This window comes from Catenulispora sp. GAS73 (assembly GCF_041262085.1).
In the GTDB taxonomy this organism is placed as follows: domain Bacteria; phylum Actinomycetota; class Actinomycetes; order Streptomycetales; family Catenulisporaceae; genus Catenulispora.
On record NZ_JBGCCM010000034.1, the window covers coordinates 57,672 to 114,142 of the forward strand.

Annotated in this window: 51 protein-coding genes and 1 pseudogene (1 of these 52 only partly in view); 24 read left to right on the forward strand and 28 right to left on the reverse strand. The window is 70.9% G+C overall.

Going from position 1 to position 56,471, the window contains the following annotated elements; all coding sequences use genetic code 11:
* Together ABH935_RS38695 and ABH935_RS38700 are read right to left on the reverse strand one after the other, a co-directional pair.
* Nucleotides 1–1,690: the 5' portion of a protein kinase gene (locus tag ABH935_RS38695; RefSeq protein ID WP_370382948.1), read on the reverse strand. 461 nt of this gene lie to the left of the window's left edge; the window shows 1,690 of its 2,151 coding nt (coding positions 1–1,690); it begins with the start codon at nt 1,688–1,690; the stop codon falls past the left edge of the window.
* A 153-nt stretch (nt 1,691–1,843) separates the two neighbouring features.
* Nucleotides 1,844–3,781, reverse strand: a complete 1,938-nt coding sequence (locus ABH935_RS38700) for a protein kinase (protein ID WP_370382949.1) — start codon at nt 3,779–3,781, stop codon at nt 1,844–1,846.
* A gap of 283 nt (nt 3,782–4,064) precedes the next feature.
* Here ABH935_RS38700 and ABH935_RS38705 point away from each other — a divergent pair, with 283 nt between their 5' ends.
* The 3 genes from ABH935_RS38705 (at nt 4,065) to ABH935_RS38715 (ending at nt 8,801) form a co-directional block, all read left to right on the forward strand.
* Complete coding sequence (locus ABH935_RS38705) at nt 4,065–6,845, forward strand: FHA domain-containing protein (protein WP_370382950.1); 2,781 nt, start codon at nt 4,065–4,067, stop codon at nt 6,843–6,845.
* A gap of 57 nt (nt 6,846–6,902) precedes the next feature.
* A complete protein-coding gene (locus ABH935_RS38710) occupies nt 6,903–8,261 on the forward strand; it encodes a DUF4241 domain-containing protein (protein ID WP_370382951.1) in 1,359 nt (452 codons plus the stop codon).
* A gap of 78 nt (nt 8,262–8,339) precedes the next feature.
* Nucleotides 8,340–8,801 carry a DUF2231 domain-containing protein gene (locus ABH935_RS38715; protein ID WP_370356129.1) on the forward strand — a complete coding sequence of 154 codons (462 nt, stop codon included), beginning with the start codon at nt 8,340–8,342 and terminating at the stop codon, nt 8,799–8,801.
* Nucleotides 8,802–8,920: 119 nt separating this feature from the next.
* Here the strand turns inward: ABH935_RS38715 and ABH935_RS38720 are convergent, their stop codons facing one another.
* The 3 genes from ABH935_RS38720 to ABH935_RS38730 are packed head-to-tail and all read right to left on the reverse strand — an operon-like array spanning nt 8,921 to nt 11,002.
* The gene (locus ABH935_RS38720; RefSeq protein WP_370382952.1) at nt 8,921–10,036 is read right to left on the reverse strand and encodes a ferritin-like domain-containing protein; all 1,116 of its coding nucleotides are present in this window, start codon (nt 10,034–10,036) and stop codon (nt 8,921–8,923) included.
* A gap of 24 nt (nt 10,037–10,060) precedes the next feature.
* Nucleotides 10,061–10,642 (reverse strand): TetR family transcriptional regulator, encoded by a 582-nt coding sequence (locus ABH935_RS38725; protein WP_370382953.1) that lies wholly within the window; start codon nt 10,640–10,642, stop codon nt 10,061–10,063.
* A gap of 30 nt (nt 10,643–10,672) precedes the next feature.
* On the reverse strand, nt 10,673–11,002 hold the full coding sequence (locus ABH935_RS38730) for a hypothetical protein (RefSeq protein WP_370382954.1): 330 nt from the start codon (nt 11,000–11,002) through the stop codon (nt 10,673–10,675).
* A 309-nt stretch (nt 11,003–11,311) separates the two neighbouring features.
* Here ABH935_RS38730 and hisN point away from each other — a divergent pair, with 309 nt between their 5' ends.
* The 3 genes from hisN to ABH935_RS38745 all read left to right on the forward strand — a co-directional run bounded on the left by hisN (nt 11,312) and on the right by ABH935_RS38745 (nt 13,524).
* Nucleotides 11,312–12,115, forward strand: a complete 804-nt coding sequence (gene hisN, locus ABH935_RS38735; protein ID WP_370382955.1) for a histidinol-phosphatase — start codon at nt 11,312–11,314, stop codon at nt 12,113–12,115.
* A 135-nt stretch (nt 12,116–12,250) separates the two neighbouring features.
* Nucleotides 12,251–12,661, forward strand: coding sequence for a cyclic nucleotide-binding/CBS domain-containing protein (locus ABH935_RS38740; protein ID WP_370382956.1), 411 nt, complete (start codon nt 12,251–12,253; stop codon nt 12,659–12,661).
* Nucleotides 12,662–12,741: 80 nt separating this feature from the next.
* Entirely contained in the window at nt 12,742–13,524 is a 783-nt protein-coding gene (locus ABH935_RS38745) for a DedA family protein (protein WP_370382957.1), read from the forward strand.
* Here the strand turns inward: ABH935_RS38745 and ABH935_RS38750 are convergent.
* A complete protein-coding gene (locus tag ABH935_RS38750) occupies nt 13,482–14,378 on the reverse strand; it encodes a hypothetical protein (protein ID WP_370382958.1) in 897 nt (298 codons plus the stop codon). The genes ABH935_RS38745 and ABH935_RS38750 overlap by 43 nt on opposite strands.
* Nucleotides 14,379–14,753: 375 nt before the next feature.
* Here ABH935_RS38750 and ABH935_RS38755 point away from each other — a divergent pair, with 375 nt between their 5' ends.
* Both ABH935_RS38755 and ABH935_RS38760 read left to right on the forward strand, forming a co-directional pair.
* Complete coding sequence (locus ABH935_RS38755) at nt 14,754–15,557, forward strand: maleylpyruvate isomerase family mycothiol-dependent enzyme (RefSeq protein ID WP_370382959.1); 804 nt, start codon at nt 14,754–14,756, stop codon at nt 15,555–15,557.
* Nucleotides 15,558–15,691: 134 nt separating this feature from the next.
* A complete protein-coding gene (locus ABH935_RS38760) occupies nt 15,692–17,374 on the forward strand; it encodes a DUF885 domain-containing protein (RefSeq protein WP_370382960.1) in 1,683 nt (560 codons plus the stop codon).
* A gap of 108 nt (nt 17,375–17,482) precedes the next feature.
* Here ABH935_RS38760 and ABH935_RS38765 read toward each other — a convergent pair whose 3' ends face one another.
* From ABH935_RS38765 to ABH935_RS38785, 5 genes are all read right to left on the reverse strand, one after another.
* Nucleotides 17,483–18,847: a hypothetical protein gene (locus tag ABH935_RS38765; protein ID WP_370382961.1), complete on the reverse strand. Its 1,365-nt coding sequence runs from the start codon at nt 18,845–18,847 to the stop codon at nt 17,483–17,485.
* Entirely contained in the window at nt 18,844–19,434 is a 591-nt protein-coding gene (locus ABH935_RS38770; RefSeq protein ID WP_370382962.1) for a SigE family RNA polymerase sigma factor, read from the reverse strand. Before ABH935_RS38770 ends, ABH935_RS38765 begins: the two co-directional genes overlap by 4 nt.
* A 93-nt stretch (nt 19,435–19,527) precedes the next feature.
* Nucleotides 19,528–20,205 (reverse strand): peptidylprolyl isomerase, encoded by a 678-nt coding sequence (locus ABH935_RS38775; RefSeq protein WP_370382963.1) that lies wholly within the window; start codon nt 20,203–20,205, stop codon nt 19,528–19,530.
* A 101-nt stretch (nt 20,206–20,306) separates the two neighbouring features.
* Complete coding sequence (locus tag ABH935_RS38780) at nt 20,307–21,212, reverse strand: SDR family oxidoreductase (RefSeq protein WP_370382964.1); 906 nt, start codon at nt 21,210–21,212, stop codon at nt 20,307–20,309.
* 9 nt (nt 21,213–21,221) lie between these two features.
* Entirely contained in the window at nt 21,222–21,992 is a 771-nt protein-coding gene (locus tag ABH935_RS38785) for an SDR family oxidoreductase (RefSeq protein WP_370382965.1), read from the reverse strand.
* Nucleotides 21,993–22,495: 503 nt separating this feature from the next.
* Here ABH935_RS38785 and ABH935_RS38790 point away from each other — a divergent pair.
* Nucleotides 22,496–25,897, forward strand: coding sequence for a BTAD domain-containing putative transcriptional regulator (locus tag ABH935_RS38790; RefSeq protein ID WP_370382966.1), 3,402 nt, complete (start codon nt 22,496–22,498; stop codon nt 25,895–25,897).
* Here ABH935_RS38790 and ABH935_RS38795 read toward each other — a convergent pair.
* From ABH935_RS38795 to ABH935_RS38805, 3 genes are all read right to left on the reverse strand, one after another.
* Nucleotides 25,879–26,688 carry an ABC transporter permease gene (locus ABH935_RS38795; RefSeq protein WP_370382967.1) on the reverse strand — a complete coding sequence of 270 codons (810 nt, stop codon included), beginning with the start codon at nt 26,686–26,688 and terminating at the stop codon, nt 25,879–25,881. The genes ABH935_RS38790 and ABH935_RS38795 overlap by 19 nt on opposite strands.
* A gap of 115 nt (nt 26,689–26,803) precedes the next feature.
* Nucleotides 26,804–27,811: an ATP-binding cassette domain-containing protein gene (locus ABH935_RS38800; RefSeq protein ID WP_370382968.1), complete on the reverse strand. Its 1,008-nt coding sequence runs from the start codon at nt 27,809–27,811 to the stop codon at nt 26,804–26,806.
* A gap of 159 nt (nt 27,812–27,970) precedes the next feature.
* A complete protein-coding gene (locus ABH935_RS38805; RefSeq protein ID WP_370382969.1) occupies nt 27,971–29,065 on the reverse strand; it encodes a hypothetical protein in 1,095 nt (364 codons plus the stop codon).
* A gap of 157 nt (nt 29,066–29,222) precedes the next feature.
* Between ABH935_RS38805 and ABH935_RS38810 the strand changes: the two genes are divergently transcribed.
* Genes ABH935_RS38810 through ABH935_RS38835 form a run of 6 tightly spaced genes read left to right on the forward strand, consistent with a single transcriptional unit; the run spans nt 29,223 to nt 34,249 of the window.
* On the forward strand, nt 29,223–29,990 hold the full coding sequence (locus ABH935_RS38810; RefSeq protein ID WP_370382970.1) for an enoyl-CoA hydratase family protein: 768 nt from the start codon (nt 29,223–29,225) through the stop codon (nt 29,988–29,990).
* Nucleotides 29,991–29,992: 2 nt separating this feature from the next.
* Nucleotides 29,993–30,778, forward strand: a complete 786-nt coding sequence (locus tag ABH935_RS38815) for a CoA transferase subunit A (protein ID WP_370383006.1) — start codon at nt 29,993–29,995, stop codon at nt 30,776–30,778.
* Nucleotides 30,775–31,545, forward strand: coding sequence for a CoA-transferase subunit beta (locus ABH935_RS38820; RefSeq protein ID WP_370382971.1), 771 nt, complete (start codon nt 30,775–30,777; stop codon nt 31,543–31,545). Before ABH935_RS38815 ends, ABH935_RS38820 begins: the two co-directional genes overlap by 4 nt.
* A gap of 6 nt (nt 31,546–31,551) precedes the next feature.
* The gene (locus ABH935_RS38825) at nt 31,552–32,622 is read left to right on the forward strand and encodes an NAD(P)H-dependent flavin oxidoreductase (RefSeq protein WP_370382972.1); all 1,071 of its coding nucleotides are present in this window, start codon (nt 31,552–31,554) and stop codon (nt 32,620–32,622) included.
* Between the two features lie 10 nt (nt 32,623–32,632).
* Nucleotides 32,633–33,220: a GNAT family N-acetyltransferase gene (locus tag ABH935_RS38830; RefSeq protein ID WP_370382973.1), complete on the forward strand. Its 588-nt coding sequence runs from the start codon at nt 32,633–32,635 to the stop codon at nt 33,218–33,220.
* Nucleotides 33,221–33,256: 36 nt separating this feature from the next.
* Complete coding sequence (locus ABH935_RS38835; protein ID WP_370382974.1) at nt 33,257–34,249, forward strand: helix-turn-helix transcriptional regulator; 993 nt, start codon at nt 33,257–33,259, stop codon at nt 34,247–34,249.
* A 29-nt stretch (nt 34,250–34,278) separates the two neighbouring features.
* Here the strand turns inward: ABH935_RS38835 and ABH935_RS38840 are convergent, their stop codons facing one another.
* The 3 genes from ABH935_RS38840 to ABH935_RS38850 form a co-directional block, all read right to left on the reverse strand.
* The gene (locus tag ABH935_RS38840) at nt 34,279–34,557 is read right to left on the reverse strand and encodes a hypothetical protein (protein WP_370382975.1); all 279 of its coding nucleotides are present in this window, start codon (nt 34,555–34,557) and stop codon (nt 34,279–34,281) included.
* Between the two features lie 79 nt (nt 34,558–34,636).
* On the reverse strand, nt 34,637–35,758 hold the full coding sequence (locus tag ABH935_RS38845; protein WP_370382976.1) for an alpha/beta hydrolase family protein: 1,122 nt from the start codon (nt 35,756–35,758) through the stop codon (nt 34,637–34,639).
* 165 nt (nt 35,759–35,923) lie between these two features.
* Nucleotides 35,924–37,099, reverse strand: coding sequence for an alkane 1-monooxygenase (locus tag ABH935_RS38850; protein WP_370382977.1), 1,176 nt, complete (start codon nt 37,097–37,099; stop codon nt 35,924–35,926).
* A gap of 111 nt (nt 37,100–37,210) precedes the next feature.
* Here ABH935_RS38850 and ABH935_RS38855 point away from each other — a divergent pair.
* Nucleotides 37,211–37,480: pseudogene (locus ABH935_RS38855) on the forward strand (cell division protein CrgA); the annotation flags it as partial.
* An 89-nt stretch (nt 37,481–37,569) separates the two neighbouring features.
* Here ABH935_RS38855 and ABH935_RS38860 read toward each other — a convergent pair.
* The 6 genes from ABH935_RS38860 to ABH935_RS38885 form a co-directional block, all read right to left on the reverse strand.
* The gene (locus tag ABH935_RS38860) at nt 37,570–37,806 is read right to left on the reverse strand and encodes a hypothetical protein (protein WP_370382978.1); all 237 of its coding nucleotides are present in this window, start codon (nt 37,804–37,806) and stop codon (nt 37,570–37,572) included.
* 162 nt (nt 37,807–37,968) lie between these two features.
* Nucleotides 37,969–38,436: a hypothetical protein gene (locus tag ABH935_RS38865; protein ID WP_370382979.1), complete on the reverse strand. Its 468-nt coding sequence runs from the start codon at nt 38,434–38,436 to the stop codon at nt 37,969–37,971.
* A 113-nt stretch (nt 38,437–38,549) separates the two neighbouring features.
* The gene (locus ABH935_RS38870; RefSeq protein ID WP_370382980.1) at nt 38,550–39,701 is read right to left on the reverse strand and encodes an acetyl-CoA C-acetyltransferase; all 1,152 of its coding nucleotides are present in this window, start codon (nt 39,699–39,701) and stop codon (nt 38,550–38,552) included.
* A gap of 50 nt (nt 39,702–39,751) precedes the next feature.
* Nucleotides 39,752–40,351 (reverse strand): TetR/AcrR family transcriptional regulator, encoded by a 600-nt coding sequence (locus ABH935_RS38875; RefSeq protein WP_370356067.1) that lies wholly within the window; start codon nt 40,349–40,351, stop codon nt 39,752–39,754.
* Complete coding sequence (locus ABH935_RS38880) at nt 40,344–41,126, reverse strand: SDR family oxidoreductase (RefSeq protein ID WP_370382981.1); 783 nt, start codon at nt 41,124–41,126, stop codon at nt 40,344–40,346. The genes ABH935_RS38875 and ABH935_RS38880 overlap by 8 nt, the downstream gene beginning before the upstream one ends.
* Complete coding sequence (locus tag ABH935_RS38885; RefSeq protein ID WP_370382982.1) at nt 41,123–42,331, reverse strand: acyl-CoA dehydrogenase family protein; 1,209 nt, start codon at nt 42,329–42,331, stop codon at nt 41,123–41,125. Before ABH935_RS38885 ends, ABH935_RS38880 begins: the two co-directional genes overlap by 4 nt.
* Nucleotides 42,332–42,373: 42 nt before the next feature.
* On the opposite strand from ABH935_RS38885, the gene ABH935_RS38890 reads away from it, so the two are divergent.
* From ABH935_RS38890 to ABH935_RS38910, 5 genes are all read left to right on the forward strand, one after another.
* Entirely contained in the window at nt 42,374–43,516 is a 1,143-nt protein-coding gene (locus tag ABH935_RS38890) for an acyl-CoA dehydrogenase family protein (protein WP_370382983.1), read from the forward strand.
* Between the two features lie 127 nt (nt 43,517–43,643).
* A complete protein-coding gene (locus ABH935_RS38895; protein WP_370383007.1) occupies nt 43,644–44,516 on the forward strand; it encodes an acyl-CoA dehydrogenase family protein in 873 nt (290 codons plus the stop codon).
* Between the two features lie 29 nt (nt 44,517–44,545).
* Nucleotides 44,546–46,726 carry an alkaline phosphatase family protein gene (locus ABH935_RS38900; RefSeq protein ID WP_370382984.1) on the forward strand — a complete coding sequence of 727 codons (2,181 nt, stop codon included), beginning with the start codon at nt 44,546–44,548 and terminating at the stop codon, nt 46,724–46,726.
* A gap of 686 nt (nt 46,727–47,412) precedes the next feature.
* Nucleotides 47,413–48,159: a DUF4097 family beta strand repeat-containing protein gene (locus tag ABH935_RS38905; RefSeq protein WP_370382985.1), complete on the forward strand. Its 747-nt coding sequence runs from the start codon at nt 47,413–47,415 to the stop codon at nt 48,157–48,159.
* A 9-nt stretch (nt 48,160–48,168) separates the two neighbouring features.
* Nucleotides 48,169–48,915, forward strand: a complete 747-nt coding sequence (locus ABH935_RS38910; protein WP_370382986.1) for a hypothetical protein — start codon at nt 48,169–48,171, stop codon at nt 48,913–48,915.
* Here ABH935_RS38910 and ABH935_RS38915 read toward each other — a convergent pair.
* A complete protein-coding gene (locus ABH935_RS38915; RefSeq protein WP_370382987.1) occupies nt 48,908–49,885 on the reverse strand; it encodes an alpha/beta hydrolase in 978 nt (325 codons plus the stop codon). The genes ABH935_RS38910 and ABH935_RS38915 overlap by 8 nt on opposite strands.
* A gap of 79 nt (nt 49,886–49,964) precedes the next feature.
* On the opposite strand from ABH935_RS38915, the gene ABH935_RS38920 reads away from it, so the two are divergent.
* From ABH935_RS38920 to ABH935_RS38930, 3 genes are all read left to right on the forward strand, one after another.
* Nucleotides 49,965–50,660: a PadR family transcriptional regulator gene (locus ABH935_RS38920; RefSeq protein WP_370382988.1), complete on the forward strand. Its 696-nt coding sequence runs from the start codon at nt 49,965–49,967 to the stop codon at nt 50,658–50,660.
* A 61-nt stretch (nt 50,661–50,721) separates the two neighbouring features.
* Entirely contained in the window at nt 50,722–51,312 is a 591-nt protein-coding gene (locus ABH935_RS38925; protein WP_370382989.1) for a pyridoxamine 5'-phosphate oxidase family protein, read from the forward strand.
* Nucleotides 51,313–51,372: 60 nt separating this feature from the next.
* A complete protein-coding gene (locus tag ABH935_RS38930; protein WP_370382990.1) occupies nt 51,373–52,554 on the forward strand; it encodes an acyl-CoA dehydrogenase family protein in 1,182 nt (393 codons plus the stop codon).
* A 66-nt stretch (nt 52,555–52,620) separates the two neighbouring features.
* Here the strand turns inward: ABH935_RS38930 and mctP are convergent, their stop codons facing one another.
* The 4 genes from mctP to ABH935_RS38950 form a co-directional block, all read right to left on the reverse strand.
* A complete protein-coding gene (mctP, locus tag ABH935_RS38935; RefSeq protein ID WP_370382991.1) occupies nt 52,621–54,330 on the reverse strand; it encodes a monocarboxylate uptake permease MctP in 1,710 nt (569 codons plus the stop codon).
* Complete coding sequence (locus ABH935_RS38940; protein ID WP_370382992.1) at nt 54,327–54,668, reverse strand: DUF3311 domain-containing protein; 342 nt, start codon at nt 54,666–54,668, stop codon at nt 54,327–54,329. The genes mctP and ABH935_RS38940 overlap by 4 nt, the downstream gene beginning before the upstream one ends.
* 111 nt (nt 54,669–54,779) lie before the next feature.
* Complete coding sequence (locus ABH935_RS38945) at nt 54,780–55,544, reverse strand: hypothetical protein (protein ID WP_370382993.1); 765 nt, start codon at nt 55,542–55,544, stop codon at nt 54,780–54,782.
* Nucleotides 55,541–56,182: a hypothetical protein gene (locus tag ABH935_RS38950; protein ID WP_370382994.1), complete on the reverse strand. Its 642-nt coding sequence runs from the start codon at nt 56,180–56,182 to the stop codon at nt 55,541–55,543. Before ABH935_RS38950 ends, ABH935_RS38945 begins: the two co-directional genes overlap by 4 nt.
* Nucleotides 56,183–56,471 lie beyond the last annotated feature (289 nt).

The window sequence follows — 56,471 nt, forward strand, 5'->3', positions numbered from 1 at the left end:
CCGCGATGACGACAGAGCCATCGGAGCCGGCAAGCGCCCCCGGAGCACCGTGCAGCTTCGCCGTACCGACCGGAACCCACTTCGCCGACCAGCCGCCGGCCGCATAGCTGCGCTGGTGCACGACTCCGTCGCCGTCGCGTACAGCGAACAGCTCCAGGTGCCCTGCGCTTGTCGCTACTACAGCGGGCTCTGTATTGGTCTTCAGTCCGTGCAGAGGGAGCCAAGAGTGACTGTTCTCCCCCGGCAGGTACCAGACCGTGTCATCGGTACCGGTGACGAACACAAAGAGTGTTGTCGTCCCAGAGGCGTCCTTAAAGACTGCGGTACGCGGTGCGCCCTGAATGGAGACCGGTACCGGAGGAAGCTCATGAGCGGGCTGGAAACTCAGCCCTACTACGGCAGACCGCGTAGAAGTTCCCGGAGGTGAGGACACCGTAGAGGTCGTCGCTCCAGCCGGGCCCTGCGAGTGCGCCTTGTTGTCCTTGCCGGAGTCGTCGCCGCCGGACATCCCCATGGCGATCGCGGCGGCCGCTCCCCCGACCAACAGTGCGGCCGCGGTAGCGGCGATCCAGCGGGGACGCTTAGAGCCGGCGGCAGCGTTGGCCCGCTCGGCACGCAGCTCCGAGACGTCGTAACTGCCCGTGCCGGACCGCCGCCGCACCTCGCCCTGGTCCCGCTCGCGGATCGGGCGCATCAGGTTCAGGTGGGTGTCTTCGTCCTCGTCCTTGACCTCGGTGTTGTGCACCAGCGGGACGATGCCGCTGTGCCGCATCGGGATCGGGTCGATGGTCGGGTTGCGGCCGCCGTGCATGCTGGCGCGGGCCGAGGACCGCACGTCCCAGCCGCCCTCGCGCGGGTCGGGGATGGTCAGCGGCGGCATGTCCTCCAGCAGCGGCGCCAGATCGCGCAGCCGGGCCGCGAACTCCGCCGCGGTCAGACGCGCCGCCGGGCCCTTGGCCAGGCAGGAGGCGACCAGCGCGGCCAGCGGGCCGGGGACGCCGGGCAGCGGCGGGACCTTGTCGGTGACGTGCCGGCGCAGTACCGCGCCGGGGTGGCCGCCGCCGAACGGCGTCCAGCCGGCCAGCAGCTCGAACAGCACGGTGCCCAGGGCGTACATGTCGACCGCCGGGCCCGGCTGCAGGCCCTCGATGACCTCCGGGGCCAGGTAGTCCGGGGTGCCGATGATGCGGGTGGCGCGGGTCCGGCGCGGGCCGTCGACCAGGCGCGCGATGCCGAAGTCGGCCAGCCGCGGGACCAGGGCACCGCCGGAGTGGTCGAGCAGGATGTTCTCGGGCTTCACGTCGCGGTGGATGATGCCCTGCGAGTGCGCGGCGGCCAGGCCCTCGGCGACGGCGGCCACCACCAGCACGGCCAGCTGCGGGCGCAGCGCGTGCTCGGCGTCCAGCAGGTGGCGCAGGTCCGAGCCCCGGATCAGGTCCATCACCAGCGCCAGGTCGGTGCCGTCGACGACCAGGTCGCGGACCCCGACCACGTTCGGGTGCTGCAGCGAGGTCAGGACGGTGCGCTCCTGCACGAAGCGCGCGATCAGGGTCTGGTCCGCGGCGAGGTCCTCCCGGAGCAGCTTGACGGCGACCGGGCCGTCGGGGCCCTCGCCCTCCCACACGGTGCCGCACGTCCCGCGGCCCAGCACCGTGGTGATGGTGTACCTGCTGCCGATCTTCCGCGCCACGAGGTCTTCTCAATCCTGTCCGCTGGCCGTGTCACCCGTGTGGGAAGAACGGGAGACACGAAACTTTCCCGCGCTTGACGCCTTTCGGGCAAGCGGGCTCGCCGTAGCGCTTGTCAGGTGGTCGCCTCAGCGGTCAACGACTCACGGGGTGACTCATGGGTTGCTGTTGACTCCGGGCAGCGACGAGGGGAGGTTGGAGGGCCCCGGGACTTGCGGGACGACCTTCTTCTTCTCCAGGTCGATCTTCTGCGCGATCTGGTGCCACTCGTGCGCGACCCAGTTGTTCAGGTCCTTGTGGACGCCGTTGATCTTGGCCATGGCCCAGTTCACGCCGGTGTAGATGCCGAAGCCGATCAGCGCCAGGATCATCAGCTTGATGAGGCAGCCCATGGGCAGGCCGCGGCGGCGCTTGACGACCGTCTTCTGCACCGGCGGCCGGGGCTGCTCGCGCTCGCGTTCCCGCTCCCGTTCGCGTTCCCGCTCGCGCGGCGGAGCCTGGCGCTGCGGCGCCTGGGCGACCGGCCGGGGCGGGGCGGCGGCGCTGCCCTGGAACTGCGTCGGCTGGTAGCCGCCCTGGTTCGGGTTCGGCCCGTACGGCTGGCCCGGGGCCGGCTGGTGGTAGCCCTGGGGACCCGGCTGCTGGTACCCCTGCGGGGCGAACTGCGGCTGCGGCGGGTAGGAGGCCAGGCGCTGCTGCTGGGACTGCGGGGGCTCTTGCTGGTGCTCTTTGTGGAGCTGCTCCAGCTGGCGCTGCATGTGCGGCGGGAGTGGCTGCGGCGGGCCTCCGGCGCGCCGGGAGACGCCGGCGCCGATCGCGTCGGGGTCCGACGGCGCGTCCCAGCCCGGGACCTTGCCGGGTTCGGCGGGTCGGCGCGACACGCCGGCGCCGATGGCGTCCGGTTCCGAGGGCGCGTCCCAGCCGGCGATCTTGCCGTCGATGCGCGCCGGACGCTGCGGGAGCGGCGCTGAGGAGGCCGCTGCGGGCCGGACGACCGGGATGGTCGGCTCGATGGCCGAAGCGGCCGCGGAGGCCGCCTTGGCGGCGGCTGCGGCGGCGGCCGGGGAGACCGCGGGCATGGCGGTGGTCGGGGCGCTGGCGGACGCCGGGGCGGGCGAACCCGGCCCGGGCTTCGAGGCGTCGCCGGCCGCGGCGAGACCGGCAGCGCCGGCAGCACCGGCGGCGGCCGCGGCGACTCCGCCGACCATCGGAGGCAGGCGCAGCGTCCCGTACTGCTCCTCGACCGGCAGGTGGTGCGTGGGCTCGCCGTCGGCGCCCTCCACGGTGCGTCCGATCGCGGCGCGCAGCTGCGCGGCCAGCACGGTCGCCGAGGGCCGCGCCTCCGGCTCCTTCACCAGGGCGGCGGCGATGACCGGCCACAGCCGCTGCGGGATCTCCGCCGGACGCTCCGGGACGGTGTTCATGTGCTGACGGAAGACGCTGACCGCGTCCGGGCCGCGGAAGACCGGGTGACCGGTGATCAGCTCGTAGAGCATGACGCCGGCGGCGTACACGTCGGCGGCCGGCGTGGCCTTCTTCCCGGCCACCACCTCCGGCGCCAGGTAGTACGGGGTGCCGACGACCTGGTGGGTCCGGGTGACCGAGGGCGCGTCGGCGATCCGGGCGATGCCGAAGTCGGTGAGCAGCGGCCGCAGACCGCCGTCGGCCTGCTCCAACAGCACGTTGGCGGGCTTGATGTCGCGGTGCACGATGCCCGCCGAGTGCGCCACGGCCATGCCCTCGGCGACCTCGGCGACCAGCAGTCCGGCCTCGTCCGGCTGCAGGCGGCCCCGGCCGGCCAGGTACTTCTTCAGGTCCGGGCCCTCGACCAGCTGCATCACCAGGGCCAGGATGTCGCCCTCGACGACCAGGTCGCGCAGCCGCACCAGGGAGCGGTGGTTGAGGCCGACCAGGGCCGCGCGCTCGCGCAGGAACCGCGTCACCACGTCGGCGTCGGCGGCGAACTCCTCAAGGAGCACCTTGATGGCGACGGCCTCGCCGGTCGCGCGCACCCGGCCGCGCCAGACCGCGCCGAACGCACCGCGGCCGATCTCGTCGTCGAGCTCGTACCTGCTTCCGATCGCCCTGCCCACGCTGCTCCTCATCCCCCCAGTACCGACCACTGCACTGCCGAGTCGCGCTCTCCCGAGCACCCGCCGCGTCGTCGAACCACTCCTGTGACGCGCCGGGGCAGCTTGAGAAGAACCCTCCAGGGCAAAGACTAGGGCTTGAGAGGCCATCCGTGTCGCGTAGCTGTCACCTCATGCGAGGATGCACCCCATGCAGATCCGGCTCACCGTCACTCGAACCCAGGGATCCCGGCAGACTTCCGCTGACGTTCTAGTGACCGCTGAGCCGGGCGCCACTCTGTCTTCTGTGGCGCAACAGTTGCGCACCGCCGCCGGCGTGAGCGCCCCGGGACGGCTGTTCGCCGGGCTGGATCCGCTGGAAGACGAAGCCCCGCTGGGCAGACCTTTACTCGTGGACGGCGCGCGCCTGTGGTTGGACGTACCGGGGACGCCGGCGACCCTCATCGGGAATCTCGCGCTCTATGTGGTGTCCGGACCGGACGCCGGAGGCGTCCACCTTCTCACTCCTAAGGATGATGGATACGGAGGGGAACTACCGATCCGGATCGGACGGGGAGCGGATGCCGACATCCGCGTGGATGATCCCGATATCTCCCGTATTCACGCAGAGCTACTGGTACGCCACGAACATGAGTACACGCGCGTGTATGTCCGCGACCTCGGTTCCACGAACGGCATGACTTTGGACGGCGCGCAGGTAGGCGGCGCTCCAGTAGAGATGCGCCCGGGTTCTCTGTTGCGCATGGGCGAATCCTCTATAGCGCTGTCTGTAGAGGCCGGCGGTGTACCGGACCTGCCTGTGCACCCCGACGGCAACGGCCATGTATCCGTCGGCCGTGTCGGCTGGGGCCGCGGCCCGGCCGATCCGCCTCAGGTGCGCATCGACCTTCCGCCGCGTCCGTCGGACAAGGGACGGCCCGCGCAGCGCCGTATCGCCATGGACCAGTACGAGCGGGAGCGCGCCGAGGCGGACCGCCGCATCGCCGGAGCGCTCACCGCCGAGGCGCGGATCCGGCGTGAGGCGGCGCCGGACCCGGCGACGCTCCTGGTGTCCGCGGTGCGCCCCGACGCGCGGCTGTGGGAGCGCCGTCCCGGAGAGCCGGACTTCCTGCGGCTGCGGCTGGGCACCGGAGCACTGCCGTCCAGCGTCACGGTCGTCGGCGGCAAGGCGGTCCAGCCGCGGGTACCGACCGTGCCGGTGACGGTGGACCTGGCGCAGTGCGGGGTGGTCGGACTCGTGGGGCCGCGTCCTGAGCTGGCGCGCCTGGCGCGCTACGCGCTCGCGCAGGTGGCCGGCGCGCACAGCCCGAAGCACGTCGAGATCGTGATGGTGGTCCCGGAGTCCGGAGACCACGGCGGCAGCACCGGCGAGGAGCACTGGCGCTGGACGCGCTGGCTGCCGCACCTGGTGCCCGAGGACGACCAGGACTGCTCGCGGCTGCTGGGCCTGGGCCCGGAGCAGGCTCGGGCCCGGCTCGGGGAGCTGGTCGACCGGATCCGGCAGCGGACCGGCCGCACGCCCCCGCCGGCGCCCGGCGTGACCTCGACGCCCGACTCCGGCCGCGCGGTGGTGCTGGTCGTGGACCCGATCCGGACGCTGGCCGGGTCCGCGGAGCTCAACGAGGTGCTGGCCGAGGGGCCGACGGCCGGGGTGTTCACCATCTGCCTGGCCGAGCGGGCGGGCGACCTGCCGCCGCAGACCGGTGCGATGGTCACACTGGGCGGTGAGGTGAACTCCCGGCTGCGCGTCGACACCCCGCACGCGGCGCCGGTCGAGGGCGCGGTGGCGGACATGGTGTCGGTGGCGTGGGCGGACCGGTTCGCGCGGGCGCTGGCGCCGCTGCGGGACCGCACCGACACCCCGACGTCCCCGGACGAGCAGACCCGCATCGACCGGGTCTCCCCCGCCTCGCACCTCCCGGAGCAGGTGCGCCTGCTGGAACTGCTGGGTCTGGACCTGCTGACGCCGGCCAAGCTGTCCGCGCGCTGGGACGCGTACCCGGCCACGCCGCGCATCGCGCTGGGCCGGGTGGCCGACGGCCCGCTGGCCACCGAGCCCGCGCACCTGCTGATCGGCGGCGACTCGCGGTCGGGCGTGTCGGAGCTGGTGCGGACGGTGGTGGCCGGGCAGGCCGCGACGAACCACCCGGACACCCTGGACATCGCGCTGGTGTCGGCGGGCCCCGGCAAGCCGTTGGCGCCGTGCGAGGACCTGCCGCACGTGTTCGAGTACGTCGACGCCTCCGCGTCCGGCGACGAGGCGCTGGCACGGCTGGTACGGCGGCTGGAGTACGAGCTCGACCAGCGGGAGTGGCCGCCGGACGACGAGCCGGACCCGTACGCCGGCGGACCGGCCGGACTGTCAGGACCGGGCGGGCCGACCGGGCCAGGCGGTCCGACCGGGCCGACCGGGCCTGGTGGCCCCCCGATGCCGTCCTCGTTCGGCGGACAGCAGAGCGGCAGCGCTCTGGTGCCGGTCGGTCGAGGCGGAGGCGCACCGGGCCGCAAGGCCCCGCCGCGGATACTGCTGGCCGTCGACAACCTGACCGCGCTGGCCGCCGAGCACCCGGCGTTCGTGGAGACGCTGGCCGGGCTGGCCGAGCGCGGACGGCGGTTCGGGCTGCGGATCGTGCTCGGCGCGTCGGTCATCGACACCGCCGGATACGGCGCCCCGGGCAACGCCACCGGCGAGCGCGCGTTCCTCGCCGCACTCAGTGCGCCGGTGTGCCTGGCCGCCGACCTGCGGGTGGCGATGCAGACCTCGAACCCCGAGGCGCTGCGGCTGCTGCTGGGCGCCGGTGCCGTGACGGCCGCGCCGGGTGGGCCGTACCTGCCGGGGCGCGCGCAGGCGAAGCTGCCGTCGGGTGCTGTGGTGCCGTTCCAGGCCGCCGGGATCAGCGTGCCGATGGCGTCCTCGGCGTCGCCGTCGCACCGTCCCACCGTGCGGATCCAGGACTGGCACGAACTCGGGGAGCCGGTGCGGGTCGTGCGCGCGCGGCGGGACGCGGACAGCGGACCGACGGACTTGTCACTCTTGATCGGCGCGTTGAAAAAGGCAGTGGAGTAAAGGGCAGTGGAGTAAGGAGTAAGAGGAACGGACGGGAGCGAGGGAGGGCGCGGGCCCATGGAGCCGACACGCGTCGAGGTCGAGTACTGCGAGGGCTGGGATGCTGCGGCCCATACGGCGTTCCGGCCTCTTAAGGAACAGACCGCGCGCGAGCGGCATAGCGCGGGGCGCCCCTATGCGGCGCTGCTCAGTATCGACGCGGAGCCGCGGGCTCTGGTTCAGGTGGACACCGGCGCCGGGTACGTCGGGGTGTTCTCCTTCGACTTGGCGGGCCGGCGTTCTCTGAAGTTCTCCTATAGGGATCTGGGCGACCACCTGATGCTGCGCGAGCTCAAGGCGTGGCGGCATGTGGACGACGACGAACCGGAGTTCGGCGCGGACCTGCGGATCACCTTCCGCTTCTGGCCGGACGAGCCGGTGCGCGCGACGCTGGACGACACGCGGCGCGGGCAGTTCACGAGCTACGTGAAGCTGCCGGAACCGCTGCACAGGATCCCGGTGCCGGAGTTCGGGCAGTGGCCGGTGGACGCCTGGCTGTTGGGCGCGTTCGAGCCGCTGGAGTTCGTCACCGCGCCCGATCCCGAGACGGAGGCTGGCGGGCCGTTCTGGACACCCTGGAGCGCTCCTGAGGGGGCGCGGCCGACGGCGCTGGAGGCGTTGTTCGTCCCGGGCGTACGGATCCGGAACGGGCAGGGCGACGTGTTCGAGGTGCGAGAGCCGCGGGCGGTCGGGCGGCTGCGGCTGGAGACCGGGCGGATCGTCGCGGCGGACCCGGTGACGGTCGAGCTGCAGGGGGAACAGGCGGCGGCGCCCTATACGGTCACGCTCACGCCGGGCGAGTACGCCGTGGAGACCGCGCGGTTGCGGTCGACAGGCCGGGAGACGGATGTGATCGCGGCCGCGCGGGTGCGGGTCAGCGACGAGGCGGTGGCGACGTGGGAGTTGGCGCTGCGGCCGCGGCAGGACGAGCGGTTGTTGGGCGCTTCGGAGTTCTTCGGGTTCGTGGTGGACTCCGGGACGGCGGCCTTTATGGACGCGTCCGCTGTAAGTGCTCTGGCGGCTTATCAGGACGCGGAAGACGCAGAGGCTGCGGAGGCGACGATTCCGGGAGACGGAGTCGCGGAGCTCCTGACGTTCCCCAGCGGCAAGGGGGACGGGTCGTATCCGGTCTGGATCGGGCGGGACGCGGCCGGGCAGGTGGTGTGTCTGGTGGCCGATATGCGGCTGCTGGGGCGGGGCGTGGAAGTCGAGGGCCCGAGCGCTATAACGCCGGCGCGACAGGTGCCCGGCGTGGCGCAGTTGGAGGAGCGGGAAGTGGAGGGTGTCGAGGCGTTCACGTCACAGCGCATCCTTGAGTTCTTCAACGACACCGCCGACGCGCAGGCGGAGTTCTGGGCACGGCGAATGGGCCGCTAGAACGGGTCGCGCACGCATTGAACCCATAGACAGGTGCCGTACGTTAGCTCCAGCAAATGCCATCACACGGAGGCGTCGGTGACGTACAAGATCTTCGACCTGCCCAGCCACATCCTCGTGATCCACTTGGTGGTCGTGGGCATCCCGGTAGCGGCCCTGGCGACAGTCGGCATGGCCGTGCGCCCGCAATGGCGCACCGGGAAAATCGGGCTGGCGATCATCGTCGTCGACGCGCTGGCGGCCGTCGGAACCTACATCGCCCGCCTCACCGGTGAGGCCTTCTTCAACAACCAGCCCGGGCTGCGCACCCTGAAGCAGGTCATCGACCACAAGAACCTCGGCATGACGCTGATCTGGTACATCCTCGGTCTGCTGGTCGCCGCGATCCTGCTGGTCCTGGCCGAGAAGTACGAGCGCCCGCCGCTGACCACCGTGTTCGCCATCATCGCCGCCGCGGTCGCGGTCGCCGCCGTGGTGCAGACGGTCCGGGTCGGGGACGCCGGGGCTCGGGCGACTTGGTCGGGGTACATCACCAAGTAGCGGCTGGCGCCCGCGCCGCAGCCCCGGCACTCACCATGCCGCTCAATACCGGGCCATCCCAAGGCCAGGCCAGCTCAAGGTATTGAGCAAAACGGGCTGCGGCTAGCGTCCGAAGACCGCTATTGCCCTGCGTCCTCCCCCGCCGCGATCACCGCGTCCACGTCCGCGGCGCGCGCGGCCTGCTCGGCCGCGAAGCGCTTCTCGCGGTCCAGGCGCTCGGCGAGGTCCTCGTCGGCCTTCATCAGGTCCTCGACGTTGGTGCCGGCGTAGGTGAGGACGCCCATGTCCTCGTACGCCTTCTGGACGCGGGGGCCCCACAGGCCGATGTCCCTCACGGTCGGCACGATGCGGGTGAACAGGAGGTTCCGGAAGGCGGTGTAGTACTCGGAGTGCTCGTTGAGCTCCATGCAGCGCTCGACCGGCAGGCCCAGGTGCTCGTAGACGTCGCGGCCGTTGATGCGGTCGCGCATCAGGTAGCAGCCCTCGACGACGAACTCCTCGCGTTCGTCGCGCTCGGCCTGGGTCAGCTCCTTGTAGTAGTCGCGCAGGGCCAGGCGGCCGAAGGCGACGTGGCGGGCCTCGTCCTGCATCACGTAGGCGAGGATCTGCTTCGGCAGCGGCATGTCCGTCAGGTCGCGCATGACGCCGAAGGCGGCCAGGGCCAGGCCCTCGATGAGGACCTGCATGCCGAGGTAGGGCATGTCCCAGCGGGAGTCGGACAGGGTGTCGTCCAGGAGCGCCTTGAGCTGGTCGTTGATCGGGTAGAACAGACCGACCTTCTCCTTGAGGAAGCGGCTGTAGACCTCGGCGTGGCGGGCCTCGTCCATGGTCTGGGTGGCCGCGTAGAACTTGGCGTCCAGGTCCGGGACCGACTCCACGATGCGGGCCGAGCAGATCATCGCGCCCTGTTCACCGTGCAGGAAGTTCGAGAACTGCCAGGCGACCTGGTGGCGGCCCAGTTCGTCGTGCTCGGCCGGGGTCATCTTGTCCCAGATCTCGGAACCGAACAGCGGGCTGGTCTCGTGCGGGAAGCCCAGGACGTTGTCCGGGTCCACCTCGATACCCCAGTCGATCCGCGTGACCTGGTCCCACTGCTTGTCCTTGCCCTTCTGGTACAGACGCAGCAGCCGGTCGCGGCCGTCGTCGTACTCCCAGGTGAAGCGTGAGTAGCCGGTGTTGGCGACGTCCCAGGTCTCGTGGTCGACCGGGAGGGTGTAGAGGTCGTGTGTGGACACTGCGGACTCCTGCCGTAGCTCGGTTCACTCGTTCGTGGTGAGGTTCCTCATCAGGCGGCGGACCACTTCGGCGATGTGCGCGCCGGTGGTCTCGACGGGCTCGGTGGCGATGATCAGATGGCTGATCACCAGGCGGAAGGCGGTCTCGCAGATCCAGCCGACCTCGGCACGGACCTCGGGCCGGTCGGCCAGCTCCGGCCAGCGCTCGGTGAAGATGGCGATGGAGTCCTCGCGGAAGACGTCCATGATCGCCGCGGACCGGGTGGTCAGGTACGGCAGCAGGCCGGAGGTGTCGTCGGTCAGGGTGGCCTTGATCAGCGGGTTGTCCCGGGCCGCGGTCAGCGCGGCGGTCACCGACGCGGCGGTCGCGGCACCGACGTCGCCGGGGGCTTCGCGCGCCGCCCGGCCGGTCAGCTCGCGGAAGCGCTCGGCCTCGCGCAGCGCCAGGGCCGCGGCGAGCTGGTCGCGGTTGCCGAACTCGTTGTACAGGGTCTGGCGCGAGACGCCGGCGCGCGCCGCGAGGTCGGCCATGCGGGCGCTGGACCAGTCGCCGGCGACGATGGCTTCGTAGGCGGCGTCGAGCAGTGCTTCACGAGCGGAACCCATGGGGCTAGCTTGACACGGCGGGGCGCGCTGTCAAGCTCCAGTGTTCGACAGCACCGCGCGAGCCAGCCGCGCGCGCCACTTCGGCAGCGTCGGATCGGGGTCCGGCCCTTCGGTGAACCAGGTCTCCAGGACCGCGTACGCCTGGGCGTAGGCACGCTGCCTCTCCAGGAGCTGCACCGCGCGCCGGTAGTTCCAGGCGGTGGCGTGCCCGGTGCAGATCATGTGCACGGCCTGCGCCAGCTCGGCCTCGACCTGCGGAGGGAAGCACTCCTCCAGCTCCGTACCCTCATAGCTCCAGCCGTCGATGCTCAGGCGCGGCTCGACGACCGGCTCCAGCAGATCGGGCGGGAGGCGGTCCACGCGTTCCTTGGTCCGGCGCACGACGGAGGACGGCTTCGGAGTCGCCGGCCGAGGTGATTCCGGTGCCGCCGCGGCGGGGATCGAGGAGGTCAGCTCCCTGGGAGCCGCGCGGTCGGCGGAAGTCTCCGCGTCCGCTGCGAAACCGAGCCAAGACCGCAGGCGCCGCGGCGACGGGATCGGCGTCCGTCGCGGCGGCGTCAAGCTTGGGGGTGATGTTCGTCGGAAGATACGGCCAGCCTAGTGAGGAGGGCGATCACATCCTGGGAGGACAGGCGCGGCGGGTCGCGGATTCGCCCTATCGTGTGACCCATGACCGCCTTCGACGACGACCTTCGGCTGGCCCACGTCCTCGCGGACTCCGCCGACGCCATCACCATGGGCCGCTACAAGGCCCGAGATCTGGTGGTGGAGTCCAAGCCCGACATGACCCCGGTCTCCGACGCCGACAAGGCCGCCGAGGAGGCGATCCGCTCCGCGCTGTCCCGGGCCCGTCCGCGCGACGCCATGCTCGGCGAGGAGTTCGGCGAGACCGCGGTCGGCGCCACCGGCCGCAAGTGGATCATCGACCCGATCGACGGCACCAAGAACTACGTGCGCGGCGTCCCGGTCTGGGCCACGCTCATCGGCCTGATGGAGGGCGAGGAGGTGGTGGCCGGCGTGGTGTCGGCGCCGGCTCTGGGCCGGCGCTGGTGGGCGGCCAAGGGCGGCGGCGCGTTCACCGGCCGCTCGCTGTCCTCGGCGCAGCGCTGCCACGTCTCCAAGGTGGCGGCCATAGGCAACGCCTCCTTCGCGCACGCCTCGATCACCGCGTGGGAGGAGTACGGCAAGCTCGACTCCTTCCTGGACCTGTGCCGCGCCTGCTGGCGCACCCGGGCGTTCGGCGACTTCTGGTCGCACATGCTGGTCGCGGAGGGTGCGGTGGACCTGGCCGCCGAGCCGGAGCTGTCGCTGTGGGACATGGCCGCGCTGGCGGTGATCGTGACCGAGGCCGGGGGGAAGTTCACCTCGGTGGACGGCGTGCCCGGCGTCTTCGGCGGTTCGGCGGCGGTCTCCAACGGCCTACTGCACGAGGAATTGCTCTATTACGTGGGCAGCCAGCAGCTGGAAGGGTGACGCCCGAAAAGTTCTCCCCGCTTTCGCCTTGCCAACGTGTTCCGCGCATGTGAATTTGTGAAGAGGAGCCCGTCGGCCACCGTGTCGAACCCCCGGCACGGCCCCCACCCCGAGGCGAATCATCAGGGAGCGACCATGTCCGCCATTCCTGCCCGCCACGACCACGTCCGGCAAGCGATGTCCACCGAGATCCTCATGATCGGCCCCCGCCACACGCTGCGCCAGGCGGCGCAGCGGATGAGCCGGCGCGGCGTGGGCAGCGCCGTGGTCCACAACCCCGAGACCGCCGGGATCGGCATCATCACCGAACGGGACATCCTGCACGCGCTCGGCGGCGGCCTGAACGCCGACACCGAGGTGGTGGAGGGCCACCTGACCTCGGACGTCGTGTTCGCCACCCCGCGCTGGACGCTGGAGCAGGCCGCCGAGGCGATGACCCGCGGCGGGTTCCGGCACCTGATCGTGGTGGACGGGGACGAGGTGGTGGGGATGATCTCCGTGCGCGACATCGTCCGCGCGTGGACCCGAGTGCCGTCCCACGCCTGACCCGTCATCCTCAGGGATGACACCGATCGGCGACCTTCGCAGGTCCCCCAGGAATTTCGGACCGCCTAAGCTTGACCGCTATGGGAGCCCTACTGACCTGGATCGCGGACACGCTGCAGAAACTGCCCGGGCCGGCCGCGCTGGCGCTGGTCTTCCTGCTGCCCGCGCTGGAGGCCTCGGTCTTCCTGGGCTTTCTGGTCCCGGGCGAGATCGCCGTGGTGATCGGCGGCTTCCTGGCGTTCAGCGGCAAGGTCAACCTCGGCGTGGCGCTGGCCGCGGCGATCCTCGGCGCGGTGATCGGCGACAGCGTCGGGTACGAGGTCGGCAAGAAGTGGGGCGACAGCCTGCTCACCAAGCTGCCCGCGCGCTTCGTCAAGCCCGAGCACATCGAGCAGGGCAAGCAGCTGATCAACCGGCTCGGCGGCAAGGCGGTGTTCACCGGACGCTTCGCCGCGGCGCTGCGGGCGCTGGTGCCGGGGCTGTGCGGCGTGTCGCGCATTCCGTACCGGAAATTCCTGTTCTGGAACGCGCTCGGCGGTGTCGTGTGGGCCACCGCGTTCACTCTTCTGGGCTACGCCGCCGGCAACGCCTGGCACAAGGTCGAGCACTATGCCTCGCTGGTCAGCTGGGTGATGCTGGGCCTGGTCGTGGTGGGCGCCGTGGTGCTGTTCGTGGTCAAGAAGCGCAAGGGGTCGGCGAGCCCGGCTCTCGCGGAGTCAGCCGCCGCGGAGTCAGCGGAACTCGGCCACGAGGTCCACGGCGACCACAACCACGACAACAACCACGTGGCCCACGCCAGCCACGAAGAGCGCGTCGGCGTTCACTTGGTCGCCGACGACTCGGAGACCGCCTCCACGTCCTGACCGTTCCCGGAGCCTGACGGACCCGTCTGGGCCTCCCCGAACCGGGACAGCGCGACCGCCCCGCCGACCGCGCACAGGAACCCGACCACGGCCACCGGCGCGAACCCGTGCCGCGTGTGGTCGTGGAACAGCGTGAATCCGAGCAGCGCCGGCAGCGCGGTCTCCCCGACCACCAGCGTCGCCGTCGCCATCGTGACCGAGCCGCGCTGGAGCGCCGTGGTGAAGAACAGGAAGCCGGTGATCGAGGCGACGACGCCGGCGTAGGCCGCCGGGTCCGTCAGCAGCGCGGTGGGATGCAGGTCCGGCAGGATCCGCACGCAGATCGCGAACGCCCCGAACAGCGACCCGGCGAACGCCGCGAGCACCACCGGGTTCCCGCCGAGCTTCCAGATCGCCAGGAACGACCCGGCGATCAGGATCACCACCGCGACCAGCACGCCCCAGTGCACGTCCCGGCCGACGTGCACCGGCGACTCCGCACCGGCCGAGATCCCGACCAGGATCAGCCCGAGCACCACCGTGCCGACCGCTATCCAGTCGTTGCGCGTCAGCTTCGCCTTCAACAGCGGCACCGCGAGCAGCGCGGTGACCGCCAGCGAGCAGTTCATGATCGCCTGCACCGCGAACAGCGGCAGCTTCTCCAGCGCCACCAGGTCGGCCACCAGGCCCAGGGTGTCCAGGCCGACGCCGGCCAGGAACGGCAGCTGCGACAGAGCCCTGATCAGCACCCGCGGGTCGACCCCGGCGCCGGCGGTGTCCTTGGTGCGGCCGGCGCCGATCGCCTGGAACACCGTCGCCGAGCCGTAAGCCAGCGCGCAGACGATCGCCGCCAGCAAGCCCCATGCCAGTCCCACGCGTGCCTCCTGATTATCCGGATCCCACCAGGGGTCGGTGAGTCCCGGCTCCTTTGCCCGATTGTTACGCACCCGCGGTTCCCGGCGGTAACCGTACGCGCCGGTCAGCTTCGACCTGGGGCTCAGGTGTGGGGACCGGCCTGCCGGGGAAGGTGGTCGGGAACCACGCGGACGCAAGAGACGATGATCACACGTCCGGGGGTGGCGGCCCGCCGCGCGGTGGTCCAGTGTTCCTCCTGGGCGCACCGGCGTCCACGACCAATTCCATATCCGTTCACCACCGATGACTCGTCCCCTCACGCCGTCGTCCCCGCGCGCGCACCCCTCGCCCGCGCGGCCCGGCGGCGCCCGAGACCACCGATGGAAGGCAAGCCGATGATGAGCGAGACGGCCAACCCGCACCTCGTCCACACGGAACGACTCACCGCCGAGGCGGAGCGCGTGGCGACGCTGCTCGACGGCCTGGGCGCCGACGACTGGAACCGACCGATCCCCTCCTGCCCCGGCTGGAACGTGCGCAAGGCGGCACGGCACATCGGCACGGCCCACCGCTGGGCCGCGGCGATCGTGCGCTCGCCGGACAGCGAGGCCGTGAACCCGCGCAGCCTGGACCTGGGCTTCCCGGAGTCCTACGCGGGCTACGGCGACTGGGTCCGGGCCGGCACCGCGGAACTGGCGGCCGCGGTCCGCGACTCCGGCCCGGACAAGCCGGTGTGGTCGTGGGGACCGGACCAGCACGCGCGGTTCTGGGCGCGGCGCATGCTGCACGAGACCGCGGTGCACCGCGCAGACATGGAGCTGGCTCTGGGCCGGACGCCGGAGTTCGACCCGGCGGTGGCCGCCGACGGGATCGACGAGTTCCTGACCGTGCTGCCCTCGGCGGCCGCGTTCGCCCCGAAGATCAGGGCCCTGACCGGCGACGGCGAGACCCTGCACCTGCACGCCACCGACGGTGACCCGGCCGTCTCCGGCGACGAGCGCGCCGAGTGGCTGATCACCCTGGAGCCGCACGGTTTCCGCTGGCGCCGCTCGCACGCCAAGGGCGCCGCGGCGGTCCGCGGGCCGGTCGGCGAGCTGTACCTGTTCCTCTGGCGGCGGCGCGCGCCGGGTGCCCGGGAGATCGAGGTGCTCGGCGACCACACGCTGCTGGACCACTGGGTGACGAACGCTTCGTTCTGAGCCCGCTGAGCACGCCGCGCTGGACCGGTGCCGATCGCGGCACTGGTCCAGACCGGTGGCGAGGGTCGGTCACGAGGGTCGGTCAAGGGGGATCTTCACCGCCGTAGATGCTCTTGGAGCGCTACGGTCGCCCCATGACGACAGAAGACTCCCAGAATCCGGTGGCGTCAGCGGTCGCCGAGGCGGTGGCCTGGTACCTGGATGCGAATCCGGTCGCGGCCACGACCATGGGCTCCGACAATCCGGAGCACACCATGACCCTCGGCGATCTGTCGATCGAGGCGTACGAGCGCCGGGCCGCCGAGGCCGCCGCGCATCTGGCGAAGCTGGACGCGCTGGCCGACGGCGCCGGCGGCGACGGATCGGCGGGCTCCGGGTCGGACGGCCACGGCGGCAGCTTCGAGGACGGCGTCGACCGCGACCTGCTGCGGGCCCAGCTGCGCAAGCACGGGATCCTGTCGGGACGTCAGGTCTGGCGCCGCGACGCGGCGGACTACGTCAGCTCCGCGCTGTACGGGCTCTACATCCCCTTCCAGCAGAAGACCCGGCCGGAGGCGCGCCTGGTCGAGGAGTCGCTGGCCAAGCTCAAGCAGATCCCGGAACTGCTGGCCACCTGTCGCCAGAACCTGGACCCGGGCCTGGCGCCGAAGCTGCTGGTGGACCGGTCGCTGGGGCAGGCCCGCACCGGCCGCCGCTTCCTGACCGAGTCGCTGCCCGCGATGGTGGCGGACGACACCCTGCGCGCCGAACTGGCCGAGGCCGCCGAGCCCGCAGCGGCGGCGTTCGACGAGCTGGCGACGTTCCTCGCGGACTTCTCAGAGCGCTGCGAAGGCGACTGGCGGCTCGGTGAGGAGACGTACTCGCGGCTGCTGCAAGAGGTCGAGATGCTCGGCTACGACACCGCGGAGCTGCACCGCCGCGGCCAGGCCGCGTACGACCAGCTGAACGAGGAGATGCAGGACCTGGCCGAGCGGATCCCGGGCGGGTCCCGGGACTGGCGCGCCACGATGGAAGTGCTCTGCGAAGACTTCCCGCCGACCGAGGCCGCGATGCTCGCCGAGTACATCGCCGAGACCGAGAAGGCCCGGCAGTTCAGCAAGGACCACGACCTGGTGACCTTCGCCGAGGGCGAGGAGTGCCTGGTGCAGCCGGGCCCGGAGTTCCTGCGCGCGGTGCTGTCGGTGGCCTCCTACAACCGGCCGCCGGCGCTGACGCCGTCCCGGACCGGGGTGTTCAACGTGCCGTTCACGCCGACCGGCTCCTCGCCGGAGGCGGTGTTCGGCCGACTGAAGACCAACGCGCGCGTGTCGATGCCGACGATCGCCGCGCACGAGGCGTACCCCGGGCACCACTGGCACCTGTCGTGGGTGGCCGAGCAGGGTCGGCTGGTGCGCAGCACGTTCACCACCCCGTACTTCATCGAGGGCTGGGCGCTGTACATCGAGACCGTGATGCGCGAGCAGGGCTACTTCGCCGACCCGCGGCACGAACTGGGGCACCTGGACGCGCGCATCTTCCGCGCAGCGCGGATCGTGGTGGACACCGCGCTGCACACCGGGGAGATGAGCGTGGAGGAGGCCGAGAAGTTCATGGCCTCGAAGGCCTCGCTGACGCCGGAGACGGCCAAGGGCGAGGTGAACCGGTACTGCGCGTGGCCGACGCAGGCGCCGTCGTATCTGACCGGATGCCTGGAGATCGAGGCCATTCGGGCGGAGTATCTGAAGCAGGGCAAGGGGACGCTGAAGCAGTTCCACGACACGATCGCCGGGGCCGGCGGGCTGCCGCTGGGGCTGGCTCGGCGGGTGGCGCTGCGCTGAGGGAACTCTCGATGGCGCATAGCGCTTAGTGAATCGCTTAGTGAATCGCTTAGTGAATAAGGACCCGGATCCGCCGGGCGGTGCTCAGGCCGCCCGGCGGATCCGTCTTCACCCGTGGTTCCGCACGGCCTGCACGACGTACGCCCACATCGGCCCAGCGATCCTGCTGCCGACGTCGAGCCCGCCGTGCTGATCCTGGCCGAGCGGGAGGAGCCGGCCCTTCCCGTCCTCGCTGGAGATCCCCACCGAGACCACATAGTGCGAGTCGACGCCGGTGACCCACGCCGACGTCTCCGCCGCGGAGGCTGCGGCCATCGCGCCGGTGGAGGCGTCGCGCGTCTGTAGGGTCGCAAGGCCGTCCCCGGCGGGGCCGAGCATGGCCGCGTGCAGTACCTCGGCGACTTGTTGTGAGCTGCTCGCCGTCGTGACCCGGGTGGCCACGGCGGGCGCGGTCCACACCACCTTGCCGCCGGGTCCGAGCAGCTGCCCGACCATCAGGGGGTCCCGGTGGAGGCCGCCGCCGGTGAGCGTCGCGTAGACGCTCGCCATGGCCAGGGGCGTCTGCTGCGTGTTTCCCAGAACCAGCGAGGGCACCGACAAAAGATCCGGTTCCTTCGCGATCCCGGCACGCGTCGCGAAACCGTAGAACGGTGCGATGCCCATGTCGGAAGCCAGTTCCAGCTGCGCGAACGGCTCGTTGGCTCCCATTTGGGCGGCTCGGATCAGGGAGACGTCGACGTCTTGGATCTGTGTGGTGGGTGATTCCGGCGGCCAGTTCCTGGTCTGACCGCCGCCGCCCGTGTAGACCATGGGCTGAGGCGACCCCCCAGGGAAGGTGAGCGGGTGCGTCTGGGCGTCGAGCGGTTCCTTCGACTGGGGCGTGTAGTGGCCGCCTTCGAACGCCTGGGCCAGCAGGACGGGTTTCATCAGGTCGGCGATCGGCAGCGGCCGGTCCCAGGTTCCGCCCAGCGCCAGCACCGCGCCGTTCCGGTCGTCGACGACCGCGACGCCGGCGTCGTGGCCCGCGATCTTCGCGGTGGCGGCGGCCTGGACGGCCTGGTCGAACGTCGTGACCACGGTGAGCCCGGACAGGCTTCCCTGGTAGTCGGCACGGAGCCAGGTCAGTGCGGCGTCCTGCAACGGGCCGCCCGGGATCGGGGTGCGGCCGTCGGCGTAGAGGACGGCTGCGGGCTTGTTCGGGTCGGTCATGCCCGGCTGGACAGCACCCTGATGACGGCTCGGCACCGTCGTCCACACGCCGATCCCGACGACCGCCATCGCGAACGCCACGCCGACGCTGCCGATGCGCATCCGGCGCTTGCGGCGCGCTGCGGTGATGCGCTGGCGTACCGCGGCGTACGGTGCGGTCGTCATGCGGACCGATTCGGAGCGTTCGGCGAACATCGCGCGGAACTCGTTCTCCAGGGTGTCACCACGGGGGGTGCGGTTGCTTTCCGGTTCGCGGGACTTCATCGCGTTCTCCCCTCGGCTTGGTCGGCTCTTTCGGTTCGGTCGGCTTGGAGGTCGCCGCGCAGCCTCGTCAGCCCGCGGGCGATCTGGCTCTTCACCGTGCCGACCGCGCAGCCCATCACCGAGGCGACCTCGGCCTCGGTCAGGTCCTCGAAGTAGCGCAGGACGAAGGCCGTGCGCATGCGCGGCGACATCGCGCAGACGGCGCGCCACAGCTCGTCGCGCAGGGCGTACGTGTCCTGATGGTCGCCGGATGCTCCGGACGTCGGCTCGGGCGGCTCGGCCACGACGTGCACGACCGCCTTGCGGCGGCGCCACGCGGAGATGTTGGCGTTGACCATGACCCGGCGGACGTAGGACTCGGGGGCCTCGTAGGCCACGATCCGGTTCCAGTGCCGGTAGGTGCGCATCAGCGCGGTTTGGACCAGGTCCTCGGCCGCGCCGTGGTCGCCGGTCAGCAGGTATGCCGTGCGGAGCAGGCGGTGCCAGGAGCCTTCGACGAATTCGCGGAACGAGTCCTCGTGCGGCGAGTTCACCGCCGATCCCCCGCCTCGTGCCCGCAACCGCCTTTCGGCGATCGTTCCTTCCATGCCCGCCCCTCGTCGGTCGGTGGCCAGTACACCACTGGACACACCGGCCGACGGGGTTACGGGTTACACGGCTCTCGGTATCAGCTCTCGGTATCAGCTCGCGCTGACGGTGACCGACGTGAGCTGGACCGGGATCGTCGGGCGGCCGGTGCCGTCCTGGCCGGGGTTGGCGACGCCGCCGCCGGCAACGTGGGTCAGGACGGCCATGCCGGAGGTGATGGTGCCGAAGGGGGTGTAGCTCGGCTGGAGCTGGCTGTCGCCGAAGACCAGGAAGAACTGCGAGCCGTTGGTGTTCGGTCCGGAGTTGGCCATGGCGACGGTGCCGGCCGGGTAGGTGGCGCCGGCCAGGTTCTCGTCCGGGAACTGGTAGCCGGGGCCGTTCTGGCCGTCGGTGTCCTTGGGTGTGGCGCCGGCCGTGGGGTCGCCGCACTGCAGCATCTGCAGGCCGGGCGAGGTGGACAGGCGGTGGCAGTAGCTGCCGTCGAAGAAGTGCTGGCCCGCCAGGAAGTTGAAAGAGTTCACGGTGTGCGGGGCCTTGGCCGCGTTCAGGGCGACGGTGACGTCGCCCTGCGAGGTGTGCAGGACCATCGTGTACTTCTTGCTCGGGTCGATGGTCATCGGCGGTTCCTTGGACCAGCTCTTGGCGCCCGAGGAGCCGCCGGACCCGGCCGTGGAGCCCTTCGAGCTCCCGGACGAGCCGCAGCCCGCCAGCGCCAGGGCGCCGACCGCCGCCAGCACCGCCCATCGACCGTGCCGCAGTGACACCCGCATGTTGGCTGCTCCCGTTCAAAGGCCCCGTTGATGGTCCGACAGGCGAGGCTATCCCACCGGGCGGCGTCACCTGGTGCACCACCCAGTCGTGGAGCCGCCCCTCAGGCCCCGTATACCACCCCCGGCGCCGGCGCGCGCTCGATCAGCCCCGCCACCACCGCGTCCAGCTCGGCCGGGTCCCAGCGGGCGCCCTTGTCGGCGGTCGGGCCGTGCTGCCAGCCGTCGGCGACGCCGATCTTGCCGCCCTCGACTTCGAAGACGCGGCCGCTGACGGCGCGGGAGCGGTCGGAACCGAGCCAGACGACGAGCGGGGAGACGTTCTCCGGGGCCATGGCGTCGAAGCCGGTTTCCGGGGCGGCCATCATCGTGCTGAAGGGGCCCTCGGTCATGCGGGTGCGGGCGGCGGGGGCGATGGCGTTGACGGTCACGCCGTACCGGCCGAGTTCGGCGGCGGCCTGGATGGTCAGGGCGGCGATGCCGGCCTTGGCGGCGGCGTAGTTGCCCTGACCGACCGAGCCGAGCAGGCCGGCGCCGGAGCTGGTGTTGATGACGCGGGCGTCGTTGAGGTTGCCCATCTTGTACTGGTCGCGCCAGTGCGCGCCGGCATGGCGGAGGGTCAGGAAGTGGCCCTTGAGGTGGACGCGGACGACGTCGTCCCAGTCCTGCTCCGAGAGGTTGACCAGCATCCGGTCGCGCAGGAAGCCGGCGTTGTTGACCAGGACGTCGAGCTGGCCGAAGGCATCCAGCGCGGTCTGCACCAGGGCGGCGGCGCCGTCCCAGGTGGCGATGTCGTGGTAATCGGCGACGGCCTCGCCGCCGGCCTTCACGATCTCGGCGACCACCTCCTGCGCCGGGGCGTCGCTGCCGTCCCGGCCGTCGGCGCTCACGCCGAGGTCGTTGACCACGACCCTGGCGCCCTGCCTGGCGAACTCCAGCGCGTGCGCGCGCCCCAGGCCGCGGCCAGCTCCGGTGACGACGGCGACGCGGCCTTCGCAGATCCCTGCCATGACTGCTCCTCACAAATGTTCGGCGTTGGCGGCGTCGAGGAACGCCGGACGCGTGCCACCGCCGTCCAGAAGTATCGCCGTGCCGTTGAGGTAGGAAGCGAACGGCGACGCCAGCAGGACGCACAGATCACCGACATCATCGGGCTCGGCCAGCCGGCCCAGGGCGATGGTGCGCGCGACGGCGGCGACGCCATCCTCGTCGCCGTAGTGCAGATGCGCCTGCTCGGTACGGACCGGCCCGACGGTGATCGCGTTGACCCGCACCCGCGGCGCCCACTCGACCGCGAGCGTACGCGTCAGGTTCTCCAGCCCGGCCTTCGCGGCGCCATATGCCGCAGTGCCAGGGCTGGCGCGGCGGGCGCTCTCACTGGAGATGTTGATGATGTGGCCGCCGCCGGCCTGCCGCCGCATGACCCGGTTCGCCTCCTGCGCCACCGTCAGCGGCGCGAGCAGATTGAGCCCGACGATCGCGGCCGAGAACCGCGGACTCGCCTCGGCAGCCAGGGCGTAGGGAGCGCCGCCGGCGTTGTTGACGACGAGGTCGAGGCGCCCATGGTCGGCGACGACACCCTCGACCAGATCGCGGACCTGCTCGGCGACGCGCACGTCGGCGGTGCGATGCTCCGCGCCGGATGGAAGCGGCCCGTCGGGCACGGTCCGGCCGCAGCTCACGACGGTCGCGCCGGCGGCGAGCAGCCGCCGCGTGACGCCGAGCCCCACGCCTCGGCCGCCGCCGGTGACCAGGGCGACGTGGCCGGTCAGGTCGAGAGTGAGGGGCACGCTCGGAGCCTACCAAGCAAGTGTTAGGTTGGGAAGGATTCGCCGCGACGCCAGCACCAGCACCAGCCGCGCCTACCAGATCCGCCATGCCGCTAAGCCTGGATAGCGGCCGCGCCGCACCATCACCGCAACCGACCACGACCGGGGCGCCCTGCCCGGCCAGCGCGGCCGCCGAGCCGCCGCCGGCACCCAGCGCCAGATGCCTACCAGGCCTGCACGCCGCAAAGCCTGCCCAGCAGCCGCGCCGCCATCACCGCAACCGACCGCGGCCGGGGCACCCTGCCCGGCCAACGCAGCCCCCCGAGCCAGCGCCAGATGCCTACCAGGCCTGCGCGCTGCAAGCGTGCCCAGCAGCCGAGCCGCACCGCGACCGACCGCGACCGACCGCGACCGACCGCGACCTGCCCCGGCCAGCGCAGCCGCCGAGCCGCAGCCGCCGCCGGCACCCGGCACCGCCGCCCGCACCGCCGCCCCAGCCCGCGCCCCCATGCCAGACTGGACCAGTGCCGCTGACCGTATCGATCCTGGGCCCCCTAGAGATCCGCGTCGACGGCGCGCCGGTGGCCCTTGGCGGCGCGCGTCTGCGGACCTTGATGTCCCGGCTCGCTCTCGACGCGGGGCGTGCGGTCACTGTGTCGGCGCTCATCGACGCGTTGTGGGCCGATGAGCCTCCCGAGGGTGCGGCGAACGCGCTTCAGTCGCTGATCTCGCGCGTGCGCAAGGTGCTCGGGGATCCCGCGCTGCTCGCGGCCGCGCCCGGCGGTTACCGGCTCGCGATCGCGCCGGAGTCGGTGGACGCCGTGCGCTTTGAGTCGCTTTCGCGCTCCGGGCGTGAGGCGTTGCGTGCCGACGATCCGTCTGCCGCGCGTGCGACGCTTCGCGAAGCCCTCGCGCTGTGGCGCGGCCCGGCGTTGGCCGATGTCGCCGACGCGGCCTTCGCGGTGGCGCCGGCCGCGCGCCTGGACGAGCTGCGGCTCGCCGCGCTGACCGACCGGCTGGACGCCGAGCTGCGGCTGGGGCAGGCCGCCGAGGCGCTGGCCGAGCTCGAAGCGCTCGGCGCCGAGCACCCGCTGCGCGAGAACATCGCCGCGCTGCATGTCAGGGCCCTGTATGCGGTGGGGCGGCAGGCGGACGCGCTGGCCGTCTACGAGCAGGTGCGGCGGGCGCTGGCCGAGCAGCTCGGCATCGATCCGTCCAAGGAGCTGGCCGAGGTTCATCTCGCGGTCCTGCGCAGCGATCCCGCGCTGGCGCCGGCCGCGGTGGAGCACGCGCCGCGTACGAATCTCAAGACCCGGCTGACCAGCTTCGTCGGGCGGGACGAGGAAGTGGCTCGGATCGGCAAGATGCTGGACGCCTCGCGCCTGGTGACGCTGATCGGCCCGGGCGGCGCCGGCAAGACCCGGCTGGCCGGTGAGTCGGCGCAGCGCGTCCTGGAACGCTTCCCCGACGGCGCCTGGCTCGCCGAGCTCGCGCCGGTCACCGACCCCGGCGAGGTGCCGCAGGCGGTGCTGTCGGCGCTGGGTCCGCGCGAGAGCCGGATGATGAGCAACAACGGCTCCCCCGCCGCGGCCGCCGCCCTGCTGCGCAGCGCCGAGGACCACCTGATCGAGTCGCTGGCCGAGAAGCGGATCCTGCTCATCCTCGACAACTGCGAGCACCTGGTCGGCGCCGCCGCCGACCTCGCCGAGACGCTGCTGGGCCACGCCCCGGGGCTGCGCGTGCTGGCGACCAGCCGCGAGCCGCTGACCATCGACGGTGAGAGCCTGTTCCCGGTGCCGCCGCTGGCGCTGCCGGACGCGGACGGCCTCGACGAGTTCTGTCTCCGGATCCGCGATTCGGAGATCGGAGCCACAGGCGCAAGAGCAAGCGCAGGCGGAAACACGAGCAGTGGCGGAAACGGAAGCGCAGGCACCAGCGGAAGCGCGAACGCAGCCGCAGACCCCCTCACCATCGCCGACACCGTCCTCGCCTACCCCGCCGTCCGCCTCTTCGCCGACCGCGCCGCGGCCGTCGTCCCCGACTTCGCCGTCGACGCCGACACCCTCCCGGACGTCGTCCGCGTCTGCCGCAGCCTCGACGGCCTCCCGCTGGCCATCGAACTGGCCGCGGCCCGCCTGCGTACCCTGCCCCTGCACCAGATCGCCGGCCGCCTCGGCGACCGCTTCCGGCTCCTCACCGGCGGTAGCCGCACGGCCATGCCACGCCACCAGACGCTGCGCGCCGTCGTGGAGTGGAGCTGGGAGCTGCTGTCCGAGGACGAGCGGGACCTCGCCGAGCGCCTCGCCGTCTTCCCCGGCGGGGTCACCGCCGAGGCCGCCGCCGCGGTGACCCCCGGCCTGGATCCCGACTCCGCCTTCGACCTGCTCTCGGCGCTCGTCGACAAGTCGCTGCTGCAGGCCGTGCCGACCGAACCCGGACAGGATCCGCGCTTCCGCATGCTGGAGACGCTGCGCGAGTACGGCGCGGACCGGCTCAGCGGGGCCGGCCGGCTGGCCGACACCCGGCGCGCGCACGCCGCGTTCTTCCTGGACCTGACCGAGACCGCCGAACCGCACCTGCGGCGCGGCTCGCAGATGGTGTGGCTCAAGCGCCTCAACGCCGAGCGGGACAACATCCTGGCCGCGCTGCGGTTCGCCGCCGCCGACGGGGACGCCGACACCGCCGTGCGCATCGCCGCGGCGATGGCCTGGTACTGGTCGCTCGGCGACCAGAACCGGGAGGGGCGCTCGTGGATGCGGGTGGCACTGGACGTGCCCGGGCCCTCGTCGAGGGAGGCGCACGCGATCGTCACCGTGATGGAGCGGATCACGGCCGTGTTCGAGGACTATCTGTGGGAGGAGATCCCGCAGCTCACCCGACAGATCACCGAGACGATCGGGGCCCTGGACACCTTTGAGCATCCGCTGCTGGCCCTGGCCGCCATCGTCGCGCCGATGCTCGCCGACGACCGGGAGCGGTTGGAAGCCGCGGTCGATCAGCACCTCGACCACCCGGACCCGTGGGTCCGCGCCATGCTCTACCTGATGCGCGGCATGGCCGCGGAGAACGCCGGCATCCGCGAGCCGGTGCGTGCCGATTTCGAGCGCGCCCGCGCGCTGTTCGAAGAGATCGGCGAGCGCTGGGGACTGTCGGCCTGCCTGAACGGCATGGCCTCGCTGGCGATCACCGCGGGCGACGACACCCAGGCCCTGGAGCTGCAGACCCAGGCGCTGGAGCTGATCCGCGAGATCAACGCCTACAGCAGCGCCGCGCAGATCCAGATCGGCCAGGCCCAACTGCTCAGCCGGCTCGGGCGGCCCGACGACGCGCGCGAACTGCTCGAACAGGTCCTGGAAACGGCGCGGAACTCCGGATCGCAGATGAGCTGCTTCGTGGCCCTGATCGGCCTGGCCGAGCACAGCCGTCAGGCCGGCGACCGCGACCGGGCCTGGTACTACCTGCGGATGGCCGAGTCCGAGTTCGTCGAGAACTGGAACGGGCCGCCGCAGCTGCTGGCGTTCCGCGAGGCCGGAGCCGCGATGCTGCACCTGGACGCCGGCGAGCCCGAGCCCGCGCGCCCGGCGCTGGCCCGGGCCTTCCAGTTCGGCCTGATCACCCGCGACGTCCCGATCCAGGGCCGGATGGCGGTCGGCGCCGCCCGCTACGCGGACGCCATCGGCCAGACCGAACTCGCGATGCGGCTGCTCGGCGCGTCCGAGGGCATGGTCGGAGCCCAGGACCACAGCGACAGCGAACGCGTGGCGCTGGTGAAGAAGCTCAAAGAGCACCCCGACTACGAATCCTGCTATGCCGTCGGAAAGAACGCGGCGCGCGACGAGAACCAGGTTCTCATCGCGCGCACGCTGGGCTTGCCGGAGGATGTCGTGACTGATCCCAAGGCTGGGCTTCAGACCTTGCGGCCGTAGGCACGCAGCGCCAGCGGCATGAATACCGCAGTCAGACCGACGATCCAGCCGAACGTCCACAGCATGTGGTTGGCGACGGGCCCGCCCAGGAATAGCGAGCGCGAGACGCCAGCCAGGTGGGTGATCGGGTTGACGTTGACGAAGCCCTGCATCCAGCCGGGCAGTGTGTTGGTCTTCACGAAGGTGTTGCTGCCGAAGCTCAGCGGGAGCACCACCAGGATCATGATCCCCTGCACCGCGCCCGGGGTGCGGGCCACCATCCCGATGAACACCGACACCCAGCTCATCGCCAGCGCGAAGGCGACGGCCACGAGCAGAGCGGCGCCGGCCTCCAGCGGGTTGGTCTGGATCCGGAAGCCCATGGCGTAGCCGACGGTCAGGGTGATGACGGCGACCAGCGCGTACCGGACGAAGTCCGCGAGGACCGCGCCGACCAGCGGGGCCGACCTGGCGATCGGCAGTGATCGGAAGCGGTCGAACACGCCCTTGGAGATGTCGGTGTTCATGTTCACGCCGATCGCCGTGGCGCTCATCGCGATGGTCTGCGCCAGGATGCCGGGCAGCAGGTACTGCAGGTAGATCTTCTGCGAGCCGGCGATCGCGCCGCCGAAGACGTAGGTGAACAGCAGCAGGAAGATCACCGGCTGGAGTGTCACGTCCAGCAGGGCTTCCGGGGTGCGCAGGGTCTTGATCAGGCTGCGCTTGGCGAGTGCGGCGCTGTGCCGGATGGTCTTGAACGGCTTGGTGCTGGCGGTCGCGGCGCCCACGGGCACGACGGTAGCGGTGGTCATGGTGAGTCCCCTCGGAGAAGTATGTATGGGTTCTGATGTGCCGGTGCGGCGGTGTGATGCCGCGGCGGGTTGATGCTGCGGTGGCGCGGCGGCGCAGGCTGTCGTCGGGCGGCGGTCAGACCCCGACCGGCGCACCCGACTCGGCGTCCTCGCGCGCGCCCCGCGCCGGAGCCACCGGACGGTCGTCACCGACCCGCCGTCCGACCAGCGAGAAGAACACCTCGTCCAGGCTCGGCAGGTGCAGCGACAGCTCGGTCACGCCGATCCCGGCCGCCGACAGCCGGGCCACCACCTCGGTCAGGGCGGCGTCGTCCACCACCGGCACCGACACCACGCCGGTGCGCGGCGACTCGGCCTTGTTCCCGGACACCTGCTGCAGCAGCGCCGCGGCCTCGGCCAGGCGCGCCGGGTCCAGCGGCTGCACGGTCAGCGTCTGGCCGCCGACCACTCGCTTGAGGCCCAGCGGGGTGTCGTGCGCGATCACCTGGCCGCGGTCGATCACCGTCACCTCGTCGGCCAGCGCGTCGGCCTCCTCCAGGTACTGCGTGGTGAGCAGCACCGTGGAGCCCTCGCCGACCAGCCGGCGCACCACGTCCCACATGTCCTCGCGCTTGGCCGGGTCCAGGCCGGTGGTGGGCTCGTCCAGGAAGATCACCGAGGGCCGGCCGACCAGCGAGGCGGCCAGGTCCAGGCGCCGGCGCATGCCGCCGGAGTAGGTCTTGGCCGGGCGCTTGGCGGCCTCGGTGAGGTCGAACCACTCCAGGAGTTCGGCGGCGCGGGCCCGGGCGTCGCGCTTGGACAGGTCCAGCAGCCGGCCGATCAGCTCCATGTTCTCCAGGCCCGTCAGGTCCTCGTCGACCGAGGCGTACTGGCCGGTCAGGCCGATCGTGGCGCGGACCTTCTCGGCCTGCTTGGCGACGTCGTAGCCGCCGATGCGGGCGGTGCCGGCGTCGGCCTTGATCAGCGTGGCCAGGATCCGGACGCTGGTGGTCTTGCCGGCGCCGTTCGGGCCCAGGACCGCGTGCACCGTGCCGGGCTTGGCGTACAGGTCGACGCCCTTGAGCGCCTTCGTCTCGCCGAAGGACTTCTGCAGACCCTCGGCCTCGATCGCGTAGGTGGTCATCGACCTGTTCCCCTCGTTGTCGTCATCGTTACGACTACGAGCATCGAGCAGGCCGCTGATAGCTCACGCACACGGCGCTGACAGCGGCTGACAGCCGCTGACGTGGATCCGTCAGCGGCTGTCGAGGGAGGGGGAACGCGCAGCTCAGAGCAGAAGACGTCAGGCCGCGGACATGATCCGCGCGGACAGCGCGTCCAGCTGCTTGTTGCCCTGCGCCAGGTTGTCGAAGGCGGCGGACAGGGCGTCCGGGTTGCCGCTGGCGCCGCGCAGCGACTCGGTCGCCGCGGTGGCGAACGCGCTCGCGGCCGACGACCACGCCTGGGAGCCGGCCGCGTCCGGCATCGGCGGCACGGCGGCGATGCCCGGGTACGCCAGGCACAGCGTGTTCGCCGCGCTCGCGACAGCGTCGGTGTGCCCGAGGTTGAGGGCGCTCTGCAGCGCGGCGGCGTCGGCGCGCAGCTTGTTCACGCTCGCGGTGGCCTGCGCCGACCAGGTGCCGATGGCGGCGGCCGTGCCGGTCTGGGTGGTCACCGGCAGGGTGATGGACGTCGCGGTCCGGCACGAGGCGATCGCCGCGGTGTACACGCCGGAGGTGGTGGCGCCGGTGGTTCCGGTGGTGAGGTCGGCCTGCACCGGGATCTCGTGCGGCGAGCCGTTGCCCTGCGCGTTGATCCCGTTGACCACCGCACCGTCCTTCTCGACGGCCGCGGTCCACGGCGCCGAACCGTTGCCGTTGTCGGACCGGTTGGTGAGGATGCGGGCTCCGTAGCTGACGAACGCGGCGATCAGCAGCGCGCCGATCAGCGTGCCGGTCAGGACGCGCTTCCCGGAGTAGTCGATGGCCGGATCGCGCTGGTAGCCGGGGTTCGGCTCGGCGCTCCAGGACTGCTCGGAGCCGGAACGCGGCGCCTCTTCGGGGGCGGCGGCGTAGCGCGGCGCGCCTTCGCCGGGGTCGTGGAACTCGCGGCGGGGGGTGCCGGCGTGGTGAGGGGCCTCGGTGGTGGCAACTGATTCGGTGACCGCGGCACCAGCACCAGCACCAGCACCAGCACCAGCCAAAGTATCCGCGCCAACAGCTTCTGCCGCAGAGGTGCCACTCGCGGCGGCGCCGCCAACCGGCTCACCGACCGCGCCGGCGACACTCCCGCTTCCCGCACTCTGGCTCGTGCCCGAGTCCCGAGCAGCGGCCGCCTCGCCCGGCGCCTCGTGCGGCTGGTCGCGGTTCACCTGGTCGCGCTGGTCGTCCTGGGACATCGTGAGCGCTCCGATCAGTCGCGGTCCTGTTCCCTACAAGGGCCACTGTCGGTCACGTCCGTGTTTCCCGCCGCTCTGGTCACCCCTCCGAGCGACCGCTAGGATCCCAAGCAAATGCTAGGTTGCTCCACCGCACCCTCGGACCCGGGAGGCCGCCTTGGCCATCACCTGCACCAGCGAACCCGGCGCGGCACACCGCGGCGTCGTCACCGTCACGGTCGACCAGCCGCCGGTCAACGCACTGCCGGTGGCCGGCTGGTTCGCGCTCGCCGAGGCCGTGCGCGCCGCCGGTCAGGACCCTGAGACCCGAGTAGTCATCCTGCGCGCCGAGGGCCGCGGTTTCAATGCCGGCGTGGACATCAAGGAGATGCAGAACACCCCCGGCTTCGACGCGCTGCTGGGCGCCAACGCCGGCTGCGCGGCCGCGTTCGCCGCCGTCTACGACTGCCCGGTGCCGGTGATCGCCGAGGTCGCGGGGTTCTGCGTGGGCGGCGGGATCGGGCTGGTGGGCAACGCGGACAGCATCGTGGCCAGCGACGACGCCTACTTCGGGCTCCCGGAGGTGGATCGGGGCGCGCTCGGCGCGGCCACGCATCTGGGGCGGCTCGTCCCGCAGCACTACCTGCGGACCATGTATTACACGGCGCGCACGGTCTCGGCGCAGCGGCTGCTGGAGTTCGGCTCGGTCTGGGACGTGGTCCCGCGCGAGAAGCTGCACGAGACGGCCCTGGAACTGGCCGCCGAGATCGCCGCCAAGCACCCGGCGGTGATCCGGGCCGCCAAGGCCGCGCTGAACGGGATCGACCCGGTCGACGTCAAGCGCTCCTACCGCTTCGAACAGGGCTTCACCTTCGAGATCAACCTGGCCGGGGTGGCCGACGAGGAACGCGACAAGTTCGTGGCCGAGAAGGAAGGCAAGGCGTGAGCATGCGCGACAAGCGGATGACCGTCGACGACGTGGTCGCCGAACTGCGCGACGGCGATGTCGTCGGTATCGGCGGCTGGGGCTCGCGGCGCAAACCGATGGCCCTGGTGACCGCGATCGCCAAGTCCAGCCTGAAGGACCTGACCGTCGTGTCCTACGGCGGGCCGGACGTCGGAATGCTCTGCGCGACCGGCAAGGTGCGCAAAGCGGTCTACGGCTTCGTGTCCCTGGACACCATCGCCCTGGACCCGCACTTCCGCAAAGCCCGCCAGGAAGGCAGGATCGAAGTATCAGAGTTCGACGAAGGCGCGCTCCAGTGGGGCCTGTACGCCGCCGCGCTCCGCCTGCCGTTCCTGCCCACCCGCGCCGGCCTCGGCACCGACGTCATGCGCAACAACCGCGAACTGCGGACCGTCGACTCGCCCTACGACGACGGGGAGAAGCTCCTCGCGATGCCCGCGATCCACCTGGACGCCGCCCTGGTCCACCTGAACCGCGCCGACATGTACGGCAACACCCAGTATCTGGGCCCTGACATCTACTTCGACGACCTGTACTGTCTGGCGGCCAAGAAGCGCTACGTCTCGTGCGAGCGCATCGTCGACACCGCCGAGCTGCTGGCCGCCGGGCCGCCACAATCGTTGAAGATCAATCGGATGATGGTGGACGGAGTGGTCGAGGCCCCCGGCGGCGCGGGCTTCACCAGCTGCGTCCCGGACTACGGCCGCGACGAGGCGGCGCAGAAGGCGTACGCGACCGGCGACGTCTTCGTGGAGGCGAGCCGATGAGCGACGTGACGCGTGCCGACATCTGTGTGGCCGCCTGCGCCGAAGCCTGGCGCGGCGACGGCGAGATCATCGCCTCCCCGATGGGCCTGATCCCGGCCCTCGGCGCCCGCCTGGCCAAGCTGACCTTCGCCCCCGGCCTGATGCTCTCCGACGGCGACGCGAACTACCTGACCGACCCCACGGGCACTGATTCGCACGTCGAGGCGCACATCCCCTACCGCCAACTGTTCGACTTCGTGTGGCACGGCTCGCGCCACGTGATGATGGGCGCCAGCCAGCTGGACAAGTTCGGCAACCAGAACATCTCCGCGATCGGCACCGACTTCGCCCAGCCGAAGGTGCAGCTGATCGGCGTGCGCGGCGCGCCGGGCAACACCGTGAACCACCCGACGAGCTACTGGATCGCCAACCACTCCCCGAAGGTGTTCGTGGAGAAGGTGGACGTCGTCTCAGGGCTCGGATACGACCGCGCTCGCGGCGTGGGGCACCCGGCGCGGTTCCACGAGCTGCGCCGGGTGGTGACGAACCTGGCGGTCTTCGACTTCCAGACCCCGGACCACCGGATGCGCGTCCGCTCGATCCATCCCGGCGTCACGATCGACGAGGTGGTCGACGCGACCGGCTTCGTCCTGATCGGGACCGACCGGGGGCGGATAGAGGCCACCCCGGAGCCGGACGCCGAGGCGCTGCGGCTGATCCGCGAGGTCCTGGATCCCGAGAACACCCGCGAGCGCGAAGTCCCCTCCGCGAGAACCGGAAGGCGATGACCGCGCATGCTGGAGCAGCGGATCCGCACCCGATGGACGGAGCTCGTGGGCGTCCGGCACCCGATCGTGCAGACCGGCATGGGCTGGGTCGCCGGTCCACACCTGGTGACCGCGACGGCGAAGGCCGGGGCGCTGGGGATCCTGGCCTCGGCGACGATGTCCTACGACGAGTTGGCCGCGGCGATCCGCGAGGTGAAGGAGCGTACTGATGCGCCCTTCGGGGTGAATCTGAGGGCTGACGCCGCCGACGCCGGCGAGCGCGTGGACCTGCTGATCAAGCAGGGTGTGCGGGTCGCGTCCTTCGCGCTGGCGCCGAAGCGGGAGCTGATCGCGAAGCTGAAGGACGCCGGGACCGTCGTGGTGCCGTCGATCGGGGCGAAGCGGCATGCCGAGAAGGTCGCGGCGTGGGGCGTGGACGCGGTGGTGGTGCAGGGCGGCGAGGGCGGCGGGCACACCGGCGGCGTCGCGACCAGCCTGCTGCTGCCGCAGATCACGGCGGCCGTGGACATCCCGGTGCTGGCCGCCGGCGGGTTCTTCGACGGCCGCGGGCTGGCGGCGGCGCTGGCGTACGGGGCCGAGGGCGTGGCGATGGGGACGCGGTTCCTGCTGACGTCGGACTCGCGCGTCCCCGAGGCCGTGAAGGCGCTGTATCTGGCGGCGGACGTGAACGGGACCGTCGCGACGCCGAAGATCGACGGCGTGCCGCACCGGGTGCTGCGGACCGGGCTGGTGGAGCAGATCGAGCGCTCGGGCCGGGTCGGTTCGCTCGTACGGTCGGCACGCAACGGCCTGGCCTTCAAGAAGATGACAGGCATGTCCCTGCGCGCGATGACCAAGGACGGCCTGGCCATGCGCAAGCACTACGGCCTGCGCCTGGGACAGGTCGTGATGGCCGCGAACACCCCGATGCTGTTGAAGGCCGGACTGGTGCGCGGCGATCCGGCGGCCGGGGTGCTGTCGTCCGGCCAGGTCGTCGGGCTGATCGAGGACCTGCCGAGCTGCGAGGAGCTGCTCGACCGGATCGTCGCCGAGGCGGTGGCGGCCTTGGCCGGCGCGGCGGCGTCAGTAGTGGGCTAGCTTGAGGGCTATGGCTTACGACACCTCCGCGACCACGGTCCGCCTGCGCCCTTTCACCCTCGACGACTGCACGATCATCGAGGCCAACCCGCCGACGCCGGACGACCGGTTCAGCTTCTACGGGTTCAACGCGCCGGGCCGGCTGCGGCGGCTCGTGGAATCCGGCGAAGCGCACCCGAAGTGGGGCGACCTGAGCGGCCGGCTCGCGGTCGAGGCGGAGGGCGAGTTCATCGGGGACGTGAGCTGGCACCCGGAGAACTACGGTCCGATCCCGGCGCCGGCGGTCAACTTCGGGATCGGGCTGATCCCGTCGGCCCGGGGCAAGGGCCACGGCGCCGAGGCGCAGCGACTGCTCGTCGCATACTTGTTCGACTTCACGACAGTGAACCGGGTCGAGGCGTCGACTGACGTGGAGAACATCGCCGAGCAGCGGTCCTTGGAGAAGGCCGGGCTGCTGCGCGAGGGGATCATCCGCGGCTGCCACTTCCGCGAGGGCAAGTACAACGACATGGTCTCCTACGCGATCGTCCGAGCGGAGTTCGAGGAGGCGCGCGCGGGTGCCCGCGGGACCCGGGTGACCACCGGGTTCACCGCGTAGCGCGAATCTGTCGGCGGCCGGACGGATAATCCAGCCATGCGCGCGTCTCGACTCGTCTCCCTGCTCCTGCTGTTGCAGACCCGGGGACGGATGACGGCCCAGCAACTCGCCGACGAGCTGGAGGTCTCGGTCCGCACCATCTACCGGGACGTCGAGTCGCTGCACGAGGCCGGCATCCCGCTCTACGGCGACGCCGGCCCGGCCGGCGGCTACCAGCTGCTCGCCGGCTACCGCACCCGCCTGACCGGCCTGTCGGCGGACGAGGCGCAGGCCATGTTCCTGGCCGCGCTGCCGGGACCGGCGGCCGAGCTCGGGCTGGGCTCGGTGATGGCCGCCGCGCAGCTGAAGGTGAAGGCCGCGCTGCCGCCGGAGCTGGCCGACCGCAGCGGCCGCATCCAGGAGCGCTTCCTGCTCGACGCGCCCGGCTGGTACGACGACGGGGACACCAGCCCGTTCCTGCCGGCGGTCGCCGAGGCCGTGTGGAACCAGCGTCGGATCAGGGTCCTGTATCGGCGGTGGACGGAGCCGCCGGAGGTCGAGCGGACGCTCGCGCCGTACGGCATCGTGCTGAAGACCGGGAAGTGGTACACGGTCGCGGAGTCGGCGGGGCGGGTCAACACGTACCGGGTGAATCAGATCCTTGAGCTGATCACGCTGGAGGACGAGGACTCGCGCTTCGAGCGCCCAGCCGACTTCGACCTCGGCGGGTACTGGTCCCGGCAGGTCGCGGAGTTCCGGACCCGGCTGATCCAGGGCGAGGCGATGATCCGGCTCTCGCCGGAGGGCCGGCAGCGGCTGGAGGAGGTGATGGCCGCGGACGTGGTGAACGCGGTGAACGTCAGCGCCGAGGACGACTGCGAACGCGCGGGGTGGGTGAAGGCGACGGTGCCGATCGAGTCCCTGACGCACGCGCACGGGCAGTTCCTGGCGCTGGGCGCCGGGGTCGAGGTGCTGGCACCGACGGATCTGCGGGAGCGGATCGCGGAGACTGCCGCGGGGCTGGCTCGGATGTATGGGAGCGGCGGGTAGGACGAGTGCGCCGCGAATACCGCGCGGATCTACGGGGCAGTGTCAGTGCTCTGAGAGTCCCGGGCGGTATAGAACGGGTCGGCCGAGCTGAGGACGGTGTCGTCGATCCACCACTCGTTGTCGTCCGTGGCGCTCGGCGGCGGACACGCCGGGGAGGTGTCAACGGGCTCCGAGACCTGGTAGGCGTCCGCGACCCGCGCCGCGACCACCGCCGCGGCCGCCCCCACCGGCGCCGCCACCAAGATCATGGCGGAGACGAGCAGGACGCCGAATGTGAAGCGGCGCCGCACTGACTTCGGGACACGCAAAGGAAACCACCCCTGGCTTCGGAAAGCTTGAGCGTCGGCATCCCTGCGCCTGCCATACCAACACGCTGCGGCGAAGCGGTCAAGCGGCGGTGGCGCCCACCATCTCCCGAACGAACGCCCGCACCACCGCTGCGACCTCCGGCGCGAACTTCCGGTTCGCGTTCGGGTAATCCACGGCCGGGTCGGGGACGCCCTTCACGATCTTGAACAGATGGTCGGCGTTCGGGATGTCGACGTCCCAGGCGTCCTCGTCGTCGCGCAGGGCGCCGGCGACGCGCGCGACCTCCGCGCCGGTCACCTGGACGTCCTTCGCGCCGTGGAGCACGAGCACCGGGAAGTCGTCGCCGAGCGAGCGCGCCAGTCGCGCCGGGTCGTACTTGTCGGCCTGGTAGAGGAAGGTGGCGTTGATCGGACTCAGCAGCGCCTTCAGCGAGGGGTCGTCCAGGCCGGACGGGACGCCGTGGCCGGCGCGGATCGAGGCGAAGGCGTCGTGCATTTGCTGGATGTAGTGCGCCGCCGCAGCCGCCGTGATCGCGCCTGACGCGGCAGCCTTCTGATACGCCTCGGTCAACTGCGTCGCGAGCAGATCCAGGTAGCGCTCGCTCAGCGGGGCCGCGAGGACGACGGCGCGCGGTGCCAGCGGAGTCCCCTTCAGCTCGTTCGCCAGCAACAGCGCGAACAGACCGCCCTCGCTGTGCCCGACGATCACCAGGCGGTGCGGGTCCACCCCGGGCTGCGAGGCCATGGTGCGGTAGGCGTCGAGCGCTTCCTGCGTGAAGAGGTTGAAGTCGATGCCCGCGCCGCCGGGGTGGTGGCCGGGTCCGCCGAGGCCGGCCGTGCCGGAGCCGAGCTTGTCGTAGCGCAGCGAGGAGACACCGGCGGACGCCAACGCCTTGGCGAAGTTCAGATTCGTGTCCAGGTGCGGGTATTGCGGATCGTCGCCGTCGCGGTCCGTCGGGCCGCTTCCGGAGATGATCAGGGCCGCCGCACCGGCGTGCCGGCCGCCGTCGTGGCTCGCGGCGGGCAAGAACGTCGCCGGGAGCGTGTCGCCGGCGCTGGTGAAAGTCAGGTCGTACGACGCGGACGGCCGGCAGTCCGCCGCCGAAGCCGAAGCACCCGGCGCCGATACGGCCACAAGGGCCACGGCCGCCGTGGCCGCCGCGACACCGCGCGCTCCACGGACTCCACGGGTTCCAGGCATGAGAGTTCCCCCAACAGGTCGGGCCTGAATCAGGCTCCATAATTCCCATTGCTATAGAACTACTAGAACAATGAGCCCGTCAACCGAACCCCGGCGACCCGCGGACACGAAGAAGCCCGGGACCGGTCAGCAACCAGTCCCGGGCTTCGAAACCCAAGCGCAGCCTCAGCCGCGCGCCGCGGCCTCGTACTTCGCCCGCAGCTTCGGCGTCAGATTCGCCCGCAACGCGTCGCCCTCGTAGTGGTCCAGCACCCGCTGGTCCATCACCCTGCGCCACACCGGCGGGAACAACGCCACCACGATCATCGTCGCGTAGCCGCCGGGCAGCTGCGGCGCCTCGTCGAACGACCGCAGCACCTGGTACCGCCGGTTCGGGTACGCGTGGTGGTCGCTGTGCCGCTGGAGCTGGTACAGGAACACGTTCGTCGACAGCCGGTCGCTGTTCCAGCTGTGCACCGGCTCGACCTTCTCGTAGCGCCCGCTCTCAGTACGCTGACGCAGCAGGCCGTAGTGCTCCAGGTAGTTCACGATCTCCAGCAGCGAGAACCCGAACACCATCTGCAGCAGCAGGAACGGCAGCACGCCGACCCCGAGCCACGCCGTCAGCGCCGCGAACAGCAGCACCGTCATCAGCCACGCGTTCAGCACGTCGTTCCGCAGCGTCCACGGCGACCGCTTGCGCAGCCGGTGCTTCTTCGTCTCCAGCGACCACGCCGACTTCAGCGAGCCCCACACGGTCCGCGGCCAGAACTGGTAGAACGACTCCCCCAGCCGCGCCGAGGCCGGGTCCTCGGGCGTCGCGACCCGCACGTGGTGCCCGCGGTTGTGCTCGACGTAGAAGTGGCCGTAGCCGGACGGCGCCAGCGCGATCTTCGACAGCCAGCGCTCCACTTCCTCGCGCTTGTGCCCGAGTTCGTGCGCGGTGTTGATGGCGATGCCGGTCACGATGCCGACCGTGACGACGATGCCGACCTTCGACGCCAGGTTCACGTGCGGCTGGCTCCAGGCCCACGCGCCGAGCACCAGCGACCCGAATTGCAGTGGCAGGTACAGGAACGTGAGCACCCGGTAGTACCAGGCCGACTGCAGCTGCGCCTCGCGTTCGACCGGCGGGTTGCCGGCGTCCTCGCCGATCAGCCAGTCGCCGACGGGCACCACCACGTACACCAGGAACGGCGTGAGGTACCAGGCCAGTGCGTTGTCGAAGCGGTGCCACAGGCCGTAGCCGACGTAGGGGAGGATCGGCACTACCAGGGCCAGCGGCCACAGGTACCGTTTGCCGTCCTGCCAGGCCTGCGTCTCCGGTCGCAGGCCGGTGGAACCGAGGGTCGACGCCGACATAGCCACAGCCTCCCGCTGCTCAGCATGCTTTCGGGGGAATCCACTATTGGACCCCTTGCACAATGAGAGTGGCACGCATCACACTGCAGGGCAAGGGTCCAACTTGACAGGAGAGCCATGAATGACAAGCCCTCGCCCCCGTGGTTCGGCGGGGTGATCCTCGGTTGCCTCGCTCTGGCCACCGTATGGATCCTCACATACACCCTCTCCCCGCTTCCCGGACAACACGCGCTCGGCGGGTGGAACTACGCGATCGTGGGCGTTTTCATCAGCCTGTTCATCGGCCTGTCGATGCTGTGGCACGGCGACCCGCTGGAGAAGAAGCGGCAAGAGGTACGGGCTGCGCGAGACGCGGGACGCAGATCAGGGCTCGAACACTGACGGGCCTCCGCGCCCGATGGACGCGGAGACCCGTGTGCCGCGGCTATGCCGAATCCGCGATCGAGGACGAAGTCCGGCTTGCTATGCGGTTACCACCAAACCGGCTGACCGTCGTCGTAACCGCCGATGCAGAGACCGTATCCAGGCGCGATCTCGTGGACCTGACCGCCGGAGCTGATGCAGCCGAAAATGGAGACCCGGGGATGGACTTGCGTGACCGGAGCGCCGGCGGTGGGAGTGGCGGCCGCACTGGCAGCGCTGACCGGGACGAGGACGACGCCGGCCGCGAACGCGGTGCCGACAGCGAGCATGGCGAACTTCCTCATGCGAGTACTCCTTCGAATGATCAACCGGGCACAAAGGGTGCCCTAAGAAGGCTCGCACGAAGGCCCGGGGGTCGGCGCACCCCGATACCTCCGCGTGGGTGATCACCCGCGGTTGAACGCCAGGTCAGACCGGGTACGTCAAGACAGGCGCGATGCTGGGCCTCAGGAGTTGTCGCACTGCGACTGGCTGATGTCCTTGCTACTGCCGAACTGCTGCTGCTCCTGGATGGAGGTCCCGAGCACCGCCGCGACGCCCTGCAACTGGTACGCGATACGGAAGCTGCCCGCCTTGCACGGCTGCGTGATGTTGATGTCCGTGTAGTCCGGTCCCGGGATGCCGGTGAACGCGCGGGCGTCGCCGTCGTTCGTCCACGGGCTGCTGCTGTCCTTGCGGTACTGCAGTTGCAGGACCAGCGAGGTCTGCTTCGGCGGCGTGGCGCACTTGACGGCGACCGTCGACAACACTTCCTTGTTCAGCGGCCGCGGGTCGTCCGCGATTTTGACGTTGCAGTCGTACTCGGTGGCGGTCACCTTGAAGTGATGCCCCGAGCTGGTCGTCGGCCGCACGATGAGAAACAGCAGCAGCACCACTGCGGCGACGGCGGCACCGGCTTTCATATTCGTGCTCATCGCTATTCAGAGTACTGCCGGGGATCAGCGCGGTCACGGGATTCACGAACTGATAAGCATCACAGATCGCACACGTTTCGGCGCACGTTTCCCGGCCGCTGTGACACCGCAGTTCAGAGCCTTTCGATGATGGTGACGTTCGCCTGCCCGCCACCCTCGCACATCGTCTGCAGACCGTAGCGACCGCCGGTGCGCTCCAATTCGTGCAGCAGCGTGGTCATCAGACGCGCGCCGGTCGCGCCGAGCGGGTGCCCCAGCGCGATCGCGCCGCCGTTGACGTTCACCTTGGCCAGATCCGCCCCGGTCTCCTTAGCCCACGCCAGAACCACCGGTGCGAAGGCCTCGTTGATCTCGACGAGGTCGAAGCCGTCCAGCGTCATGCCGGCTTTGCGCAAAGCGTGCTCAGTGGCGGGAATCGGCGCGGTGAGCATGAAGATCGGGTCTGCGCCGCGGACGGACATGTGGTGGATCCGAGCGCGTGGCGTGAGTCCGTGCGTCCGCACCGCTTCCTCGGAGGCTATGAGGAGTGCGGCGGACGCATCAGAGATCTGCGACGAGACCGCGGCGGTCAGCCAGCCGCCCTCGACGAGCGTCCGCAGCCCGGCCATCGCCTCCTTGGACGTGTCCCGCCGCGGACCCTCGTCGACCGCGAACCCTTCGTACGGCACGATCTCGCGCTCGAACCGTCCCTCGTCGATCGCCACCAGAGCGCGCCGATGGGACTCCAGCGCGAAGTCCTCCATCTCGTCCCGGGAGATGTCCCACTTCGCAGCGATCAGCTCGGCCGCGTGGAACTGCGACACCGGCTGGTCGCCGTACCGTGCCTTCCAGCCCTTCGATCCGGAGAACGGATCCGTGATGCCGAACTGCGTCGCGACCGTCATCGCCGCGGCGATCGGGATCTGCGACATGTTCTGCACGCCGCCGGCCACCACGAGATCCGCCGTCCCACTCATCACCGCCTGGGCCGCGAAGTGCACGGCCTGCTGCGAGGATCCGCACTGCCGGTCCACGGTCACGCCGGGCACCTCCTCGGGCAGCCCGGCGGCCAGCCACGCGGTGCGCGCGATGTCCCCGGCCTGCGTCCCGATGGTGTCGACGCAGCCGAACACGACGTCGTCCACGGCCGCCGGATCCACGCCGGCGGCGTCCACGACCGCCTTGATGACGTGCGCTCCCAGGTCGGCGGGATGCGCCGCGGACAACGCGCCCTTCTTGCGGCCGACCGCGGTTCGCCGTGCCTCGACTATGTAGGCCTCAGCCATGCGTGCGTCACTCTCCCTGCCGGCTACTGCTGGTGCCTTACTGCGAGTCCCTACTGCTGGTCCCTACTCTGGAACCCTTCGAGGATCATCGAGAGGTACTGCGCCGAGACCGCCTCGGCGGTGAGCTTGCCGCCGGGGACGTACCAGCGGACCGCAACCCACACGGTGTCGCGCACGAAGCGGTAGGCCATGGTGGCGTCCAGATCGGAGCGGAACGCGCCGGAGGCGATTCCCTTCTCCAGCGTGCCCAGCCAGATCTCGCGGAACTCGCGGTCCGTGTCGTCCAGGTAGGCGAAGCGCGGCGACTGGCGCAGCTGCTTGGCCTCGTTCTGGTAGAGCGCGATCGCCGCGTGGCTGCGGTCGATGGCCTGGAAGGAGGCGTCGACCAGCTGCTCGAAGGCGCGGCGCGGATCGCTCTCGCGCTCGATGATCGCGCGGTAGTCGCGGAACAGCTCGTCCAGGAAGGTCCGCAGGATCTCGTCCGCCATCGTCTCCTTGGAGTCGAAGTGGTGGTAGAGGCTCCCGGACAGGATCCCGGCGGCGTCGGCGATGTCGCGCACCGTCGTGTTCTTGTAGCCGCGCTCGGCGAACAGGCCGGCGGCCAGGGTCAGCAGCTCGGCTCGGCGGTCGGAGGTTGTGGGTTTAGGCATGTTGGCTCGAAACGGAGAGGACTTCACCGGTCAGGTAGGAGGCATAGTCGCTTGCCAGGAACACCATGGCATTCGCGACCTCCCACGGCTCGGCGGCGCGCCCGAACGCCTCGCGGGCGGTCAGCTCGGCGAGCAGTTCGTCGGTCGTGACCTTGGCCAGGAAGGGGTGCATGGCCAGCGAGGGGGCGACGGCGTTCACCCGGACACCGTAGACGGCGGCGTCCAGGGCCGAGCAGCGGGTCAGCGCCATGACCCCGGCTTTCGCGGCGGCGTAGTGCGCCTGGCCCTCCTGCGCGCGCCAGCCGACGACCGAGGCGTTGTTCACGACGGCGCCGCCGGAGCCCTGGTCGCGCATGCGGCGCAGGGCCGCGCGGGTGCAGCGGAAGGTGCCGTTCAGGGTGACGTCCATGACGCGCAGCCACTGCTCGTCGGTCATGTCCAGGACGGAGGCGGTGCCGCCGAGGCCGGCGTTGTTGATCAGGACGTCCAGACCGCCGAAGCGCTCGGCGGTTCCGTCGATCAGGGCTTGGACATGCTCCTCGCGGGTGACGTCGCAGACGATGGCGTGCACCGAGTCCTCGCCGAAGTCCTTGGCCAGCGCCGCGCGGGTCTCTTCCAGGCGGCGTTCGTGGTGGTCGCTGACGACGACGCGGGCGCCCTCTTCGAGGCAGCGGCGCGCGGCGGCGGCGCCGATGCCGGTCCCGGCGGCGGCGGTGACGGCCACGTTCCTTCCGGCGAGGAGGTTGTGGCCCTCCACATACAAAGGCACGGTCACGCGCGCGGCTCCTTGGGCAGGCCGAGGACGCGCTCGGCGATGACAGTGCGCTGGATCTCGTCGGATCCGCCGTAGATGGTGTCGGCGCGGCTGAACAGCCACAGCCGCTGCCATTCGTCGAGGTCGTAGTCCGGGCCGGTGACGGTGCCGGCCACGCCGAGCACGTCCATCGCCAGCTCGCCGAGGTCGCGGTGCCACCGGGCCCAGACCAGCTTGGCGATCGAGGCCTCGGGGCCGGGCGTGCCGTCGGCGAGGCCGGTCATGGACCGCAGGGCGTTGAGGCGCATCACGTCCAGACCGATCGCGGCGCGCGTGAGACGGTCCTGGATGAGCGGGTCGTCAATCGTTCCGTTGCGCTTCGCGGACGCGATGACGCCGTCCAGCTCACGCCGGAAGCCGATCTGCTGGCCGAGGGTCGACACGCCGCGCTCGAAGCCGAGTGTGGCCATCGCGACGCGCCAGCCGTCATCCACTCCCCCGACGACGTTCGCTGCAGCGGTGCGCGCATCGGTGAAGTAGACCTCGTTGAACTCGGAGGTCTTGGTCAGCTGCAGGATCGGGCGGACCTCGACGCCGGGCTGCTTCATCGGGACCAGGAGGTATGACAGGCCTCGATGTTTCGGCTTCGAGGGGTCGGTGCGCGCGATGACGAAGCACCAGTCGGCCAGGTGCGCCAGCGACGTCCAGACCTTCTGGCCGTTGAGGATCCACTCGGTACCGTCCTCGGAGAGCACGGCCGTGGTCTTGACGTTGGCCAGATCCGAGCCGGCGTCGGGTTCGGAGTAGCCCTGACACCAGAGCTCTGTCACGCTGCGGATACCCGGCAGGAAGCGTTGTTTCTGCTCCTCGGTGCCGTGGGCGATGAGAGTGGGGCCGAGGAGTTGTTCGCCGATGTGGCTGACGCGGATCGGGGCGTCGGCGCGGGCGTACTCCTCGTGGAAGATCACCTGCTCCGCGACGCCGGCGGCGCGGCCTCCGTACTCCTTGGGCCAGTCCAGGCAGGTCCAGCCGTGTGCCGCGAGGTGGCGGTCCCATTTCACGCGGACGTCGAAGGCCTCGTGTTCGCGCCCCGGGCCCCCCAGCCCCCTGGCCTCGGCGAACTCGCCGGTGAGATGGTCGTGGAGCCACGCCCGGAGCTCGGTCCTGAAAATCTCCGCACGGAACGCCTCGTCCTCGGCGCCGGCAGCGTGCGTGAACCCGTCCACGCACCCTACCCTACCAATCGTTTGCTTGGTACGGTAGGCCGTGTGGACCTGAGCTTCAGCGCGGCCGAGGAAGCGTTCCGGGCGACGGTGCGGACCTGGCTGGCCGCGCACGTGCCGGCGGAGCCGCTGCCGTCGATGGACACCGCCGAGGGCTTCGAGGCGCACCGGCGCTGGGAGCGGGAGCTGTACGACGAGCGGTACTCGGTGGTCTCGTGGCCGGCCGAGTACGGCGGGCGGGGCGCCTCGATCACCGAGTGGCTGGTCTTCGAGGAGGAGTACTGGGCCGCGGGCGCGCCGGGGCGGGTGTCGCAGAACGGGATCAACCTGCTGGCGCCGTCGATCCTGGACCACGGGAGCGCCGCGCAGAAGGCGCGGTTCCTGCCCGCGATGGCCTCCGGCGAGCAGATCTGGGCGCAGGTGTGGTCCGAGCCGGAGGCCGGTTCGGACCTGGCCGCGCTGCGTTCGACGGCGGTGCGGGCGCCGTCGGACGACGGCTGGCTGCTGTCGGGGCAGAAGACGTGGTCCTCACGCGCGACGTTCGCGGACTGGGGCTTCGGGCTGTTCCGAAGCGACCCGCAGGGCGAGCGTCATCGGGGGCTGACGTACTACTTGTTCCCGCTGACCGCGCCGGGGATCACGGTCCGGCCGATCCCGCAGTTCGACGGCGAGCCGGGCTTCGCGGAGCTGTTCTTCGACTCGGTGTACGTCCCGGACACGGACGTGCTCGGCGCGGTCGGCGAGGGTTGGAAGGTCACGATGGCTACCGCGGGCAAGGAGCGCGGGCTGTATCTGCGGTCGCCGGGGCGGTTCATGGCCACGGCCGCGCGCCTGGTCGCACTGTGGCGTGCGGCGGGGCGGCCGACGGAGTTCCGGGACCGCGTCGCCGAGGCCTGGATCGGGGCGCGGGCCTACCAGCTGGCGACGTTCGAGACGGCGGCGCGGATCGCGGACGGCGGGACGCTCGGGGCCGAGACGAGCGTGAACAAGCTGTTCTGGTCGGAGCTGGACCTGGCGATGCACGAGACGGCGCTGGACCTGCTGGGGCCGGACGCGGAGCGCCTGGACTCGGCGTGGATGGACGGGTACCTGTTCGCGCTGGCCGGGCCGATCTACGCCGGGACTAACGAGGTGCAGCGGAATGTGGTGGCCGAGCGGGTGCTCGGGTTGCCGAGGGGGGCGCGGTGAGAGCGGCTTCGGGCGGCGGGAGCGCGGGTGGTCGGGCGCGAGCGCGGGGCAGTCGGCGCGGCGCGGTGAGCTCCGGTTTGGGTGGCCGGCGCGACGGCGGTCCGGCGCGGACCGAGGAGGCGGCGTGGTGAGGTTCGCTCTGACCGAGGAGCAGCGCGACTTCCGCGATGCGGTCGACTCTTTGTTGCGCGATGCGAACGGCGTCGCGGCAGCTCGCGCGTGGGCCGCCGGCGACACCAAGCCGGGCCTCGAAATCTGGCGCGGGTTGGCCGCGATCGGCATGCACTCCCTGGCCGGCGAGTACCCCGTCGAGCTGTGCGCGGCGGTCGAGCGCGTCGGCTACCACGCGGCCCCCGGCCCGTATCCGGAATCGCTCGCGTTCGCGACCGCGCATCCTCCAGCGCGAGAACAACTCGCCGCCGGCCTGATCGCCACCACCGCCGTTCCGCCGATCGCGCCCTACGCGCCGAACGCCGATATCGCAGACAACTGTTTTCCTCCCGGCGATCCGCAACCCGTCGCCTCCCTGGACCCGACCCGCTCGCTCTTCCCGGTCGCCGGCCTGCCCCCGCATGCCGACCTCGTCTTCGACACCGCCGCGCTCCTCACCGCCGCGCAGCTGCTGGGCCTCGGCCGTGCCGCGCTCGACATGACCGTCGGCTACGCCAAGCAGCGCGTGCAGTACGGCCACGCGATCGGCGAGTACCAAGCCGTCAAGCACCGCCTCGCCGACGCGCACACCGGGCTGGAGTTCGCGCGTCCCCTCGTCTTCGCCGCCGCGCTCAGCGCCGACCCCGGCGACGTCTCCGCCGCGAAGGCCGCCGCGAGCGACGCCGCCTACCGCTCTGCCCGCGCCGCGCTCCAGCTCCACGGCGCCATCGGCTACACCGACGAGTACGACTTGTCCGTCTACTTCAAGAAGATCAGGGCTCTGCACTCCGCCTGGGGAAGCCCCTCCTTCCACCGCGATCGGCTGCTCCGCCATATCGGCGACCTCTGATATTCACCCCTTAGTGGTGCAGTGAGGACATGTCCCTCACATTGCGAGCAAGTCTCGCGGCGGCAGCCCTGGTGGCGGCCGCCGTCGTGCCGGCCGGCGCGTCAACGGCCTCGGCCGCCGCCGGCCCCGGCCACTACGACCACGTCTTCGTCATCGTCGAGGAGAACCACGGTTTCACCGACGTGATCGGCAACCCGGCCGCCCCGAACCTGAACGCCCTGGCGAAGCAGTACGGCCTGGCCACCGACTACACCGGCGTCTCGCACCCGAGCGAGCCGAACTACGTCGGGCTGCTCGGCGGCGACACCTTCACCGTCACCAGCGACAACGCCTACTACACCCAGAAGGTCGACAAGCCGAGCCTGATCTCGCAGCTCGACGCGAAGCGCCTGCCGTGGAAGGCGTACCTGCAGAGCCTCCCCCACGCCGGGTATCAGGGCATCTGCTTCCCCGCCAACTGCAACGGCGCGCCGGACAAGGACCCGCTCTACGTCTCCAAGCACGACGGCATCCAGAACTTCACCACCTCCGACAACCCGCGCGACTGGAACAACCAGGTCCCCGTCGACCAGCTGGACCGGGACCTGGCCTCCGGCGACGTCCCGGCCTTCGGCTGGGTGATCCCCGACGAGTGCCACGACCAGCACGGCGACCCGCCGTACTGCCTGGACTCCGGCAACGTCGACAACGGCGCCCCCGCGACCGCGGACCCGCAGGACCAGCGCCTGGTCGCGACCGGCGACGCCTACCTCGGCCAGTTGGTGCACAAGATCACCTCGGCCTCGTTCTGGGCCAAGGGCAACAACGCCGTCGCCATCACCTACGACGAGGGCGACGACAACACCGGCGGTGGCGGTCAGGTCGCCACGGTGCTGGTGACCAGCCACGGCCCGCGCAACGCGCAGGACGCCACGCCGTACAACCACTACTCGCTGCTGGACACCGTCGAGCAGAACTTCGCTTTGGGCTGCCTGGCGCACGCGTGCGACGCCGCGACCCGGCCGCTGACGCCGCTGCTGGCGCCGACCGGCAGCGCGGCGCAGGCCTACCGCGCACTCCCGGTGCCGAGCTACGCGACGCCGACTCCGATACCGTCCGAGCCGGTCACGACCGTCAACACCCCGATCAGCCAGAACGGCTGGGCAGTCCAGCCCGCGCCGTACATCGGCACCGGGGACAACACGTTCGGCGCGGTCGCGGCCGTGTCGAAGAACGACGTGTGGGCCGTCGGCAACTACCTGCCGGACGCCGCGACCGCGAACCAGGACGCCACGCTGACCATGGCCGCGCACTACGACGGCACGAAGTGGACGTCCACCGCGACCCCGAACCCCGGCCCGAACTTCGGCACCCTGTTCGGCGTCGCGGCGGTGCCGGACAAGGCGTGGGCGGTCGGGGTCGGCGTCGCGCTCGGCGCGGACTTCCTGCCGCACAGCGTCATCGAGGCCTGGAACGGCAGCGCTTGGAGCGTGGTCTCCGCGCCGAAGCTGAACGCGCAGCGCGACATCCTGTACTCGGCGACCGCGGTCAACGACCACGACGTGTGGGCCGCCGGGATCCAGCAGAACCGCACCGGCACGTTCGGCACGCTGATCGAGCACTTCGACGGCAGCTCATGGTCGGTGGTCCCGACGCCGAACCCGGGCACCTTCGGCAACCAGCTGTACGGCATCAGCGCCGACGGCCCGAACTCGGTCTACGCGGTCGGGCAGCGGGACGACGCACACTCGGACACGCCGCTGGTCCTGCACTGGGACGGCCGGTGCTGGAGCGAAGTGCACGTTCCGGGGGCCGACGCGGCGCTGCTGCAGAGCGTGAGCGTGCGGGACGGCGAGGTGTGGGCCGTGGGCCAGACGGACGACAGCACGCACCAGGCGGTGCCGTTCGTGGAGCACTTCGCGCACGGCGTGTGGACCGAGCAGACGGCCGCGAACCTCGGCGCGCCGTTCAGCGACGTGACCGCCGTCACAGCGACCGGCAAGGACAACGCCTGGCTGGCCGGCACGTACTACTCGGACGCCGCCGGCAAGCAGGTCCCGGCGCTGGCGCACCACGACGCGACCGGCTGGCACCCGATCGCGGCACCGGACCCGGGCAGCGGCGACACCGTCCTCGGCGGCCTGAGCACGGCCGGCGGACAGGTGTGGGCGGTCGGGTTCGCGAAGACGGCGGCGGGACGGAGCCCGCTCATCGAGCTGCATCAGGACTGAGCAGCTGAAATGAGCTGAGCTGCGATGTCGGCCGGGTGGGCAGCCGGAGAGTTCGGCCGCCTGCCCGGCTGCCGCCAATAGACGCCGCCACGCCGAACCACCACCGCATCGCACCCCGCACCTCCGCGCCGCACCGCCACCGCACCGCCGAACCGCATCGCGCCGCCACGCCGAACCGCACCGCGCCGCATCGCCGCACCGCGCCCGGCCGCCGAACCGCACCGCTTCGCATCGCCGCACCACCATCGCCGCACCGCACCGCGCCGCCGCACCGCACCGCGCCGCCGCACCGAACAGCACCGCCACCGCATCGCCGCGCCGCACCACCACACACCACACCTCCGCGCCGAACCGCACCGCATCGCATCGCATCGCATCGCCGCACCGAACCGCATTGCCGCACCACCATCGCCGCGCCGCGCCGAACAGCACCGCCGCACCACCACCGCGCCGCCGCACCACCACCGCGCCGCCGCGCCGCATCGCCGCACGGCGCCGCCACGCCGAACAGCACCGCGCCGCCGCGCCGAACAGCACCGCACCACATCGCCGCGCCGAACCGCCGTCCGCCGGCCTCGCCGCCGCCGCGAGCGCCGTCCCAAGATCACCGCAGGTAGTCTTAGCACCTGCCAAAAGTGGGGCTACCCCCATCGCCCGAGCCCCCTCCCCCGAGCCACCATTTCCTCATGACCTTCGATGCCACCCCGCCCCGCGCGCCGATCGGCGCCCTGCGGATCAGCACCATCGCGATGGCCGGCGTGATCGTGGCCGTGAGTGTGCCGGCCGTGGCGGCGGCGTTCGCGATGTCCTCGCGGGTGAGTGACCAGCAGGCCCAGGTGGGGATCGCGGCCGTGGGGCCGATCACGCGGATCGTGGTCGCCGACTCTGAGAGCGATGTGCAGATCACCGGCAACGCCGGCGCCACTGGGGTGGACGGGCAGGCCGTGCTGCAGTGGAAGGGGAAGGGCGGCAAGCGGCCGGTGCTGCGGCAGAGTGTCGCGGACGGGGTGCTGACGCTCACCAAGGACTGCTCCAGCGGCGGCTGCGGGCCCGTCGACATCACGCTGACGGTGCCGCGCGACGTCTCGGTGCTGGCCGCCACCTCGCAGGGGCACATCGAGGTCAGCGGGGTGACCGGTGCGGTCGACCTGACCTCCAGCAACGGCAGCATCGACGCCGAGAACCTCGGTTCGGGGAACACCTCCTTCAAGACCACGTACGGCAGCATCAACGCCTCCTTCCGCGGCGCGCCGACCCGGATCGCGGCTAACACCACCGACGGCAGCGTGACCATCGCCACTGACGGGCAGACCGCCTACTACGACTCGGTCAGCACCACCAACGGCCTCCGGTACCTGACGAACGTGCAGGATCGCAGGGCCGCCGCCGAGATCGACGTGACCACCACCAACGCCGACGTGACGATCAGTTAGAGGCCTGACATGAGCACTGAACCCACTCCGACCCGCCGCCCCATCGCGGGCGTCCGGGTCAGCACGGTCGCGCTGCTCGGCGTCGTCGCCGCGATCGCCATCCCGTGCGGCGCCGCGGCCCTGGTCGTGTCCGGGTCCATCGACAGCAAGCAGGCGCAGCAGACCATCAACCAGGCGGGCCCGGTCACCCGGGTCGTGGTCGAGGACAGCAACAGCACCGTCCGGATCACCGGGGACGCCACGCGGTCCGGGGTGTCCGGCAAGGCCGATCTGACCTGGCACGCCTTCAGCGGCAACGCCCACCCGAAGGTGACGCAGAAGTACGCCGACGGCGTGCTGACGCTGTCGAAGGACTGCGACCGCAGCGACTGCTGGGCGAACATCGACATCCAGGTGCCCCCGACAGTCTCCGTACAGGTGACAACCAGCGACGCGGGCATCTTCGTCGACAACGTCTCCGGCCCGGTGAACCTGCACAGCACGAACGCTGGGATCGAGGCGCAGCAGCTCGGCTCGGGCGACGCCGTTATGAACACCACCAACGCCGGCATCAAGGCCTCGTTCGTCGGCGCCCCGACGACCATCACGGCGGCCACCTCCAACGCGGGCGTCACCATCGTCACCGACGGCCGCACGCTGTACTACGACAAGGTCTCGACCACGAACGCCGAGTCGAACCTGCAGAACCCGCAGGACCGGCGATCCAACAACGTCATCGACGTGACCACCACCAACGCCGGGGTAACGATCAAGTAGCGCCGGAGGCGTCGGAGCCGAGAGCGGCCCGCACCGCGGCGAACACCGCGGCGCGGGTCTTCGCGGCGGTCGGATGCGGCATGTTCAGGAAGCCGTGGAACATCCCCTCGACCGGGAAGTGGTCCACGGCCACCCCGGCGGCGGCCAGCTTGCCGGCGTAGGCGTCGCCCTCGTCGCGCAGCGGATCGTGCTCGGCGGTGACGATGACGGCGTGCGGCAGGCCGCTGTGGTCCGGCGCTTTGATCGGCGACAGGTAGGGGTCCGAGACGTCGGCGCCCTGCACGTACTGCTCGTGAAACCAAGCCATGTGCTTCGCCGTGAGGAAGAAGCCGGTTGCGTTCTCCTCGCGTGAGGGGTAGTCGGCGCCGTCGTCGACCAGATCGACCGACGGGTAGACGAGCAGTTGCACCACGATCTTCGGACTCTGATAACCGAGCGCCGCACGATCCCGCGCCATCAGCGACACCACCGCGGCGAAGTTCCCGCCTCCGCTGTCGCCGGCGACGGCCAGCCGTGCGGGGTCTACACGCAGGTCGGCGGCGTGCTCGGCAACCCACGCGGTCGCGGCGTAGGCGTCTTCGAGGCCGCCGGGGTACGGCGTCTCGGGTGCGAGGCGGAATTCCACGGAGACCACCGTCGCATCGGTGGAGCGTGCGATATCGCGGCAGAAGTTGTCGTAGACGGCGATGTCGCAGATGCTGAAGCCGCCGCCGTGGAAGAACACGACGACAGGCGTCACAGCATCCTGATCTGCCGTGGGACGGTAGATCCGGATCGGGATCTCGGGTGCGCCGTCGGGACCGGGAATGGTCCGATCCACCACCGACGGCAACGGCACCAAGACCGGCAGATCCGGTGCCAGAGCAAGGATTTCGCGCGCCCGGACCGCGTCGGTGACGGTGCCGCCGAGGTCGGGGAAGATCACGGTAAGCATGTCGACGATGGCGCGGGCCTGCGGGTCGAGCGTCATCGGGTCTCGTCCTTCTTCGTCCGGCGGTCTCCATCGCGGCGTCATGCGGGACGATACCCATCTGACTACCCTTACTCGCGTGGCCCCTCAATCACAGCACGAACCGGCGGAAACCGAATCCGGCACCGACGATCCACGTCTACCCGCGACGAGTTGGGCGGTGCTCGGGATGCTGTCGTTCGAGCGGGAGCTGTCCGGCTACGACATCAAGAAGTGGGCCGACTGGTCGCTGAAGTTGTTCTACTGGTCGCCGTCGTTCAGCCAGATCTACGGCGAACTCAAGCGGCTGGAGAAGCACGAGTACGTGACGTCGCGGACCGTGATGCAGGACGACGTGCGCGGCAAGCGCGTGTACGCGATCACGGACGCCGGGCGCGAGGCGGTGCGGACCTGGGCACGGACGGCGCCGGTCGAGGTACCGGTGTTGAAGCACGGCGTCCTACTACGGGTTTGGTTGGGGCACCTGACCGAGCCGGAGCGGCTGCGCGAGATCGTGGCGGAGCACCGCGACAACTCGGAGCGGCGGCGGGCCGAAGCCGCGGTGGACGCGGGGGCCGCGCACGAGGAGACGGCGTGGGCGTACCCGGAGATCGCGTTGAAGTGGGCCGAGCGGTACCACGCGGCGGAGCGGGATCTGGCCGAGCAGATGCTGCGGGATCTGGCCGAGCTGACGGCTTCGGGGCGGGCTACGGAGCCGGTGCCGTTGCCGGCGGATTCGCCGTCGCTGGCTCCGCGGCTGCCGGGAACACCGTCGAACCTGAGCGACAAGGACTGAACATAGGTCCGAGATTCGGAACGCCGTTGCCCAGAATGCGGGCACGGTGGACACTCGAAGCATGGCTACCGTGCACGAGGTCATCGACGCCAAGCTCCGCACGTTCATCGAGGCGCAGCCCTTGTTCTTCGTGGCGACCGCGCCCTTGGCCGCCGACGGGCACGTCAACCTCTCGCCGAAGGGCACCCTGGGTTCGCTGGCGGTGCTCGGCCCGGACCGCCTGGCGTACCTGGACCTCACCGGCAGCGGCGCCGAGAGCCTGGCCCACCTGCGCGAGAACGGCCGCATCACGGTGATGTGGGTGGCGTTCGAGGGGCCGCCGAACATCGTGCGCGTCCACGGCACCGGCGAGGTCCTGTGGCGCGACGACCCCCGGTGGGAGGAGCACATCGGCCTGTTCCCGGCCGCCGCCGATCCCGGGGCGCGCGCGATCGTGCTGGTCCAGGCGACGCGCATCAGCGACTCCTGCGGCTACGCGGTGCCGTTCATGGAGTACAAGGGCGACCGGCGCCTGCTCGCGGAGTACTTCGGACGGCGCGACGAGGAGTTCCACGTCGACTACGTGGCGCGCAAGAACGCGACGAGCATCGACGGACTGCCGGCGGTGCCGGTGGAGACGCTGCGCGGGCAGGTCACGTCGGAGCGGTTGTAGGCGGCTCCCGTCCGGAGATCGCTCTGGCGGGTTGAGGCGAAGGCCGCTACGGTCCGCCGCATGCGCTTCGACCCCGAACAGGAAGAACTCCGGCGGACGGTGCGGACGCTGCTGGAGCGGGCCGCCGGCGGCAACGCGTGGCGGCTGCTCGCCGAGCAGGTCGGAGCGCTCGGCCTTGCGATTCCCGAGGAGTACGGCGGCGCGGGCTTCTCGGTGCTGGAGACGCACGTGGTACTCGAAGAGCTCGGCGCGGCGTTGGCGGTACCCGGCTTCTTGAGCACGACGCTGGCGGCGCAGGCGATTCTGGCGGGGGATTCGGCGAAGGCGAAGGCGGAGTTGCTGCCGGGGATCGCTGAGGGTGCGACGCGTGCGGCGGTCGCGTGGGAAGCCTCGGGAGTTACCGCAACTGAGGAAGCCAGCGGCTGGCGGCTGACCGGGACCGCGGACCATGTGCTCGACGGCAGCACAGCCAACCTGCTCATAGTGCCCGCACAGATACAAGACCACGCCAAGCCAGCCCTCGAACCAGATACGCGCGCCGGACTCGCGCCAGAACCGGATGCTCGCGCCGAGCTTGTGCAAGAGCCGCATCCGCGCGCCGGACTTGCGCTGGAGCCAGATATACGCACTTGGTCGGCTCACGCCTCGGATGCGGGCAGCTCGCGCATCGGTATGTTTGTTGTGGCTGCTGGCGATGCGGCGGTCAGCGAAGTCGAGACCGTTGATCCGGGCCGCCCCCAGGCCTGGGTCGAGTTCCGCACCTCGCCGGCGATGTCGCTCGGCGCCGACCCCGCGCTGTCGGCCCGCGTCCTCGATCTCGCATGCGTCGCGATCTCCGCCGAGCAGGTCGGCGCCGCGCAACGTGCCTTTGACCTGACCCTCGCCTACACGAAGCAACGTGTGCAGTTCGGCCGGCCGATCGGCTCGTTCCAGGCCGTGAAGCACCGCCTAGCCGACCTCTTCGTTCTCCTGGAGTCCGCGCGCTCCGCCTCGTACGCCGCCGCGTTCGCCGCAGCGTCAGGGCACGAACTCACCGTCGCCGCCTCCCGGGCCAAGGCCTACTGCTCCGAGGCGTTCGCCACCATCGCCGGGGAGGCGATCCAGCTGCACGGCGGCATCGGCATCACGTGGGAGCACCCGATCCACCTCTACTTCAAGCGTGCGCACTCCACCTCGCAGCTGTTCGGAAACCCGGCCTGGCACCGGCAGCGCTATGCCCGCGCCGTCGGGCTCGCCGCCTGAAACATTCCCGCCACACGAAGCCCCGAGGCCACAAGGCCTCGGGGCTTCGTGTGTACCGCACCAGCCCTACAACTCCGCGAGCGCCGGCTCGGCCTCGATCAGGTTCGGCAGGTCCGCGTCGCCCTCGTCAGCCGTGTAGTCGGCGGCCTGGGTCTCGTCGACGCCGTCGGCGACCTTCACCGCGCGGAACACCAGCGTCAGCACCACCGACACCAGCAGGTTCAGCACCAGCGCCGTGATCGCGATGTACGCGTACAGGTGCGTACCCGGGACCTTCGCGATCTGGTTGCCGAAGTGCTGCTGGAGCACGGTCTTGCCGTCGGCCGCGAACTTCTTCTGCTGCCAGGCCACCACGACGCCGTAGATCACGCCGGTCCACAGTCCGGCCACCAGGGCCCAGCGGTGGAACCAGCGGTTGAACAGGCCGATCACGATCGCCGGGAACGTCTGCAGGATCAGCACGCCGCCGAGCAGCTGGAAGTTGATCGCGCTGGTCGCGTCCAGACTCAGGACGAAGGCCAGGGCGCCGAACTTCACCAGCAGCGACACCGTCTTCGATACCTGCGCCTGCTGGTGCGGGGTCGCGTCGGGCTTGATGAAGTCCACGAAGATGTTGCGGGTGAACAGGTTCGCCGCCGCGATCGACATGATCGCCGCCGGCACCAGGGCGCCGATCGCCACCGCCGCGAACGCCACGCCGGCGAACCAGGACGGGAACACCGCGTCGAACAGGGCCGGGACCGCGCGCTGGGCGTTGCCGCCGAGGTGTCCCTTGGCGGTGCCGTTGAAGCCGACGGCCAGGGCCATGTAGCCGAGCAGGGCGATGAAGCCCAGCACCAGCGAGTACATCGACAGGCCCGCCAGGTTCTTGCGAACCGTGTTGCGGGACTTGGTCGACAGCACGCCGATCTGCGCGTGCGGGTACATGAACAGCGCCATCGCCGAGCCGAGCGCGAGGGTCGCGTACGGGAAGGCGTTGGTCTTGCCGTTGGCGTTGTTCAACGACAGGAAACCGGGCTTGGTCTTGCCGTTGGGACCGGTGGAGGCCAGGTGGAAGATGCCGTGCCAGCCGCCGACGACGCGCGTCGGGATGTAGATGATCGCGACGATGATGACCAGGTAGATCAGGAAGTCCTTGACGAACGCGATCACCGCCGGCGCGCGCAGCCCCGAGGTGTACGTGAACGCCGCCAGCACCGCGAAGGCGATGAACAGCGGCAGGTCCTTGGCGAACGTCGAGGAGCCCTTGCCGCCGATCCCGATCACGTCCAGGCAGGCCTGGATGCCGACCAGCTGCAGTGCGATGTACGGCATCGTCGCGACCACGCCGACGATCGCGACCGCCAGGCCCAGCGACTTCGAGCCGTACCGGCCCCGGGCGAAGTCGGCCGGCGTGACGTAGCCGCGCTTGCGCGAGACCGACCACAGCCGCGGCAAGAACAGGAACACCAGCGGCCACACGATGATCGTGTACGGCACCGCGAAGAACCCGAACGCGCCCGCGGTCAGCGCCGCCGGGACCGCGACGAACGTGTACGCGGTGTACAGGTCGCCGCCGAGCAGGAACCAGGTGATCCAGCCGCCGAAGCTCCGGCCGCCCAGGCCCCACTCCTCCAGGTGGTTCGCCTCGCGGGCCTTGCGCCAGCGCGCGGCCAGGAAGCCGAGCACCGAGACCAGCAGGAAGAAGAAGATGACGACGGTCAGTTCGGTCTTGTTGATGCCGTGTGTGCCGACGTCCGGGGTCGGGACCGTCGAGGCGGTCAGGTGGGGCCTCATTCCGAATCCCCTTCCTCGGGCTCTTCCTCGGGCTGTTCCTCGGAGGTCTCAGCGACGGCTGTCCCCGGTGTCTCCTGGAGGGCCGTGACAGCCACCGCCTTGCGCGCCAGTTCCTCGCGCCGCACCACGAAGTACGCCAGCCCCATGAGCGCCGCCGTCACCGCGACCCACAGAAGCTGCCACCAGAAGAAGAACGGGAAGCCCGCGACCTCTGGCTTGTCCTTGTCGAAGATCGGCACCCACAGCACCGCGACGAAGGGCACGATGACGCAGACCGCCGCGATGAGGCGGGCCGGCGTCACCACCGGCCCTCTAGTACTCAGCTCGCTCTCTGACATGAGACGAGAACCCTCCCGTTTACGTAGGGAAACTGCGCCGAAATCTAGTCGCCCGGCGCGGCTCCGATCACGGGCTCGTTGACAACGACTCGGTAACGGATGGTACTGGCGTCATCCGTTGATCTGCGCGAACTGCTCAAGTGCGTGTCGGAACGCGGTCGGGGCGATGGCCAGCGGCTCAGAGTAGGGGTGCGACAACCCGATGACAATGAGGATTCCCAAACCGACCATCGCGCCGAGACCCGACAACACCACCACATTGCGGCCGTTGGCCGTCAGCCCCACCAGCGGCGGGTAGGCCACCAGCAGTAGCGCGGCGATCACGAGCGCGAAATAGAGTAGCGACGGCATGGAGTAGTTGACGTCCGCGGCCCTGATCAGCCGCTTGGAGTTGATGTCGTCCAGCGCGGCGGACACGTCGGCCCGGCTCTTCTCGTCGGCGGCGGCGGCCGGGTGGATCGCGCCCACCGCGACACGCAGGCCGTCCAGGGTGGCCGCGGCCGTGCCGGAGGTCTGATGGCGGCCCATGGCCGGCCAGTCGTCGGCGACGACCTGGCTGGTGTACATGGTCAGCCCGGCGCGCACCCGGTCCCGGTCGGCCGGCTGGAGCTTGCCGGCCAGCCAGTACGCCGTGGTCACGGAACGGGCCTCGTCGTACGTGTGCTGACGGTCAGTGTTGTACGTGGACCAGGTACTGGCGATCAGGAACGCGGTCATCAGGATGAACGAGGAAAGCAGGGCACTGCCGACCACCGACAGCGCCTGCGGGTTGTGCGATCCGGAGACCGCCCGCTCGGAGCGTCCGAGCAGCCGGGCCAGGCCGACCGCCACGATCACGCCGACGACGAGGGCGACGATCGCCCAGAACACCATCACGGTTTGCCTCCTGAGGCCGGTCCGGTTGGTCCGCCCGCGGCCCCGCCGGCCGCGGCGGCCGCCGCGATGGTCGCCGGGACCATCAGGGCGACGAGCGTGGTCAGGCCCCAGTCGGGACCCGGGTCCGGCCGGTCCGGCGGCGGCGCCGCCTCGGCCGGGGGGATCTCAGGCTTCTTCTTCGGCCGGGGTGGCGGCGGCACGACGTGGTGCACCACCGGGGGCGGCGGCACCGGCCGGGGCGCCGGCGGCCGGGGGCGCGGCGTGGGCCGCGGAGGCGGCGGCACCGGACGCGGCGTCGGTCGAGGCGGTGGCGGTGCGGGCGGTGGCGGGGGCGGCGTCGGCCGGGGCGGTGGTGGGGGCGGCGGCGTCGAGGGCGGCGGCGCGGGACGGCTCGGCAACGGCAGGTGCTGGTGGAACGAGGAGCCGAACGGCAGCCCCGGTTCGACCGGCAGCGGATCGGTGGGAAGCGGCGACGGCTCCTCGCCGATCGGTGTCGGGAGCGGATCTCCGGGCTGGTCGGCCGTCGCCACGGACGCGTGCCCGTCGGCCGCCGCGGCCAAGCACACACCTGCCCCGACCCCGAGCACAGCGACCTGGACACACACCGCGACGCCGAGCCCGAATCTGCTGCGAACCACAGCTGTGCCGCCTCCGTTTCCCCCACCAGGGTCCTGATACCGAAGCCCGATCCCGAAGCCTGATCCCGAAAGGGCCCGCCGGCGGAAACTGCAGCCGGAGCACCGGCCGCCTCACTCCCCCGTCACACCCCCACGAGTGCGGACCGCCAGCCGCGTCGCACGATCGGCGGGCTTCCACCTCGGCTTCGGCGTCGTGGCCCGCGCCCCTGCGCGCGGCCCACGACGCCGTCCCCACCTGCTCGGATGACTGCGACTGCCGACCCTCAGTGTCTGTGATAGCCGAATTGGG

Bases quoted from the DNA above. Each gene is read 5' to 3' on its own strand.
- ABH935_RS38780 (WP_370382964.1), bottom strand. From the start codon at position 21,212: ATGGCAGGGATCTGCGAAGGCCGCGTCGCCGTCGTCACCGGAGCTGGC.
- ABH935_RS38805 (WP_370382969.1), bottom strand. From the start codon at position 29,065: ATGTCCCAGGACGACCAGCGCGACCAGGTGAACCGCGACCAGCCGCAC.
- ABH935_RS38745 (WP_370382957.1), top strand. From the start codon at position 12,742: ATGGGAGCCCTACTGACCTGGATCGCGGACACGCTGCAGAAACTGCCC.
- ABH935_RS38740 (WP_370382956.1), top strand. From the start codon at position 12,251: ATGTCCGCCATTCCTGCCCGCCACGACCACGTCCGGCAAGCGATGTCC.
- ABH935_RS38820 (WP_370382971.1), top strand. From the start codon at position 30,775: ATGAGCGACGTGACGCGTGCCGACATCTGTGTGGCCGCCTGCGCCGAA.
- ABH935_RS38765 (WP_370382961.1), bottom strand. From the start codon at position 18,847: ATGAAGTCCCGCGAACCGGAAAGCAACCGCACCCCCCGTGGTGACACC.
- ABH935_RS38900 (WP_370382984.1), top strand. From the start codon at position 44,546: ATGTCCCTCACATTGCGAGCAAGTCTCGCGGCGGCAGCCCTGGTGGCG.
- ABH935_RS38845 (WP_370382976.1), bottom strand. From the start codon at position 35,758: ATGCCTGGAACCCGTGGAGTCCGTGGAGCGCGCGGTGTCGCGGCGGCC.
- mctP (WP_370382991.1), bottom strand. From the start codon at position 54,330: ATGAGGCCCCACCTGACCGCCTCGACGGTCCCGACCCCGGACGTCGGC.
- ABH935_RS38755 (WP_370382959.1), top strand. From the start codon at position 14,754: ATGATGAGCGAGACGGCCAACCCGCACCTCGTCCACACGGAACGACTC.
- ABH935_RS38825 (WP_370382972.1), top strand. From the start codon at position 31,552: ATGCTGGAGCAGCGGATCCGCACCCGATGGACGGAGCTCGTGGGCGTC.
- ABH935_RS38760 (WP_370382960.1), top strand. From the start codon at position 15,692: ATGACGACAGAAGACTCCCAGAATCCGGTGGCGTCAGCGGTCGCCGAG.
- ABH935_RS38770 (WP_370382962.1), bottom strand. From the start codon at position 19,434: ATGGAAGGAACGATCGCCGAAAGGCGGTTGCGGGCACGAGGCGGGGGA.
- ABH935_RS38775 (WP_370382963.1), bottom strand. From the start codon at position 20,205: ATGCGGGTGTCACTGCGGCACGGTCGATGGGCGGTGCTGGCGGCGGTC.
- ABH935_RS38830 (WP_370382973.1), top strand. From the start codon at position 32,633: ATGGCTTACGACACCTCCGCGACCACGGTCCGCCTGCGCCCTTTCACC.
- ABH935_RS38915 (WP_370382987.1), bottom strand. From the start codon at position 49,885: ATGACGCTCGACCCGCAGGCCCGCGCCATCGTCGACATGCTTACCGTG.
- ABH935_RS38815 (WP_370383006.1), top strand. From the start codon at position 29,993: ATGCGCGACAAGCGGATGACCGTCGACGACGTGGTCGCCGAACTGCGC.
- ABH935_RS38870 (WP_370382980.1), bottom strand. From the start codon at position 39,701: ATGGCTGAGGCCTACATAGTCGAGGCACGGCGAACCGCGGTCGGCCGC.
- ABH935_RS38910 (WP_370382986.1), top strand. From the start codon at position 48,169: ATGAGCACTGAACCCACTCCGACCCGCCGCCCCATCGCGGGCGTCCGG.
- ABH935_RS38850 (WP_370382977.1), bottom strand. From the start codon at position 37,099: ATGTCGGCGTCGACCCTCGGTTCCACCGGCCTGCGACCGGAGACGCAG.
- ABH935_RS38940 (WP_370382992.1), bottom strand. From the start codon at position 54,668: ATGTCAGAGAGCGAGCTGAGTACTAGAGGGCCGGTGGTGACGCCGGCC.
- ABH935_RS38925 (WP_370382989.1), top strand. From the start codon at position 50,722: ATGGCTACCGTGCACGAGGTCATCGACGCCAAGCTCCGCACGTTCATC.
- ABH935_RS38865 (WP_370382979.1), bottom strand. From the start codon at position 38,436: ATGAGCACGAATATGAAAGCCGGTGCCGCCGTCGCCGCAGTGGTGCTG.
- ABH935_RS38835 (WP_370382974.1), top strand. From the start codon at position 33,257: ATGCGCGCGTCTCGACTCGTCTCCCTGCTCCTGCTGTTGCAGACCCGG.
- ABH935_RS38710 (WP_370382951.1), top strand. From the start codon at position 6,903: ATGGAGCCGACACGCGTCGAGGTCGAGTACTGCGAGGGCTGGGATGCT.
- ABH935_RS38795 (WP_370382967.1), bottom strand. From the start codon at position 26,688: ATGACCACCGCTACCGTCGTGCCCGTGGGCGCCGCGACCGCCAGCACC.
- ABH935_RS38875 (WP_370356067.1), bottom strand. From the start codon at position 40,351: ATGCCTAAACCCACAACCTCCGACCGCCGAGCCGAGCTGCTGACCCTG.
- ABH935_RS38800 (WP_370382968.1), bottom strand. From the start codon at position 27,811: ATGACCACCTACGCGATCGAGGCCGAGGGTCTGCAGAAGTCCTTCGGC.
- ABH935_RS38930 (WP_370382990.1), top strand. From the start codon at position 51,373: ATGCGCTTCGACCCCGAACAGGAAGAACTCCGGCGGACGGTGCGGACG.
- hisN (WP_370382955.1), top strand. From the start codon at position 11,312: ATGACCGCCTTCGACGACGACCTTCGGCTGGCCCACGTCCTCGCGGAC.
- ABH935_RS38725 (WP_370382953.1), bottom strand. From the start codon at position 10,642: ATGGGTTCCGCTCGTGAAGCACTGCTCGACGCCGCCTACGAAGCCATC.
- ABH935_RS38905 (WP_370382985.1), top strand. From the start codon at position 47,413: ATGACCTTCGATGCCACCCCGCCCCGCGCGCCGATCGGCGCCCTGCGG.
- ABH935_RS38860 (WP_370382978.1), bottom strand. From the start codon at position 37,806: ATGAGGAAGTTCGCCATGCTCGCTGTCGGCACCGCGTTCGCGGCCGGC.